Raw genomic sequence first — 42390 nt, forward strand, 5'->3', positions numbered from 1 at the left:
CGCGTTCATTTCATTCAGCATGCCCGCGAGCGCGGCGACCAGCAGATGGGCTCGCCAGCGCCCGAGCGTCGACTCTGTCACGGTAAAACACCTCCCGGTCGGGTAGCGGGGATCGATCTGAAACCGAATTGAAGGGAAACGAAGCGCGCCCGTGGCATGTCGTGGCCGACGGTAGCCGGAATACCGGCAGCGAACCTCAAGCGCTTTTCAGAATCGGCGTTAATTGCTACGCCGCAATTACAATCCGCTGCATTGCATGCGTGATCGATGCCGCTCGGGCAGCCGCGTGCTTAATGTTTCGTTAACGATCAGGCCGTAGAATTCGCAGGCTGAGACGGTCCCCACCTTGCCAGGAGTTTTCATGTCCACGCCCGCCCGATACGACGCTGTCGCACGCCTTCTTCACTGGCTGATCGTGGCGCTCGTCGTCGCGCAGTATCTGATCGGCTGGACGATGCCCGACGTGCACCGCGACACGCAACCGGTCGGGCTGATCGCCGCGCACCTGATCGTGGGCACCGCGCTGCTCGCCGCGATGGCGTGCCGCGTGCTGTGGCGCGCGACGCATCGCCCGCCTGCCGACGAACTGTCGCCCGCGATGCGCGCCGTGTCCGGCGCAACGCATTTCGGGCTCTATGCGCTGCTGATCGCGGTGCCGTTGCTCGGCTGGATCAACGCGTCGTCGCGCGCATGGGCCGTGACGCTGTTCGGCCTCGTACCGCTGCCGGCTCTGTCGGCGGCCGGATCGCGATTCGGGCATGCAATGGGCGACGTGCACGGCATCCTCGCGTGGGTGCTGTTCGGCGGCATTTGCCTTCACGTCGCGGCCGCGATCGTGCATCGTGTCGTCCTGCGCGACCAGGTCATGCAGCGGATGATGCCCTGGTGATCTCACCACCGTAATCGCGTCACGAGATGATCGCGACGCCGCGCAAAGCGGCGCGCGATCAACGGCATGGCCGTGCGGCCCGTTCGAGCGTGCCGTGGGCCGCGAACGGCATGCGTGTCGCCGCACCGCGAACACGACGGCCTGAAGGCGCACGCAAGCATGGCGCCACCTATTTGTCGATCTGCACCGGCATGCCCGGGGCCGGTACATGCCCGGCGGCCGTAGCCGCCATCCGCGCCTGATCCTCTGCCGCGACGCGCGCCAGCGCCGCCTGCAGGTCGTCCGGATATTCACCGTCATCGCCCTTCGACGGCTCGTATCCGGCCGCTTCCAGACGAATCAGCTCCTCGCGAACCTGGGCGCGCGTCAGCGGCGCGTTCGATTGTGCGAACGAAGATTGACCGGCGAGCGCGCCGATCATCATCAGTAGTGCGATATAAGTTTTCATCATAGACTCCTGCGATATTCCGTACCGATCAAACGTGATGAAGCTCGAACCCGGCGAATCGGGTGCCTCCGTCAACTTCCGAAATAGAGCGTGCAGAAGCTCTCGGGGCCCACGCACGCAGCCGAGCGCGGACGAGACGGCAGCGTCGCCGGCCTGCCCGCATCGGACGACGCGGCCGGCTCGCTGCCGATGGCGGTTTCCGTTTGCTGCTGCGGCATCTGCTCGGCCTGCCGCTGGAACAGCGGGCTCACTGACGGATACGACGTATCAGTCACGAACCTCAACCCGTTGTTTTCGGCGTCGATCAACTGCTGCCTGACCTGCGCGCGTGTAAGTTGCTGCGCCTGGGCCGACGCAGGTGTCGCGACACTCGCGACGGAAATCGCCGCCACCGTGGCGGCTACCAGCCAATGCGTATTCATGTTTCACTCCTTCGGAAGTCAACGAGACGACGTGCTACACCCGTATGACGACTCCCGGCGTGCGTTTATTCCCGGCTACCGTCCGCTCGCATTGCGCGGTGAGCCACGGCGCCCCGTTTTTTCCGCGGCATTGGCAGCGACCGACCATCCCCCTGTCATTCGTTCGTCAGCCGGCGTAACCTGACGTAACACAGGCCCCACCGGGCGTGGGGCAGACTGACGCCACCTAGTGGATCGACCCTCGACCATGTCCGTCGTTTACGACTATGCAGCCGGCTGGCTGCGCACGCTGTACGACCGTCATCTCGACGGCGGCGCGGTGCTCGACACGGCCGCCTTTCCCGATGCCGAACGCTTCGTTCGCGCGTGGCCGGCCATCCGGGCCGAAGCGCTCGCCGTCGCGCGCGACCTGCCGCGCATCCCGCGCTTTCACGAAATCATGCGCGAGCAGCGCGACATCTCCGCCAACGACGCACGCGACTGGCGGATGTTCATCATGCAGGCTTACGGCCAGCCGTTTCCGCGCAACCTGTCGCGCTGCCCGACCGTCGAATCGATCGTCGCGGCGTCGCCGGACGTGCTGTCCGCGTCGCTGTCGTTCCTTGCACCGGGCAAGCACATCCCGCCGCATCGCGGCCCGTTCCGCGGCATCCTGCGCGGTTATCTGGTGCTGTCGATGCCGAAGCGCGCGGACGGCACGCCGGCTGCGGTGCTGAAGGTCGACGGCCGCGAATACCGGCTCGACGAAGGCCGCTTCCTGCTGTGGGACGACACGTTCGTCCATGAGGTGTGGAACGACAGCGACGAAGTGCGGATCGTGCTGCTGCTCGATATCCGCCGGCGCGGGATGCCACGCGTGCTCACGTGGCTGTCGAATGCGGTGATCGGGATCGTGCGGCTCGGGATCAAGGTGCGCGGGCGGTCGATTCCGGTCTAGCACTCCGCGCGGCGCTGGCCCGTTGCGATTTCACTCGTCGCGCGCAAGCCGCGTCAGAACCTCGGCAAGCGCCTGAATCGCAGGTTGCTCGGCGCGCTGCACCGGATAGACGAGGTAATAGCCCAGCCCGTTGCGCACCACCTCCTGAAACGGCGTGATCAGTGCGCCGGTTGCCAGCCGATCCGCAGCCATGCGCGGATCGCCGATCGCGATGCCGTGACCCTGCGCCGCGGCCGTCAGTGTCAGTTCGAGCGTATCGAATACGAGCCCGGTGCCCGCGTCGATCTGCGTTGCGCCGACGCTGCCCAGCCAGCATCGCCATTCGTCGCGATTGCTTGCGGGATGCAGCAGCGTCGCCTGCGCAAGATCGGCGATCGACTTCAGCGACGCACCTGCCTCGCGCGTACACATCGGCGTCAGGCACTCGTCGAACAGCGGCACCGCCACCATACCCGTCCAGCTTCCGCTGCCGCGCACGACGATCGCATCGAAACCGGCGTCGGTGAAATCCGGCGTGTCGTCCGCCGACGTATGGATACGCAATTCGGTGCGCGGCAATGCGTGATTGAGCGCCGCGAGACGCGGCAGCAGCCAGCGAATCGCGAACGTCGACGGCAAGCGCAATGTAAGGACCGACGCAGCCTGCGCGCGCGTATGCGCGTGCCGCGCGAGTTCAGTGAGGACGTCGATGGCCACCGTCAACAACGCAGCGCCTTCGGTGGTCAGCGTCAATCCCGACGGATGACGCACGAACAATGCACACCGGTAATGCGCTTCGAGTTGCTGCACCTGCCGGCTCACCGCGCCCTGCGTGCGGCACAGATGCTCGGCCGCGCGGTTGAAGCTGCCGAGCTCGGCGGCCGCGACAAAAGCCTGGAACGCAGTCAGCGGCGGCAACGCACGGGTGAGATCCGCGAGCGGATATGCACGCCCCGCATACCCGGATTGCGGATTTTTCGTTTGTTCGGTCATCGCTGCATCGCTATCGTGGTTGAACCGGATCGCGACCGCGGTCGCGGCTGGCTCGTCAACAATCAGCGGAGAAAACCCATGGTCTCGTCGTCCGACGCACTATACACGCGGCAGGTCGATACCTACCTGAAAACGCTCGAACGCGGCGACGTCGCCGCGATCTGCGCATTGTTTACGCCCGATGCGCGGATATTCTCGCCGTTTCTCGGCTGGATGGCGCCGCAGCCCTTCTTCGAGAAGGTCGTGGCCGCATCGGGCCAAAGCCGCATCACGCCGATCGACATCTGCGTCAGCGCGACGGGCGCACGTCGGGCCACCGGCTATTTCGTCTACGACTGGGGGCTGAAAGACGGCTCCGCCGTACGCTTCGAGTGCGTCGACGTGTTCGAATTCGACGACGACGCGCGCATCGAACGCATGATCATCGTCTACGATACGTATCCGATCCGCAGCACGGTCGGCGACAAGTACGCATAACGCCCGGGCTGCAGCGGCGATGGCGCGGCGCAGCAACGACGCGCGCCGCCGGCCGTACGGCAATGCCGCTACGAGCCCGATCGATCGCCTACACTACAGACCGTCCCCCCGCGCGGCTCCTGCCAGCCACTGTCATGGCCCATCTCTTCTTCGCGGCGTCGATCCAGCGGCACATCGACACGCCCGAGCGCGACATCGACGCCAGCACGATCGGTGAAGCGTTCGACACCGTGTTCGGCGAACAGCCGCGGTTGCGCGGCTATATCGTCGACGACCAGGGCGCGCTGCGAAAGCACCTGTCGGTGTTCATCGACGGCCACCCGATCCGCGACCGGCAGCACCTGTCCGATGCGCTCGGCGCCGAAAGCAGCGTGTATGTCGTGCAGGCGTTGTCGGGCGGATAAAGGGACGCATCCGCATCGAAGCCGCACCCGGTCGAAGCCCACAGGAGACACCCGACATGAACGATCGACTGCTCGTCGCGACCCGCAAGGGCCTGTTCGTGCTGCACGCCGACGGTAACGGCGGCTGGTCGCTCGGCGAGCCCGACTTCATCGGCGAACCGGTCAGCATGGCGCTGGCCGACCCGCGCGACGGCACGCTGTATGCGGCGCTCAATCTCGGGCATTTCGGCGTCAAGCTGCATCGCCGGCGCGCCGGCGCTGCCACATGGGAAGAATGCGCGGTGCCGGTCTATCCGCCTCAGCCTGCCGACGAGCCACGCGCCTATGCGGGCGCGCATGCGGGCGCCGGCGACGCGGACGACGCTGCACCCAGCCCGCCACGCCCGCCGTGGACGCTTCAGCAGATCTGGTCGCTCGAAGCCGGCGGTGCCGACGAGCCCGGCGTACTGTGGGCCGGCACGATACCGGGCGGACTGTTCCGCTCCGACGACGGCGGCGATTCGTGGGTGCTCAACCGCGCGCTGTGGGATCGCCCGGAGCGCCCGGAATGGTTCGGCGGCGGCTACGATGCGCCGGGCATCCACTCGGTGATGGTCGATCCGCGCGACAGCCGGCACGTCGCCGTCGGCATCTCGTGCGGCGGCGTGTGGCAGACCTTCGACGGCGGCGCGACCTGGCGTGTGACCGCCGACGGCATGGAAGCCGACTACATGCCGCCCGAGCGGCGCGGCGAGCCGAACGTGCAGGATCCGCATCGCGTCGTCCAGTGCGCGGCCAATCCCGACGTGCTGTGGACCCAGCATCACTGCGCGATCTTTCGCTCGACCGACGGCGCCGCGCACTGGCAGCGAATCGAAGCGCAGCCGTCGAGCTTCGGCTTCGCGGTGGCCGTGCATCCGCGCGATCCCGACACAGCGTGGTTCGTGCCGGCCGTGAAGGATGCATGCCGGATTCCGGTGAACGGCCGCTTCGTCGTCACGCGCACGCGCGACGGCGGCCGCAGTTTCGAGAGCCTGTCGAACGGCTTGCCGCCCGCGCCGGCCTACGACCTCGTGTATCGGCACGGGCTCGCGGTGGACGATTCGGGCACGCGTCTCGCAATCGGGTCGACGACGGGCGGGTTATGGACCTCCGCCGATGGCGGCGAACACTGGCGACAGGTTTCCGCGCATTTGCCGCCCGTATATTGCGTACGCTTCGGGTGACGCACGACGAACGACGCGATGCGCGCACTGCGGCGCAACGCCAGCACCGAGCCGTTACTTCGTTACCTCATGCCCGCGGCGCGATCCGCGCGACCGCCGCGCGCGTCTGTGCGATCTCCGCTTCGAGCCAGTCGAGAAACCGGCGCACCTGCGGCTCGCGCTCCCTGCCCGGCCGGCACAGCGCGACGAAGCGCGCGCCGGCAAGCCGCACCGACGCCTCGATCGGCATCAGCGCGTCGCGCTCGACGTGCTCGGCGGCCAGCACCGAACTGAGCAGCCCGATGCCTTGTCCGTGCAGCACGGCCTGCAGCGCGTAATGCTCGTCGTCGTAATGGCGGAACACCGCGCGCTCGAGCCATGCTTCGCGACCGGCCGCACGGCACCATGATGCCCAATCGATCGACACCGGCAGTGGCGCATCCCACGCGGTCTCGATCAGTTCGAGCCGCTCGTCCGCGCGGCCGACGTCGAAATCGCGCGCTGCGTACGCACTGAAATACTCGTCGATCAGTGCGATCTCGTGCAGCGCCGGAAACGTGCGCGACGTCGCGCGTATCGCGAGATCGATTCGCGCGTCGCGTTCGAGATCGACGAGCGCATTGCCGGTTTCGACCTTGATGTGCAGTTGCGGATCGACGCGGCGGAACCGGCCGAGCCGCGGAATCAGCCACATCGCGGCGAACGCGGGCGTGGTGGTCAGCACCAGCGTGCGCGCGTCGGCCGCCGCGGGCCGCACCGCATCGAGGCCGCGGCTCATGCCGAGCAATGCGTCGTGACACGCGCGAAACAAGCGCTCGCCCTCTTCCGTCAGCCGCACGCCGCTCGCGCCGCGCTCGAACAGCAGCACGCCGAGCCGGCTTTCGAGCGACTTGATCTGATGGGATACGGCCGTCGGCGTCACGGAGAGTTCGTCGGCAGCCGCCTTGAACGTGCCGAGCCGTGCGCACGACTCGAATACACGCAATGCAGTCAGGGGAATTTTCGAGAACACGGAGCCTCGCGGGCCGGGTCAGGCCGGGTGAATTCAATTCAATCCGCGTGAGATTAGGTGAATTGAAGCCGACGTGCAACGCAGCTAGCCTTGCAAAACGTCGCGGCACCGTGCGGCGGCAACCATCGTCGAACCGGAGCAACAACGTGCAAGGCCTACCGCGCAGGATCACGCAGGCGGTGCTCTACGAAGCGATCGCCATTTCCTGCATCTCGCCCGTGATCGCCGCGCTCTTCAAGCAGGATCTGATCTACTCGGGCGCACTGTCGGCAACGATGTCGGTGATCGCGATGCTGTGGAACATGATCTTCAACGCGCTGTTCGAGCGCTGGGAAGCGTCGCGCCGCCAGCCGCAGCGTACGCTCGGGCGGCGGATCCTGCACGCGACCGGCTTCGAGGGCGGGCTGATCTTCATCCTCGTGCCGGTCGTGTCGTGGTGGCTCGACATCTCATGGCTCGACGCGTTCGTCGTCGACATCGGGTTGTTCGCGTTCTTCTTCTGCTACGCGTTCGTGTTCCAGTGGGCGTTCGATCGCGTGTTCGACCTGCCGGACGCGACGAAGCGGCCATGCTGAAAGCCAGCACCGCTATCTGAGCGGCGCGAATGCGTATTGCGACGGGTGCCCGGCCAGAGTCCAGTTCGGATACGCATCGATACATGCGCGTTCGATGCAGTCCGCGACGCGCTGCGGCGCGTCGGCCTGCATGAGATCGATCGGCGTGAAAATCCGGTGATCGAATCGGCCGGCCGTCAGCGTCAGATGAAACGGCAGCAGCACAGCGCCGGCATGTGCACCGATCGTGAACACACCGCGGTGGATCCGCGCCGGCCGCCCGAACATCGTGACCTCGATCGTCGCCATCGGAAAGCGCTGCATCAGATACGGCGGCGCGTCGGCGAACACGGCGGCAACGCCGTCGCGCCGGAGTGCATGCAACACGCGTAGCCCGAGCGCATTGCGGTTTCCTTCGTCGTAGGTGTGCAGCACGCGCAGTTTCGGGATCAGCGTCGACTCGAAACCGCCATACGTTTCCCGCGCAATACCCGATACGACCGCGATCTCGGACAATTGCAGCGCGTCGCACAATGCATCCATCACGACCACATTCGCAAACTGCGACACGTAATGAAACGGCGACACGATCACTGGACGGCCGCCCGATTCATCGCGAAGCCGGGCAATCGCTCGGGCAAGCGCTTGCGCGGCCGCTTCGAGGCCCGGCCATTCGGCATCGCGGCCCGCAATGCGCTCGACATGCAGGCGCCGATCCATCAGGCGCTCGAATTCGTCTGCCGCCATCGTCCGCCACATGTGCGCACGGGCAAGCGCGACGTGATCGCGCCCCCACTCGTAGCGCAATCGCCCGGCCCACCGAGTGCGTGGGGAGCCGATACTCCGCAAGACCCACACGGCGAGCGCCAACCGCTCGAGCCCGCGGCCAGACAGGCGCAGCAGCCATCGATCGCGCCAGCCGAGGCGTCGCTGCCGCTTATCGGCCATCGTGGGTCAACCATCCGTTGATCCGCGCGACGTCGTCGAAATCCAGCGACGCGACCGCGGATTTCAACGCGAGGTACGCGGAAAGCACGTCGTAACGCGCACTCAGCCGCGCCTTGCGGCTCGCAAAAAGTGCCTCGCACGCGCGCAGCACATCGAGGTTGGTGCGACTGCCGACCCGATAGCCGATCCGCGTCGCGTCGAGCGTTCGCTCGTTGGCCTGCACGAGGCGGCCAAGGAGTTCGCCGCGCTCACGCGCCCAGTGCAGTCGCTGGAAGGCGTCGCGCGTATCTGCTGCCGCCTGGCGGGTTGCTGCCTGCAGCGCGCTGCGCGCCTTGTCTTCAGCCGCCAGCGCTTGCCGGAGGCGCGCCTGGATGTCACCGCCCGTCAGCAGCGGGATCGATATGGTTACCATCGCGGTCGTCGTGGTCGTCGGCTGCGCGAAGCCCGATGCCGCACCCGCCGGCGAATGGCTGCCCGTCAAGTTCACGACGGGATACCGTTGTGCGCGCACGCGGTGCGCGTCATCCCCCGCGTCACGCACGGCGAGCTCGCCGATCTGAACCGGATAGCTCTTCTGCTCCGCCTGTGCAACCCAATACCCGGCGTCTTCCGGATCGAGCCGCAGCGCGGGCGTTTCGTCCGGCACGCGCGCGACCGGGCCGAGCGGCCGGCCGATCAGCGTTTCGACAATCCGTCGGCGCGAATCCACGGCCTGCCGCGCTTCGATCTGCTGCAGCCGCGCCGCATCGAGCTGAGCCTGCACCTCGCGTACGTCGATCAGCGTCGCCTCCCCGGCTGCCCGCCGGCGCACGGTGAGCTCGTACTGCTCGGCAACCGCCGCCACGTATTCCGTCGCCCGCGTCAATTCGTCAGAGGCTCCCAGAACGTCGAAATATGCAAGCCCGGCGCGCAGCATCAGCGCCTGTTGCGCGCTCGCATAGGCCAGTTGCGCCTTGGCGGCCGCGGTTCCCGCCTGCCGATAGGCGATCCAGCGCTCCCAATCGAACAGCGGCTGCGTCAGCGATACCGTCCAGCCGTTCTGCCAGTAATGCACCGGCGGAACGTCCCGCGTCGCGATCCGGTTATACGTGCGTCCCCAGCCCGCATCGATCCGCGGCAGCAGCGCGGCACGCGCGCGCGGCACACCGAAACGGCCGATTTCGACTTCCGAGCGCACGCCGGCGAGTTCCGCGTCGTAATCGAGCGCGCTGGTCACGACCGACATCAGGTCATCCGAAAGCGCGTGCGGCGACACGCATGCGAGCGCTGCCGCGAGCAGGATCCGTCCGATCGTCACGCCGCGCCCGCGCAATTGGAGACGCCCGGCACCAGCACGCCGTCCACCAGTTCGTAGCAACGCTCGAACGTGGCAGCAAGCGCGCGATCGTGAGTGATCACGACGACCGTTCGATCGATGCGCTGCAGCAGTGCCGCGATACGCCGAACCGACGCCGCGTCGAGGTTCGACGTCGGCTCGTCGAGCAGCATCAGATCGGCCGGCTGATACAGTGCGCGCGCGAGCAGCAGGCGCTGCCGCTGCCCCGCCGAGATGTTCGCGATCGAATCGCTGATGATCGTGCGCGTGCGCATCGGCAAGCGCATCACGTCGTCCAGCAGGCCGACCTCGTCGAGCAGACGGTTGATGCGCGCGTGGTCGACATTTGCGTTGAACAGCGAAACGTTGTCGGCGATCGATCCGCGCAGGATCAGATCGCCCTGCCGCATCTGCGTCATGTGACGGCGAATCTCGTCGACCGCGAGATTCGCGTAGCGCACGCCGTTCAACCGTACGTCGCCGTGCTGCGCGCGTTCAGCCGCGCACAGCAGCTTGAATACCGTCGACTTCCCGCATCCGGATGGCCCAACGATCGCGATGCGGTCGCCGCGCCGGATCTGGAGATTCACGCCAGTCAGCACGCGACGGTCCGACGCCCCATACGCAAACGAAACATCGCTCATCTCGATCGAATCGAAGCACTGCGTCTCTACCGCGCGGCCGATCTGCGCCAGCGGTGTATAGCGCTCCGGCTCGCCGTCGACGATATCGGCAACCCGGGCGACCGGCACTGTCAGCATGAGACGCGCGAACAGCGCGTTGATGGCCTGCGCGAGCCGCTCCGAGGCCAGCGACTTGTAGATCATGAACGAATAGAACACGCCGACCGAGATCTTGCCGTCGAGCATCAGTCCGGCCGACAGCCACGTAATCGCGACGACGTCCGCATAGTCGACGAATTTCAACACCGCATCGCGCGAGGCCGTGAGCTTCGCGCTCTGCAGCATCGTCGCCGCGCACGCCTTGAATTTCGCCATGTAAATCGCCGTGCGCCGCACCTCGCCCGACGCGAGCTTGATCAGCGACGCACCCCGGATCGTCTCGAACAGCAAGTCCTCGCATTCGGCCGTCCGTTCGAGCACGAGCATGTGCGCATCACGCATCGGCCGATACAGCACGAACGCGGCGCCGACATAGGTCGCAAAGATGCCAAGCGCGACACCGGCCAGCAGGCGGCTCTGCGCGATCATGAGCAGCACCGCGATGCCGCCGACCGCGAGGTCGATCCGCAGCGAGATGGCGGTTCGCACCGCGAAGTCGTTGATTTCATCCTGCGACTTGACGCGCGCGAACAGGTCGCCGACGTTGCGCTTCTCGAAATACGGAATCGGATGGCGCAGCAAGTGCCCGATCAGCCCTTCGGTCATGTTCACTGTGACGAGTGTATGAACCAGCGCCGTCAGATACGACTCCACGAAGCGGCTGAATGTCCCGATCGCGAAAATGCTCGCGAAAGTCAGCGTGAGAATCTGCAGCAGATTCCGGTTGTCGCTGGTCACGATCTGGTCGAGCACGAGGCTGCCGAAATACGGCATGGCCAGGATCGCGCACTGGCTTCCAATCGCGACGAACAGCAGCTTGCCGATCTGCCCGCGCAACTGCGGATTCAGTGCCCTCACGCGTGCGAGCGCGGCCGGCACGCGCGAACGTGCGCGAATGCGTGGCAACGCCGGCGTCGGCGCGCATTCGAGCAAGTAGCCGGACACGCTCGACAGGAACATGTCGAGCGCGACACGGCGGCGCCCGACTGCCGGGTCGATCACCTGCACATGACCGCGACGCACGCGCTCGAAGACGACAAAATGTGCGCCGCCGAAATGAATGATCGAGCCGGGCTTGATGTCGGCCAGATCGCCGGCGTCGAACCGGTACGCCTGCACCGCCAGCCCGAAATCGGTCGCGACGTCATACAGGTCCATTAGCGTCAGCCCGTGCGACGACACCGGACGACGCGCGGCAATCTCGCGTACTTCGGTCGTGCGCCCGAGATGGGTCAGCACCATCGCCAGACACGCATATCCGCAGTCCGCGACTTCATTCTGATAAATCACGCGCACGCGTCAACTCCGGATCATCTGGAACAGCGGTTCGAATACCCACTCGGCGATCGAACGACGCTCGACGACGACGCTCGCGGTGCCCTGCATCCCCGGAAGAATCCGCAGCGGTTCGCGGGGCCGGCCGAACGTCGGGCTGCTCAGCGTCGCCCACGCCAGGTAATCGGTCGGCCGTACGCTCGCGGGCGCCGGCGACGGTGACGACCCCGTGGCCGCGGTCATCGTCGTGCCGGAAATCGAGTCGATGCGCGCGGCGACACTGCCGAAGCGCGCATACGGGAACGCGTCGAGCTTGATGCGGACCGTCTGCCCTTCCCGGACAAACCCGCGTTGCCGCGACGGAATGCGCAGTGCCGCGGACAGCGACGGTTTCGGGTTGGTCGAGATCACGAGCGCGACGTCGTCGGGTGCGAGCGCATTTCCGGCCACGAGGCCAGAAAACGTCACGATGCCGTCGTTCGGCGCCGATACGGTGATGTCCCGCCGGGCTGCCTCGTAACGCACCAGAATGTCCTGCACTTCGCGATCGCGCTGCGCATGCAGCTCCCGGATCTGCGCGCCGAGTTCCCCGCGGCTACCGCGCAAGGTTTCGAGATCGGCAAGCAGCGCCTGATGCCGGGCATCTCCCTGCGCAATCTCTGCTTCGTTCTGGCGGACCTCGATGCGTGCCTGCTCGATGCGATCGGCAATGACGTAGTCGGCCGCGCCTTCGACACGTACGAGCCTGCGCCGCGCGTCGTCGGCCATCTGCCGCAAGCGGTGCTGCCGATCGCCGAGCGCGTCGAGTTCGCGCATGCGCGCCGCCTCCGTACGCTCGGCCGCGTGCATGCGAGCCCGCAGCGCGGCGATGCGATCGTCGAATTGCGCGTTCGTCGCGGCCGTCTGCCTGTCGCGCAGCGCTTCGTCGAAGACCGGCCTTGGGCGGCCGTCGGCCGACAACGTGAGGTCGCGTGCCAGCCGGAACAGCGGCTGCCCCTTCCTCACCGCGGTGGCCGACGCCACGTACACGGCCGTCACGAGCCCCTCATGACCTGTAATCCTGACATCGAACGGCGACACGATTTCGCATGGCACGTCCCGCTTGAGTTCGATTTCCTGCACGAAGGCAAAGACAATGCCCGCGCCGACGATGGCCGACGCGCAGTATGCGACCCAGCGCCACGGTACATCCGTGAAACGCGGCAGTTTTCCAGCTTCCCAATCCAATTTCGATGTTCCGGATCTCGGCCCGTCTGCGCGGCCCGGCGGCCTGCCGACCGACTCGCAGCGACAGGCCGCGTGCAGGGCCGAGCCCTGCGCGACGCATCATGCGGCATACGTGCCGTGCAAGAACGCGCCGGCGCGATGCCGGCGACGGAGTGGCAACGGAACTGCGCGAACCGTCGAAACGAACGGTTCGCGACAGCCGGGAATCAGCCCGGCGCCCGAAGCGGCACGCCACCACCGCCGGTGGGCGGCGGTGGCGGTGGCGGCGTCGTGGTGAGCGGTGTGGTTTTACTTATCGGGTTCAATGTCAGAGAGTTGCGCCGCTTGCAACAGCCTCCAGCCAGTCGCGACTGCGCGAGCGTCGCGCGATCGATCTTCTCCATCTTTCCTGCTCCTTGGGTTGAAAACAATTTGGCCGAACTTGCCGCGATCGCCGGGCACGGCACATCACTGGTACGACATCGTGAACGTCGCGAGACCGTTGGCCGTGCCGGCCTTGATGTCCGACGCCGTGCGGATGTAGCGCGCCGAGAACGGCGCTTCGTAAATCGCGTTACTGACGTTGCCGATCTGGACCTGGTTCGGATTGCCGGCTACGGACGAATCGGGGCCGAACGAGATCGGCCGTGCGTTCGACAAGATCTGGATGCCGAAGCCGCGCGCGGTCGAGTCGCCCGTCAGCGACAACACATTCGAACGGTTGTTCGGCGACGAAACGTCGGCGAAGGTCACCGCAATCTTCGACGACACGCCTCGGCAATCAATCGAGATACCGAGCGGAACCGTGGATGCCGCACTGCCGACCTCGCCGAGCGTGTGCGCGGCGATCCGGCCGAAACGTACCTCCACTTTGCTCGACGTAACGGTGCAGCTCTGAGACGCGACCGTCATCAGCGGCGTCGACAGCGTGACCGTCGACGCGGTCAGACCGCCGATGCGCTGCGTGACGAGCAGTCCGCCGGTGATCATCGCGTTGGGTGGCACGTCGCCCGTCTTGACGAGTTCCAGCACGACCGGGGTGCCCAGATAGCCGTAGCACTTGCCGCTCGCCGGGTAGCCACACTGCGACGGGGTATGGAAGACCGACACCGGTACGGTGTACGAACCGGTGTCCAGCGCATCGCCGCTCGCTAGGCGGCGCACCCGGTAGCCGAGGCCCTGGGTACCTGTCGGAATGATGCCGTTGGACGATTGCCACCCCGATCCGCTCTGGTTTTCGACGGTCGTCCCCGTCGTGCAGTAAACACCGACCGGATACGCTTGGTTATACGAATAGTTATATCGCGCGCTTGCGATCACGGTGCCCGCCGGCGCATCGCGCGGCACCGTGACGCTGGCCGGCAGCGCAAGCGATACGCGATAGACGCCGCCCGTGCCGAGCTCGCACGCGGCCATCGCACGCGACGGCAGGCAGGCAAACGCCAGCAGCGGCACGCCGGCACAGACGCCGAGCAGGTGGCGGCGCGCCGCCGGGATAAATGGCATGCGCTTCAGCGTGTTGCCACGACTTTCGTCATTCACTGGAATTGCCCTTCGACTCATGATCGACTCCGCGAGCCGCCGACGCTGCCGCCACGTCAGCCTCACCACGCTATTTCAGGGACCATGTATGTCGTTCGCCGCGGCCCGGTGCGTGATGTCGTTTCGCGTCTCTTTCGACGCACGACACGACGCGGCCCATCCGATCTTCGTCGGTCGACTGCATGCGAAATCGCTACCCGATCCTCAACAGGAACATGGCCGCTTGCACAAGGCGCCCGCAAGCATCGACCAAGCGATGTTGCCGTCCGCCCTCTGAGCTAGGCGCCATTCTCGTGCGCGGCTGCGGCGAAGCCAATCGGACGAGTCAGAAATTTCGGGACAAAGTGCGCGCGCGGCAGGGCTTTCGCGCGAAATGTGTGAATGGTTAACGAGGGCTTTCAGTTGCGCGTGAGCGTGCCCGAATCCGGCTGTAGTAGTGGATTTGCCGTGAGGGAAGCCCAAGCGAGAGTCGGATTTGCATCAGGAAGTGTTGAGCATCGATCGCGGCAGGCAAAACAGCTGCCTGGAATCGCCGCTTACGCTCCGCCGGAAATTTTCGGCAACTGCCAGCCATAGCGCACCGCCGCCATCCGCAGCGCAAAGCACACGACGCCGCCGAGCACGGCCGCGACGACGGGCGGGCAACCGGCACGGCGCGACGACACGACGAGCGCCGCACCGAGCAGCGCCGCACTCGCATAGATGTCGGCGACCAGGACGACCGGGATCCTCGCGAGCAGGACGTCGCGCACGACGCCGCCACCGCAGCCGGTAACCGCGCCCATCAACGAGGCAATGAACGGATGCATCCGGAATTCGAGCGCCTTCACCGCGCCGGCGACCGCGAACAACGCGAGGCCGGCCGCATCGAGCGTCGTCAGTAGCGCAGGCGAGAACGCGGCGACCCGCGCATGAAAGACGAACGTGAGCAGCCCGGACGCGAACGCGAGTGCCGGATAACGCCAGTCGAGTACGGCACTCGGCGGCCGCGCGCCGATCAGCAGGTCGCGGATCACGCCGCCGCCGAGCGCGACGACGAGCGACAGCACCATGACCCCGAACAGGTCGAGCCCGGCGTGGATCGCCGCAATCGCGCCCTCGATCGCGAACACCGCCGTGCCCGCGAGATCGGCGGCGAGCACGATTCGCTCGATGCGCTTCATGCGAGCGAATGGCCGGCGTGCGGCATCGTCCGGTTGCAACGGGCGTCGCGACACGCAGGGGTGCGATTCGGCCGTGTGCCGACGTGCTGGTGCCATCCAGATGCCATGCGCGCGTTGTGGATCATTGCGGTCTCCCCGATCGAGATCGAGGAGTCTAACGCATGGTTCGCGCACCGCTTGCGGCCGCGCAGAAAATGACAAAGCCGCCGACAGCAGGACATCAGCCCTGCCACCGGCGGCTCGCGATCGACATCGGGCTTCCGGTCTGAACCCGGAAGCCCGCGCACGTCGCTCAATGCACGCCGAGGTACGCCTTCACCGCCGGCAGGCCCGGCTTGCCGTCGATCGTCGTCACGCCGGCCAGCCACTTGTCGAGCGATTGCGGATTCGCCTTCAGCCACTCGGTCGCGGCCTTGTTCGGGTCTTCCTTGTTCATGATCGGCAGCATCACGTGGTTCTCGATCGACGTCGTGAACTGCAGGTTCGACACGAACTTCGCGACGTTCGGGCAGCGCTGCGCGTAGTCGGGCGGCGTGGCCGTCAGCACCTTCGCTTCGCCGAAGTTCGGGCCGAACACATCGTCGCCGCCGGTCAGGTAATCGATCTTCATCTGCACGTTCATCGGATGCGGTTCCCAACCGAGAAACACGATCCACTGCTTGTCGCGCGCCGCGCGATTCACCTCGACCAGCATCCCGGCCTCGCTCGACTCGACCAGCTTGAACTTGCCGAGGCCGAACTGGTTGCCGTCGATCATCTTCTTGATCAGCGCATTGCCGTCGTTGCCGGGCTCGATCCCGTAGATCTTGCCGTTGAGCTTGTCCGCGTACTTCTGGATGTCGGCGAACGACTTCAGGCCGCCCTGGTACACGTAGTCCGGCACCGCCAGCGTGTATTTCGCGCCGGTCAGGTTCGGCGTGGCGAGCACCTTGATCGTGCCGGCCTTCGTGAACGGCTGGATGATCGGGTCCATCGTCGGCGACCAGTAGCCGAGGAATACGTCGATCTGCTTGCTCTTGATGCCGGCGAACGTGATCGGCACCGACGCGATCGTCTTGGTCGGCGTGTAGCCGAGACCCTGCAGCATCGTCGCCGCGAGGCCGGTGGTGGCCGCGATGTCGGTCCAGCCGACGTCCGCGAAGCGCACGTTCTTGCACACGGACGGGTCGGCCGCATAAACCGCCGACATCGGCGCGGCAACCCCGATCCCGCATACCGCTGCGATCAATAAGCGCTTCATCTGTCTTCTCCTCAAGGTGACGTCGTTTTTCATGGGTGCGGGATCGATTGTTGAAGCCGCGCGCCACGATCCCGGCGGCGTCGCGGAACGACATGGGTCGCCCGGTCGCGTCAGCGTCCCGGCAGCCGGCGCTCGTAGCTCGGCGCATGACCGAACTGCGCGCGATACGCCTTGCTGAAGTGACACGGCGAATGGAATCCGCACGTCGTCGTCACACGCGCGATCGACGCGTCGGTCGTGCGCAGCAGGTCGCGCGCGCGTTTCAGCCGCAGCGTCAGGTAATAGTGGGTCGGCGATACGTTCAGGTACACCTTGAACATCCGCTGCAGGTGCCGCTGCGACAGCCGCACGAGCCGCGCGAGTTCCTCGAGCGACAACGGCTCCTCGATGTTCGCCTCCATCAGCCGGACGACCTCGATCAGCTCGGCGCGCGAGAAGCCGACGCGCGCATCGACCGGAATCGGCTGCGTGTCGGTCGAGCTGCGGATGCGCTCGAGGATGAACTGCTCGGATACCTGCGCGGCCAGTTGCTGGCCGAAACGCATGCCGACGAGATTGAGCATCAGGTCGAGCGGTGCGGTGCCGCCGGTGCAGGTGAGCCGGTCGCGATCGACGACGAACAGCTCGTCGGCAAACCCGACTTGCGGAAACTCCGCATGCAGCGCGGACAGATTCTCCCAATGCACGGTGCAGCGGTAGCCGTCGAGCAGCCCGCCCGACATCAGCGCATACGCGCCGGTGCAGATGCCGCCCAGCGGCAAGCCGCGTTCGGCGAGCGCGGCGAGCGTGTCGCGTGCGCCGTCGTCGACCACATCGCGGATGCGAATTCCGCCGCACACGATCATCACGTCGGGCAGGCTCGTGTAGTCGAGCGCCTGGGTAGGACGCACCGCGATGCCGTTGCTGGCATGCACGGGCGCGCCGTCGAGCGAATAGATCGACCACCGGTAGTGGTCGGATCGCCCGACGTAGTTCGCCATCCGAAGCACTTCGACCGCGCTGGAAAACGCGATCATCGAAAAATTCGGCAACGTGAGGAAGCCGAAGTGGGCAAGCGACGAAACCGGTGAAACGCAGGCGGCGGGCACGGCGGCGGCGGCGGCGGACGTCACATCGGGCTCCTGGCGAACGGTTGAGCAGGGTGCAGGACGCCAGCCCCGCGGCATGCGCCGCGAAAGGCCGGGGTCGAATCGGGGAACGCGGCCGGCAGACAAGCCGGCCGCCGGTGGCTCAGGCTTGCGCGGGCTCGGCCTTCGCGCGGAACAGCTGCTTGAGGCCCGAGAACAGCGGTGCCTTCACGGTGCCCGGCGCGCGGCCGAAGCTCTCGGTGATGCGGTCGAGAATGATCGCGAGCAGCACGACCGACAGACCGCTTTCGAAGCCGAGACCGATGTCGAGGCGCTGGATACTGGCGAGCACGTCGTTGCCGAGGCCGCCCGCGCCGACCATCGACGCGATGATCACCATCGACAGCGCCATCATGATCGTCTGGTTCACGCCCTGCATGATCGACGGCAGCGCGTTCGGGAACTGCACCTTGTACAGCAGCTGCCACGGCGTGCACCCGAATGCCTGGCCGGCTTCGACGATCTCGCGGTTCACGTGACGGATGCCGAGGCTCGTCAGGCGCACGGCCGGCGGCATCGCGAAGATCACCGTAGACAGGATCCCCGGCACGCGGCCGAGACCGAACAGCATCGCGGCCGGAATCAGGTAGACGAATGCGGGCATCGTCTGCATCAGGTCGAGGATCGGACGCACGATCGCGGCGACCCACTTGCTCTTCGCGGCCCAGATGCCGAGCGGAATGCCGAGCACGAGGCTGATGATCGTCGACGACAGCGTGAGGCCGAGCGTGATGACCGTCTGATCCCAGAAGCCCGTCGCGAAGATCAGCAGCAGCGACAGCGTGGTGAATAATGCGAAGCGCCAGCCCACCCGCCACAGCCCCACGCCGATGAAGATCGCCATCATCAGCCACATCGGGATCGCCTGCAGGCTATGTTCGACGAACGCGGCGAGCCCTTCGATCGCGCGGCCGATCGCATCGAACGTCGCCGCATCATGGTCGAGCAGGTAGTGAACGGACTGGTCGACCCAGGTACCAAGCGGAATCATTTCAGACATGGGAGCCTCGCGAACGCGTGATGGCTTTCAGGATGAGTGCGCGGTCGACCGAGCCGCAGTAGCAGCCGTCGTCGTCGACGACGGGCAATGCATTCGGGCTCGCGACCACACGCGCGACGACGTGTTCGAGCGACGCATCGCGCCGGATGCTTTCGATCGGCCGCACGGACGGCGTGTCCTGGCCGATCGCATCGCGCGTGACGAAGCCGCGGATCTTGCGTGCGGCGTCGAGCACGAATGCGTACTCGGCGCTGCCGTTCAGCGTTGCCGCGACGTTCGCGGCATCGAACTTCGACATGGTCGGCACGGCGCCCGTCTGCATCAGGTCGCCGGCAGTGAGATAGCGGCTGGTGTCGATGCCGTCGAAGAACGCACGCACGTAATCGTCGGCCGGGTTCGCGATGATGTCCTGCGGCGTGCCGACCTGCACGAGGCGGCCGCCTTCCATGATCGCGATGCGGTTGCCGATACGCAGCGCCTCTTCCAGATCGTGCGACACGAACATGATCGTGCGGCGCTGTTCCTTCTGCAGTTGCAGCAGCACGTCCTGCATTTCGCGGCGCTTGAGCGGATCGAGCGCGGAGAACGCCTCGTCCATGATCATCAGCGACGGGTTCACGGCCAGCGCGCGGGCGAGGCCGACACGCTGCTGCATCCCGCCCGACAGCTCGGACGGCAGCTTGTTCGCGAACGGCGCGAGGCCGACCTGCTCGAGCACGTCCATCGCACGGCGCTCGCGTTCCTTCTTGCCGACGCCGCCGACCTCGAGGCCGAACGCAGCGTTCGACACCACGGTGCGATGCGGCATCAGCGCGAACGACTGGAAGACCATGCTCATATCCTTGCGGCGCAGCGCGGTCAGCGCCGAGCGGCGCGCCGACGCGACGTCGAGCCCGTCGATCAGCACCTTGCCGGCGCTCGGATCGACCAGCCGATTCACGAGGCGGATCAGCGTGGATTTGCCGGAGCCGGACAGGCCCATCAGCACGAATATTTCGCCTTCCTGCACGTCGAACGATACGTTGTGCACGCCGACCACCTGACCGGTACGCTTGAGCACATCGTCTTTCGTCGCACCGGCGGCGAGCATGTCGAGCGCCTGTTGCGGGTTGCTTCCAAACACCTTGCACAGACCTTCGACCACGACCTTGGGGGCATCCATCGAAACCTTCTCCTCGTGTAGCGGGGACTCACGCGTGTTCCTAGCGTGCCTACATAGTTGCCAGAAAAAACCCCGACCTGCCGACGAATTACGACAAACGCTTGCGCAAATACGACACGCCCGCAAGCCGCGCCAGGTGGGGCGCGGCGCCCGGCGGCACCCGATTGCGGCGACGCAATACCCGCACGTCCAGCAACGACGGGCATCGCGCGCCGGAATGGTGCGAAGCAGCGCGACGTGAAAGAGGCCCAGTTTTGCGCAAATCGGCAGCGGGCGCACGTCGTTTTGCGACAATTTCACGTCCGATCGGACTGTGTCAATTGCGTCATGCCGATAAAGCGAATGGTCGTTCGAAAATAAGGCATCGCGAACGCGCGACAGCCACGTTTCGCGCCCCGCCCGCAACCCAGAAAATCCCGCACGGCCGCTGTGATACATTGCCGGCAACCACACCGCCGCCAGCGGTACGCGCATGCCGGTTCGCCTGCCGGCCATACCGCACCAGCCTCGATCGGGCCGCGCGACGATCGAAGGACGATAACGAAATGAGAGAGGGAGCTAGGCGATGAATTGGGCTTTTGCCGCAATCGGTTTCATCGTGGGCGGTATCGCCGCGTTGTTCGGGGATTTTTCGGCTGCGAACGGGGCGCTGCTCGGTGCAGCGGTCGGGTTCTGCATCGGCCACGCGCTGCAGCAACACAAGCGCAAGACCGGCGGCACGACACCCGACGCGTTCGCGATCCCGACGACGCCTGCGACGTCGCCGCCCCCACCCGTTCCGCTCGCCGAGCGCGTCGCGCGTCTCGAAGCGACAGTCGATGCGCTCACACGCGAGCTCCAGGTGCTGCGTGGCCAACTCGCCGGCGGGAAGGCCGGCGCCGCCGCGACCGGCAGCGCCGCGACAGCGCCCGCTCCGACTCCGGCCATCGTCCCGTCATCGCCCGCGTCGAGCGCGCCGCGCCCATCCGTGCAATCCGCCACCGCGAGCGCCGGCACGCCGTCGTCGACCTCCGCGCCGGTGCCCGCGCCGGCTCCCACGCCGATGCCCGTCACGCACCCGAGCAACGCACCGGCCGCGGCCGGCGTACCGACGAATGCGCCCGCAACGACCACGCCGCCTGCCCCGCCTGCCCGACCCGCTCCGCCTGTCCCACCGGTACCGCGTGAACCCGGCATCGCCGACCGCGCGTTCCGCGCCGCGCGCGACTGGCTGCTCGGCGGCAACACGGTCGTGCGCGTCGGCATCATCGTGCTGTTCTTCGGCGTCGCGTTCCTGCTCAAATACGCGGCAGACAACAACATGCTGCCGATCGAATTCCGCCTGGCCGGCACGGCGCTCGCCGCGGCCGCGCTGCTCGCGATCGGCTGGCGCGTACGCGCGCGCCGCGCGGCGTACGGCCTCGTGCTGCAGGGCGGCGGCGTCGGCATCCTGTACCTGACGATCTTCGCCGCGACCAAGCTCTACGCGCTGCTGCCGGTTGGCGCGGCATTCCCGCTGATGGTTGCGGTATGCGCGCTGAGCGCGTTCCTCGCGGTGAGGCAGAACGCGCTGCCGCTCGCGTTCATGGGCAGCGCGGGCGGCTTTCTCGCGCCGGTGCTGCTGTCGACCGGACACGGCAGCCATGTCGCGCTGTTCAGCTATTACGCCTTGCTCAATGCGGGCATCTTCGCGATCGCGTGGTTCAAGGCGTGGCGTCCGCTGAACCTGCTCGGCTTCGTGTTCACGTTCACGATCGGCGCGGCATGGGGCGTGACCGCGTACCGCCCCGCGTTGTTCGCGACCACCGAACCATTCCTGATCCTGTTCTTCCTGATGTATGTCGGCATCGCGCTGCTGTACGCGGCGAAACGCGAGCTGGCGCTGCGCCACTATGTGGACGGCACGCTCGTGTTCGGCACGCCGATCGTCGCGACCGCGCTGCAGGCGTCGCTCGTGAAGGGCATGCCGTTCGGGCTCGCGTGGAGCGCGGTCGCGCTGTCGGCGTTCTACGTCGCGGTCGCCGCGTGGCTCGCGCGGCGCCGCGAGCGCCTCGCGCTGCTGTTCGAAGCGATGCTCGCGCTCGCGGTGATCTTCGCGACGCTCGCGATACCGCTCGCGTTCTCGGGCCCGACCACGAGTGCCGCGTGGGCAATCGAAGGCGCGGCGATCGTGTGGGTCGGCGTACGCGAGAAACGCCTGGCGCCGTTCGGCTTCGGCTTGCTGATGCAGGTCGCCGCGGCCAGCGCGTTCTTCACGAGCCTGCTCGGGCCGGCCGACGCGAACGCGCTGCCGGTGCTCAACAGCCCGTATATCGCCATGCTGCTGATCGCGCTTGCCGGGCTGTTCACCGGCTGGTGGTTGCACGGCCGCGACGAAGCACGCGCGTGGCACGCATGGATGCCCGACCTCGGTGCAGCCGCTGCGGCGTGGGGATTGCTGTGGTGGCTGAGCGCCGGGCTGCACGAGATCCTCGTCTACGCGAGCCGTCACGTCGATCTGCACGCGGACCGCTTCGTCGTCGATGCAACCGCGCTGTTCGCCGCCGTCACCGCGTGGCTCGCCCACGTCGCGCGCCGCAAGCTCGCGTGGCCGATCGCCGAATGGCCCGCGCTCGCGTTGACGCCGGTGCTCGCGCTGCTCGCATTGCGCGCGTTCGATGCGCATGAGGCGCCGTTGTCGGGAATGGGCGCGTTCGCGTGGCCAATCGCCGTTATCGGGTGCTATGCGCTGCTTCTGCGTCAGGCGCGCGGCACGGCGGACGCCGGCTCAGTGGCGGGGGCCGCGGGGGTGGCGGGCACGACCCGCACGTCGGCCGTGGCGGCGATCGCCACGCCGGTCATCGCGCCGCTGCATACGCTGATGTTCTGGACGTTGTGCGGGCTGTTCTCGCTCGAAGGCTTCTGGCGCCTGCGCGCGTTCGTGCCTGAAGGCGCGTGGAGCTGGAGCGCATGGGCTTACGGCTTCGGCGTGCTGCTTCTGCTCGTGGCCGGCCCCGGCTCGCGCCCGCGCTGGCCGATCGCCGTGTTCCCGCGCGCGTACCAGGTGTGGGGCGCCGCGCCGCTTGCCGCGCTGCTGTGGCTGTGGAGCCTCTCCAGCGTATCGAGCGACGGCGATGCGTCGCCGCTGTTCTGGCTGCCGCTGCTCAACCCGCTGGACGTCGCGCAACTGCTGATCTTCGTCGCGTTCGCCGCATGGCTGCGCCGCCTGAAAACGCTCGGCGTCAACTGGCATCCGCTCGCGATCGACCTTGCCGCGCTCGCGACCGTATTCCTGTGGTTCAACGCGCTGTTGCTGCGCACGCTGCATCACCGTTTCCACCATGCGTACGACATCGACACCGTGCTGTCGTCGTTCGGCATCCAGCAGGTGTTCATGGTCGGCTGGAGCCTGTTCGCGTTCGCCAGCATGTGGTTGACGCGCCGCGACGGCATCGCGCGCGTGTGCGCGCTCGCGTCGCTGCCGCTGATCGTCGTGATGTGGGTCTGGACCTTCTATGCAAACTTCACGCAGGACGGCGGCAGCTGGGCGCGCGTCCCGCTGCTCAATCCGCTCGATCTCGTGCTCGTGGTGGTCTATGCGCTCGCCGCGTCGTGGTTCGTGCGTGCGCACCGGCTCGGCTGGTCGTTCGGCAACTATCGTGTCGAACTGCTCGGCGCGGCCGGCGCGACGGCCTTCCTGTGGCTGAACGCGATCCTGCTGCGCACGTTGCATCACTGGACCGGCGTGCCGTACGCATTCGATGCGATGGCGGAATCGACGCTCGTCCAGGCGTCGGTCTCCGTGTACTGGACGCTCTGCGCGCTCGCGACGATGATCTGGGCCACGCGTCGCGGCTTGCGTCCGCTGTGGTTCGTCGGCGCCGCACTGCTCGCGCTCACGGTGATCAAGCTGTTCCTGTTCGACCTGTCGCACGTCACCGGCATCGAACGCATCGTGTCGTTCATCGGCATCGGCGTGCTGCTGCTGTTGATCGGCTATTTCTCGCCGCTGCCGCCGAAGGCCGCGGTCACACCGGACGAGAGCCCACGATGAAACGACTCGCAGCCCTGCTCGGCCTGAGCCTGCTGACGTCGTTCGCGGCAGCCGGCGGCACGCCCGGCGCCGAACGCGTCGCGCAACGCTTCGCGCTCGACCTCGACGGCAGCGCCGCGTACTACCAGCTCACCGTGCCGCAAGCCGTGTATGCGGGCAGCCGGCGTGACGATCTCGGCGACGTGCGTATCTTCAACGGCGCCGGCGAACCCGTACCGTATTCGCTCGATGCGCCCGCGGCCGCGGCCGTGCCGCCGTCGCGCACGCCGGTGCACTGGTTCCCGCTGCCGCCGGCCCGCACCGACGATGGCCAGACGCCGCTCGGCGTGTCGGTCGCGCCGGACGGCTCGCTGCGCGCGGCCGTCACCGCACCGGCTCGCGCGAAGCACGCGGCCGATCTCGTCGATTTATCGCATGCGGATAGCGAAGTCGATGCGCTGCTCGTGCATGTGAGCGACGACAGCTACCAGGGGCGCGTCACCGTCGACGCGAGCGACGACTTGCGCAACTGGCGCTCGCTCGGCAGCACGCAACTGCTGAAGGTCGGGCGCGGCGGCGACATGCTGGTGCAGGAACGCATCACGCTGGAAGGTACGGCGCCGCGCTACCTGCGGCTCGACTGGGTCGACGGCGCCCCCGCGATCGGGTCGATCGAGATCGAAACGCGACCGCGCGACGCACGCACCGCGGACACGGCAGCCGTGCCGCGTCAATGGCGCGACGCCGCGCACGTGCGGGCCGGCGGCACGCCCGGCGAGTATCTGTTCGAGACCGACGGCGCGTATCCGGTCGACCGTGTGCGCATCGACCTGCCGCAACCGAATACGGTTGCGCGCGCAACCGTGCAGAGCCGCCCCGATGCGCAGGCGGCATGGCGCGACGTCGCCGAAGCCGTGCTGTTCCGGCTCCAGGGCAAGGGCGGCGAACAACGCAACCCGCCGCTGGCGTTTCCGTCGAATCCGGATCGCGCCTGGCGAATCGTCGTCGACATGCGCAACGGCGGGCTCGGCGGCGGCCAGCCGGCCGTCGCGGTCGGCTGGCATCCTGCGGCGCTGACCTTCGTCGCGCGCGGCACGCCGCCGTTCACGCTCGGCGTCGGCAATGCGTCGCTGCCGTCGTCGGCCGTGAGCCGCGATGCGCTGCTGGTCGGGATGGCGCCGGAAGTGCGGCCTGCGCGCGTCGGCGCGGCGTTGCCGGCCTCCGCGGTGCCGGTGGAGTCGGCCGATACGGATGCAACGCGCCGGTATGTGCTGTGGGGTGCGCTGGTCGTCGCGGTCGGCGTGCTGGGCACGATCGCCTGGCGGCTTGCGCGCGGCGGCGGCGATACGCCCAAGCGCGACGAGTAAGGCCACGTCACCGAGGCACGAGCGCTACCGCGAACGCTTGGAGGCCGATCCCGCGTGCGAGGCCGCGTTCCGCCATGCCGAAGAAACGCGCTGCATCGTCAGCGACGAACGCAGCTTCTTCCGGCCGGTGTTCGAGTAACGCCCGCGCATCGCGCCCCGTTTCAGGCGCGGGACGAAAAAAAGCCCCGCCTGCATCCGCGCGGCGGGGCCAACCCATGTCAGTAGAGACATCATGGAGGAGACGAGCCCATCTTATCGAGCCTGGCGCGCCGTCCCAACCAAGCATTTCTGCTATTCATTTGCGCCACCGCGCACACCCTCGACCCGCACGCACGGCATATCGATAGAACGAAAAGTCGTTTTCAGAGTGGCTGCGGGGTCGTTACCATTTGGTTTTAAGCCTGTGCTTAGCCGGGCAAGCCATCCCCAAGGAGCGCCCCTTGACTGCATTCGATCAACACCGCCGCCCGTTCGTGGTCGGCATCGGCGGCACCACCCGAGCCGCGTCGTCGACCGAGCGCGCACTCTCGTTCGCGCTGCGCGGCGCGCAGGCCGCCGGTGCACGCACGCGCCTGTTCGACGGCCCGTTCCTCCACACGCTGCCGCACTACGCCCCCGAACACAAGACGCTGACCGATGCGCAGCGCGAGCTGATCGACACTGTGCGCGAAGCCGATGCGATCATCATCGCGACGCCCGGCTATCACGGCGGCGTGTCCGGCCTCGTGAAGAACGCGCTCGATACGCTGGAAGAACTGCGCGCCGACGAGCGCCCGTATCTCGACGGCCGCGCGGTCGGCCTGATCGTCACGGCCTACGGCTGGCAAGCCGCCGGCACCGTGCTGACGTCGCTGCGTTCGATCGTCCACGCGCTGCGCGGCTGGCCGACCCCGTTCGGCGCCACCGTGAACACGCTCGAAACGCGCTTCGACAGCGCCGACAGCTGCTCGGATCCGAAGGTCGTCGCGCAGCTCGAAACCGTCGGCTCGCAGGCTGCCGAATTCGCGCTCGCGTTCGCGTCGCATCGCGCGGCCACGCACGCGGCATCGGTCGACGCGCTCGCGCCCGTGCTCAAGATCGCCAACCAGTAACCTCCGCCTTCCCACCGCCCGCGCCCGGCCGACGACGTTCGCCGCGCGCGGGCGGCGCGTGTTCGACGATTCCCTCGATTCCGACGACTCCGACGATTCGGCGCGCATCGCGCTGACGCCCGTGCTGCATGCCGACTCCCCGCGCCAATAACGATTCAGCCCGTCACGTGATTTGCATTGGCCGAAAGATTGGTTCACGCGGACAGCGGGTTTTCGTACGCTGAAAGCCCGAACCCTCCATGGGCACCCCATGAACCGCACGATCCGCTACAAGGGCTACGAAGTCGCTCCCGCTGCCGCCCGGCTGCCGAACGGGCTGTTCGCCGCGAACCTCACGATCGAGAAGGCCACCGGCGGCCCGTCGCCGCGTGCCGTGTCGTTCGATGCGATCGATTTCTTCTTCGAAGAGGAACACGCGCTCGCCTACGCGTCCCGCTGGGGACGCCTCTGGGTCGACACGCAGGCCTGAGCGCGGCACCGGGCAGCTATCGTTTGCCAATGGAGTCGAGCGACATGCTGGCTTTCCGAGACCACGGCGCGGCGGAACCTGCCGTTATGGGTGGAAACGGAGATCCAGGCATGGATTCGATTGATCATCGAGGCAGACGCCTCGGCAACCCGATGACACGCATCGACGACCAAGGCGCAGCGTTGGTGTCGCGCCGATCCAATGGCGTGACGGATCGCCATCGTGGCGCCTTGGCACCGACCTTCAGATGCTCCGCTGGTTCACGCGCTGCGACAACGCTTCCGCGCTTTCCTTCCGCTCGCTGTACCGGTCGACCAGATACGGACCGACGTCGCGAGTCAGCAGCGTGAACTTCACCAGTTCCTCCATCACGTCGACGACCCGGTCGTAATACGCCGACGGCTTCATCCGCCCCGCTTCGTCGAACTCCATGAACGCCTTCGCCACCGACGACTGGTTCGGAATGGTCAGCATGCGCATCCAGCGCCCGAGCACGCGCATCTGATTGACCGCGTTGAACGACTGCGAGCCGCCGCTCACCTGCATCACCGCGAGCGTCTTGCCCTGCGTCGGCCGCACGGCGCCGACCGACAGCGGAATCCAGTCGATCTGCGATTTCATGATGCCGGTCATGGCGCCATGCCGTTCCGGCGAGCACCACACCATGCCCTCCGACCACATCACGAGTTCGCGCAACTCGACGACCTTCGGATGACTCTCCGGCGCGTCGTCCGGCAGCGGCAGGCCGCTCGGGTTGAATACGCGCACCTCCGCACCCATCGCCGTGAGCAGGCGTTCGGATTCCTCGACCAGCAGGCGGCTGAACGAACGCTCGCGCACCGACCCGTACAGCAGCAGGAACCGCGGCGGATGGGTGGACGGTGATGCCATCCGCAAGCGGCTCGCGTCCGGCACGCGGAAGAATTCCGGCGCGAGTTGCGGCAGGTCGGTCAGTCGGTCGGTCATGAAAGGGTTCTCTGGTTGGCTCGCGCGCATTCGTACCAGCCCTTCGACCGGTTCACGACGCGCACCACGAGCAGCATCGCCGGCACTTCGATCAACACGCCGACGACGGTGGCGAGTGCCGCGCCCGAATGGAAGCCGAACAGGCTGATCGCGGCCGCGACGGCGAGCTCGAAGAAGTTGGATGCGCCGATCAGCGCGGACGGGCACGCGACGTTATGCTGCTCGCCCACCGCGCGATTGAGCCAGTACGCAAGCGCTGCATTGAAGAACACCTGGATCAGGATCGGCACCGCGAGCAATGCGATGACGAGCGGCTGCGTCAGGATCGCTTCGCCCTGGAACGCGAACAGCAATACAAGCGTCGCGAGCAGCGCGGCGATCGACCACGGGCCGATCCGTGCCATCGCGGCCTCGAACGCCGCCTGCCCTTGCGCCAGCAGCCACCTGCGCCAGAGCTGCGCAAGGGCCACCGGAATCACGATGTAGAGCACCACCGACGTGAGCAGCGTCGCCCACGGCACGGTAATCGCGGACATCCCGAGCAGCAGCCCGACCAACGGCGCGAACGCGATCACCATGATGCTGTCGTTCAGCGCGACCTGCGACAGCGTGAAGAGCGGGTCGCCGCCCGTCAGCCGGCTCCATACGAACACCATCGCGGTGCACGGCGCGGCGGCCAGCAGAATCAGGCCGGCGATGTAGCTGTCGAGCTGCTCCGCGGGCAGCATCGGCGCGAACAGGTGCCGTACGAACAGCCAGCCGAGGAACGCCATCGAGAACGGCTTGACGAGCCAGTTCACGACCAGCGTAACGCCGATTCCCTTCGCGTGACGGCGCACCTCATGCAGCGCGCCGAAGTCGACTTTCACGAGCATCGGGATGATCATCACCCAGATCAGCAGCCCGACCGGCAGGTTGACCTGCGCGTATTCGATACGGCCGATCCGCTGGAATACGCCGGGCAGCATCTGGCCGAGCGCGATGCCGGCAACGATGCACAGCGCGACCCACACCGTCAGGTAGCGTTCGAAGAAATTGATCGCCGGCTTCGCGACGGCGTGGCGAGGCGGAATGATGTTGGACGTGTTCATCGGACAGGATTCGATACGTGAAAACGCGCACGGCGCGCCGTGATGCGAGCGCTCAGTTCCGCGAGATGTCGTTCAGCGCCGCCTCGAGTTCGGCGTCGCTCAGGCGTTCGAGCGGCAGCGCCAGCAGTTGCAGCATCCGGTAGCCGAGCGCCTCGCGCGTCAGTTCGAACGCGAGCCGCTTGCCCGCATCGCCGCCCAATGCGTTCGACGGATCGGCGTAACCCCAATGCACGTTCACCGGACTGCCGGGCCAGTACGGGCACGTCTCCGCGGCCGCGCTGTCGCATACCGTGATCACGATGCGCATTTCCGGCGCACCGTCACCGATGAATTCGTCCCAGCTTTTGCTGCGGTAGCCGGTGACGTCGACGCCGGCGCCGGTCAGCGCGTCCAGCGCGAACGGGTTGAGCCGGCCGCTCGGCGCGCTGCCTGCGCTGAACGCGCGCACGTCGCGGCCCAGTTTGCGGGCCCAGTGGTTCAGCATTCCCTCGGCAAGCACGCTGCGCGCGGAATTGTGGGTGCAGAGAATCAGGACGTTGGTGGTCATCGGCAAGCGCGCAAACGGAGGTTCAGGGCTGGTCGGAACAGGCAGGCGAACAGGCCGAAACCGGCGAGCACGGATTGCCGCCGCAGCAGTTCTCGGTGAGATAGCCGATGAGCCCGTTCATCGTCGCGAAGTTCGCGCAATAGATCACGAAGCGGCCTTCCTGGCGGCTCGTAACGAGCTGTGCATGCGCCAGTTCCTTCAGATGAAACGACAACGACGACGGCGGCACGTCGAGCAGCGTCGCAATTTGGCCGGCGGGCAACCCCGATGGGCCGGCCTGCACGAGCGCGCGAAACACGGCAAGGCGCGATTCGTGCGCGAGGGCCGCAAGCGCGGTGACGGTCTGATTCGTTTCCATGATTCGATATTATTCGAAATATAGAAGCGTAGGCAATAACTTCGCTCCGCGAGTGGGGCCAGTGACGTCCGCCCTCACCGTGCTGGCCCAAGGTCAAATCGCGGGATGCGCGCCAAGATTCGTTCGCTGCTCCCGGTTGGGTAGCGCGACGGTCAACGCGGCGCCATGACGCGCAGCACCGGGCGCCCGCCCACATTCTTCAACGGAAAGTACGAACGATGCGTGTCGGGGTCGATCGCGACCACGTGAGCATTCGGCCCGACGACGCCCTCCCCGATCCTGGCCACCTTTGAGCCGTCGACACTGAAGACTGAAACGACGCCGGCTTCACCGGCCACATAAATTCTGTTCAGCGCCGGGTCGAGCGCGAGGACATCCGGATCCTTGCCGATATCGAACGACTGGACGACCTGCCGCGCGACCATATCGAAAACGAGCAGCTTGTCGTTGCCCTGACACGCGACGAACGCGAGGCGATCTTTCGAATCGATCAGCAGTCCGTGATTGTGGTCGGCACCCGTCAATGCGAACCGCCCGACGATCCGATCGTTCGCCGGATCGATTTCGACGAGTTCGTTGCGCGTCTGTACGTTGACGAAGATGTGCCGCGACTCGGGATCGTATTGCGTGTTGCCGACCTCGCCGCCGAGCGGAATCGTCGCGACACGCTGGTTGTTTCGAACATCGACGACGGTCTCGGTCTTGCCTGTCTCGTCCGATACGTAGAGCTTGTGCACGGTCGGTGCATAGGCAATGCCGTCCGGATACCGTCCGCCTGGCATCCGCGCGACGATCTTCAGGGTCGTTTCGTCGATGGCGACGAGCTCGTCCGTTCCCGTCGCAGATGCATAGACACGCGACAGCTCCGGAATCGCAAGCACGCCATGCACGGACGAGATGCCCGGAACGCGTGCGACCACGCGCGATGCATGTGTGTCGACGACGTTCACCTCGCCGTCGCCAAGATGCGCAATGAACAGCAGGTGGCGGCCGGGATCGTAGCTTTCGTAGTCGAGCCGGGTCGTTCGCCCGGGCAGCGGAATATCGGCGACGTGCGTCAGCGGCAAATGATTCATGCCTATTTGCGCGGCGGTTGGCCGAGCAGCGGGCACAAACGCGCCGGCGATCGAGGACAGCACCAGAATCGCGAGGTAACTTACGACGCCGGGGTTCAGGCGCCGCGCGATCGCGCGCACCAATCTGTCGCGAACCGGCATTGGCGGACCGTCCTTTCACATGGGTTGACAGGAAGCGCGCACCTTCGTTTCGATGCGTCGCTTTGCCGGGTCCCTCGCTTCCGTGTTCTTTGACCGTGGCCGCATTTATCGCGCCCGGTCGTCGTCCGGTTTGATGTGTCGAAAAGCAGCCAGCAGCGACAGGTCATAGGCGATCTTCAGCGCACCGCATGCGATCAGCGGCGCGCCGAGCCAGCCGAGGCTGAACAGGCCGCCGGCCAAAGTTGGCGCGACCGCGGCCGCGAGGCTGCGCGGGACAGCCGTGAAGCTGGCGGCTGCCGGCCGCTCCGCCGGCGTGACGACCGCCATCACGTACGCGGTGCGCGTCGGTACATCCATTTGCGAAAGCGCGCTGCGCGCCAGCAGCAGCGCCAGGGTCAGCGGCAATGACGGCGCGAATGCGGCGCCGATCAGGCAGACGCTCGACGGGATATGCGTGAACACCATCGTGTTCAGCAGGCCGATCCTGCACGATAGCGGCGCCGCCGCAAGCTGCGAGGCCGCCGACAGCAGTCCCGCCCAGAAGAAGAACTGACCGGCAGCGGCGATCGAGAGCCCGAAGCGCTGCATCAACCACAGCGACAACAGCGAGTTGACGACGAGGCCGCCCGCGAACGCGTCGATGCTGAACAGCATCGCAAGCCGCATGACGATCGGGCGTGACGGACCGAGCGGAGGCGTTGCCTTCGCCGCGTGCGCATCCGGGCGCGGCAATCGTCGATACAGCATGCAAACGGCGCCGCCCGTCACTGCATAGAACAGAAACATGCAGCGCATCGCGCCGAGCGCCGTGATTCCGGTGTGCGATGCGACCCAGATCGGCAGGCCTGCCGCGAGGGCGCCGACCGCTGCCGATACGGCCCCGACGAGGCTGTATCGCGCAAACAGCGCAGTGCGGGCGTCACCTCCAGCTGCCTGCGCCAGACGCGACTGTTCGAGCGGCAAAAACAGGCTGACGTCACCCGAACTCGGATTGAGCGTGCCGGTAAACGCGATGACGAGCAGCGGCCACAACGAAGAGAAACTCGCGAAGCCGATGCCTGTTGTTGCCATCAGCACCGCCGCCAGCGTCAACATGCGCCGTTGCGTGAAACGGCTCGCGAGCATGCCGACCGCGATCGTCGCGATGGCCGACCCGGCCAACGTCGTCGTGCTGATCAAACCGACGTCCAGTTGCGAGAATCCGAGCGACAGCAGATACGCCGGCAGCAACACGGCAATGAATCCGTCGCAGAACCCGCGCATGCCGCGGCTGGCAAGAATAAGCCCCGCTGCCGGATCGGTGCCTGCCGGCAGCAAGCGACCGGCGAACGACGACGCGGGCCGATTGCTACGCGCGTGTATCACGCTGGCACCACGCGTAGAGTGCGTCGTACATCGCCATGCCGTATCGGAGTTGTTCGTGGTCGTCGGCGAAGTTGGCGGAAAGGCCGATCGAGATCGCGTACAGGCCGGCGGCTTCCGGTGCGAGATCGAGGCGGCCAGTATCTGCGCCGCGCACGATCCGCGCGAGTTTGCGCAGCGCCGGGTTGTCGAGCCGATACTTGTCGAGAAACGCATCGAAGCTGCACCGCTCGCCGTGGTGGCCGAACTCGACGCCCGGCACGTCGTACGGAGTCGCGCCCGTTTCGTTGGCCAGTCGCATGACCTCCGCGCCCGGCACGTAGAGAAATTCAGGCGTCTTGTCGATAAACCGGGCAATCAGCCACGGGCAGGCGATGCGATCGATCTTCGGCCGTTCCCGCGTAATCCATTTCATGGCGTTTCTCCTGTCGAGCGAAGCGATACGGCGACACCGCTGCACGGTGGACCGTCGTGTTCCGCGCCCACACCGGATCGAATGTCGTTCGATGCGTGTCGACCGGCCGCCCGGCCACGCGAATCATTGGTGCAGCAACGGATAGGCCACCAGCCCGAACAGCGCTGCCGCCGTGACGACGACCGGCTCCTGCAGCTTCTTGAAGCGCCACAGCAGCAACACGGTTGCAATGGCCAGCATCGCGGTAGGAACGTCGACGATCGAGCGTTTCGCAATGACGAGCACGGAGCCCGTGATCGCGCCGACTGCCGCTGCCGTGATGCCGTCGACGAACGCCTTGACGCCCGGCAGGTGACCGTACTTCTTCACGTACGGCGCGGGAATCACGGTGAACAGGTAGCACGGTAAAAACGTGCCGAGCGCGGCGACGATCGCGCCGGGCAGCCCCGCGACCAGATAGCCGATGAAGCCGACGGTGATCACGACCGGACCGGGAGTGATCATCGCGACCGCGACCGCATCGACGAACTGCTTGTCGTTGAGCCAGTGATGCTCGGTGACGACGCCGCCGTACAGGAACGGCACGATCGCGAGCCCCGAGCCGAACACGAACGCCCCCGCCTTCATGAAGAACACGCCGATCTGCACGAGCTGCGGCAGGTCGATGCCGCTCAGCAGGCCGCTGGCCGCCGGCAGATTCGCGCCGGCCAGCGCATTCAAACCGCCCCTGTTCAGCCATTTGGGCGGCGCGCGCCACAGCCAGCCGATCAGCCCGGCGGCGATGAAGAGCCACGCGATCTCGGATTCGGTCACGAACGTGACGATCGCCAGCGCGAGGAAGATCGCCCAGAGCAGCTTGTCGTTGCCGACGGTTTTCGTCGTGAGCTTGTACGCGCTCATCGCGATGATGCCGACCACCGCAGCCCCGACGCCATAGAAAACCGCCTGCATCCACGACAGCCCGCCGAAGTGCGAGTACGCGAACCCGAGCGCGAGCACCATCAGGAACGATGGCAACACGAATGCGAATCCGACGAGCGTCGCGCCGAGGAGCCGATAGTGAACGAATCCCAGATAGATCGCGAGTTGGGCAGCCATCGGCCCGGGCGCGAGCTGCGCGAGCGTGATGCCTTCCTTGTAGTCCGCTTCCGTGATCCATCCTCGCTGATCGACGAGATCGCGGCGCATGTAGCCGGCGAGGGCAACGGGGCCGCCAAAGCCCAGCGCGCCGAGCCTCAGCATATAGCGGACCAGCTGGCCCAGCGAGTAGCTCGGCGCGTTTGTTGCCATCGTCGGGGTCATGACCGCCTCCTGGTTTCGCTCTGTGCATTCGACGCGAAATGCGCATAGAGCGACTCGAGCACTGCGCCCATCTGTTCCAGCAATTGATCGTCGTTTTCCGTGCGATGCCGCGTGCCCGCCATCACGGCCTCGAAGCCGATCGCTTCGGGCACGGCGGGGCCGCCTACATCGAGCGAATGCACGATCTCCCCGAGCCGTGCCAGTGCGTGATCCTTCTCGAGCCCGAAACTGGCCAGCAACACCTCGAACGTCACGCGCTCGCCGACGTGAGTAAATGCGGCGCCGTCGAAATCGAAGCCCAGCGCGTCGGCGGGGCAATCGTCGGGCGATGCGAGCCAGACGAACCGCGCGCGGGTGTCGATGAAGCGGCGGATCAGCCATGCGCTGGCGACGCGATCGACCCACATGCGCTGGCGCGTGGCCCAGGTGCGGCCCTGATACTCGTCGATCGCGAGCGGGCGGATGGCGCGCTCGGCAGCATGCGGCTCACCCGGCGACAGCACGGTGTCGACCAGCGCGATGAAATCCTGCAGCGCGACTTCGGCGCGGGTGGCCGCATCGCCCGGGAAGTAGTCGATTGCGCGGATCGTGTCGAAATCCTTGCGCACGCGGCGAAGCAGGCGGCCGAGTTCCGTCGCGGACTGCCCGGCGAGCGTCTTGCGGTCCTCCGCCAGCGTCTGCGTGAAAGCGGCGTAGTCGTCGCCGCGATCGAAGAGTGCGCGGAATTCCCGTTCCTGCGATGCGTCGGCACTCGGCGCGCGCAACAGATGCGCGGTGCCGCCACTTTCGGCGATCGCGGCTGCGAGCTCGCGCAGCATCTCCTCGTGCTCTGCGGTGCAGGGCAACAGATAGACGCCATCGCGCAGCACCGCGCAGCCCTTCGCCTTCAGCGCGCGCCAGAACCGCATGCGGGCAGTCGCGTTCTGGGTGGGGAGGGTAAGGATCAGCAGTGACCACGTCGAGATAGCGTTCATGTAGCGAATGCTACTCATATGTTATGCATTCTACAAGTGAACTTGTGGCGAGCCCGCTCGCCGCGTCGCTCGCCCGGGCGATCCGGCGAAGCGGGGCCGCCCGGAAATGCCCTGGTGCTACGACGTCACGCCGTGCTCGATTTCAAATTCCTGAAGCGGTTCTTGTCGTCGAACGGGTAGTCGATGCCGAACACGCCGCGGGCGAGATCGGAACGGAGGTTTTCCGCCTGTCGCGTCGGACCCGAACAATCCGGCGCGTGGGCGCTGTCGCTCGGCTTTATCGACAATCGATACCAGCCGCGCATGCCCGCGCGAAAATACGCGATCACGGAAGCTATGCAAAAATCTTTCGTCTTGTAATCGCATAACAACAGCCATGTCCGACACGCTGCAGCACGAACATGCAGCGGCAGATCACGCCATGCGCAACTGGACCTTCGAGAGGCAGGGTCCGGTCGGGATCGGTTCCGATGCGCACAGGCAGATGTTCTGTCGCATGCTGCTCGACACGCACAATCCGTACAAACCGGCGGTCATCGACTGGCCGCCGCTCAAGCCCGACGAACTCAGGCGGCTCACGTCGCTGCCCATCTGGGACATCGCCGTGCAAACCGAAGGCCGCGCGTCGATCCGCGTCGCCACCTTTGCCGCGACCGTCGCCGATCCGCTGCTGCGCCGCGCGCTCGAGATGGACGGCGGCGAGGAGGCGCGGCACAAGGTCGTGCTGTCGAAGCTGGTCGAGGCCTACGGCATCAAGCTCGCCCCCGAACCGGCGTATCCCGCGCCGCAGGACCCCGAGTGGTCGTGGCTGATGACCGGCTTCAGCGAGTGCATCGACAGCTTCTTCGCATTCGGCCTCTTTCGCTCCGCGCAGCGCTCCGGTTATTTCCCGGCCGAACTCGTCGATACCTTCGAACCCGTGATCCAGGAGGAAGGCCGCCACATCCTGTTCTTCGCGAACTGGTACGCATGGCACTGGCGCAATTTGCCGTGGTGGCGCCGGCCGTGGTTCTTCGCGCGCGTCGCGGCCGTGTGGGTGGTCCTGATTCGCGACCGCATCGGCATCGCGCGCGGCATCGACACCGACGGCGTCGCGCGCGACGCGAACTTCCCGGCGACAGGCACCGCGGACATCGGAGAATCGCTGGATCCACGCGAACTGATCGAGCTGTGTCTCACCGAGAACGACCGACGGATGGCCGGCTACGACAAACGGCTGCTGCGCCCGATGTTCGTGCCGCGCATGGCGCGCCTCGCGCTGCGATTCATGCGGAAATAACGCGGCGGCGCCGGTCGGCGAGTTGCGGGCGTCGCATGATGTGAGTCGCGCGCGATGTCACGCCGGCCGGCGCGTACGCGCTCTCGGCCTCCCATGCCTGCGCGAGGCCGCGCGCATCCCCTCGCCTCGCGGGTTTCCAACTTCGTCGCCAGGTCGGAGCATTACGGCGATGGCCTCGCATTTCGGGCTCGCCGCCTCTCCTCAAGCTTCCTCGCTTTTTGCGTTCCTGCCACGTCTTGTTGGGCACCCCGTCACCGCCGCAGTGACCCAAGTTGCAACCCTCTCCCGCAGAGGCGATCTGGCGCCTCCATTAATCGGGCCGTAACGCACCATATGGAATAGCGCCACTCGGACCGATTCGAAACGAGATCCCACATCCACGGGTGATCGGCTGTAGCAATTTTTTACAACTTCGTGAACCTGGTGGTCGCGGGATGCCCGTCCCACGGGCCAGGGCGGCCGGTTCGATGCGCAGATCGGCATACCTCAATGTTTCATCTTTCGCGTCAGTTTGATTCTCCGGATAGTAAATAAATGGCACTAAAATCAAAGCCAAATCCATAATTAACAAATTAAAAGAAAAATCCGAATCGCGCGAATTAGCATCCCGAGAATCATTACAAATTAGAAAGGCAGCGTTCGCGCGCAAACGTTTGCCATTTCATTTGTCTTACTTTTGACTTGAGGAAATGTGCGGAAGGCTACACAACTGCATAGTAAGTCATTGATTTATAATGCGTATTTACGCAGTTACGAGAGGCGACGAGCCAAACGTCACGTGTTCTCGATATTTCCAACTCTGTTACACACCAACGCGTCAAAACATGATGCATTAACCATCTTTTAACTTTCCAAACACTCAATTTTTCACTGTTTGTCAATCTTAAAATAGCGCCTCCAATAAACTCCGCCCATCAATTTTGAGATTCGCGCGAGCGCACGGCAGATTCATCTAACGAAATAGACCGGTGTGTGACGTGCTTATTTGGAGCTAGCTGGACATGAACCGCACATACCGCTCGATCTGGAACGAAGCCCTTGGCGCCTGGGTCGCGGCATCCGAACACGATTCGGCACGGGGCAAGCCGAACAAGTCAGTCGTTGCTGCCGCAGTACTGGTCGCCGTCGCAATGCTGCCGTCGCTCGCCAGCGCCAATACCTTCGTTCCAGGCACGACGAACGGGAGCCAATTCACCGTGTCGTCGTGTACGTCGAGCGGCACCAACGGCACCGTCGGCCGAACGACCACAGGCAACACCAATGCCTATCCCGTCGACGGATCCGGCACTTACTCGACGGTTGCGGGCTGCAACTCGAGCGGCAACAACAATCTCGCGGCCACGGTGTATGGTGCGTTCGCGCAAGTGACCGGCAACGGTGGTACGGCGACGGGCTTTCTGTCATCTGCTGCGCTGTGGGGCACGTCCGCCGGCCTCGAGTCGACCGCCAGCGGCACGGGTTCGACCGCGCTCGGCTTCGGGGCAACGGCCAACGCATTGAATTCGGTCGCGATCGGCGGTGCAGCCGGTAATGGCACCACCCCGCTTTCCTATGCGAACTCGACCATCGCTTCGGGTGCCGGCGCGGTCGCAATCGGCAGCAACGCAACGAAGGGGGCACAAGCCGCCGCATCGGACGGCATCGCGATCGGCGGGCAATCGTCCGTCGCGTCGACCGCCACGTCGGGTATCGCGATCGGCCTCGCGTCGACCGCGAACGTCGCCAACTCGGTCGCACTGGGCAGCAACTCGGTGACGAATGGAACGGCGGGCAGCACGACCGGCGGCACGGGCACGGTCAGCAGCACCACCATCGGCAGCCAGACCTTCGGTACGTACGCAGGCGCCAGCTCGCCGGGCGGCGTGGTGAGTGTCGGCGCCGTCAACGCCGAGCGACGCATCCAGAACGTCGGCGCGGGCCTGGTCAGCGCGACGAGCACGGATGCCATCAACGGCAGCCAGCTTTATGCGGTCGCCAGCACGACGACGTCCAGCATCGCCAGCCTGTCGACTTCGACCTCGACGGGGCTGTCGTCGGCCAACAGCTCGATTTCGTCGTTGTCCACGTCGACTTCGACCGGTATCAATTCGTTGTCCACCGGTCTGAGCGCGACCAATAGTTCGGTCACGTCGCTTTCGTCGTCCACGTCGACCGGCTTGTCGTCGGCCAACAGCTCGATCTCGTCGCTGTCCACGTCGACCTCGACGGGCATCAATTCGTTGTCGACGGGTCTTAGCTCGACAAAGAGTTCTGTGACTTCGCTTTCGTCGTCCACGTCGACCGGGCTGTCGTCGGCCAACAGCTCGATCACGTCGCTTTCCACGTCGGCATCGACGGGTGTCAGTTCGCTGTCGACTGGCCTGAGCACGACCAATAGCTCGGTTACGTCGCTGTCCACGTCGGCTTCCACGGGCATCAGCTCGCTGTCGACGGGGCTCAGCTCGACCAATAGCTCGGTTACGTCGCTCTCGTCGTCGACCTCGACAGGTCTCTCGTCGGCTAACAGCTCGATCACGTCACTGTCCACGTCGACTTCGACGGGCATCAACTCGCTGTCGACGGGGCTCAGCTCGACGAACAGCTCGGTTACGTCGCTTTCGTCCTCGACCTCGACCGGTCTCTCGTCGGCTAACAGCTCGATCACTTCGCTTTCCACGTCGACCTCGACGGGTCTGTCGTCGGCCAACAGCTCGATCACTTCGCTTTCCACGTCGACCTCGACGGGTCTGTCGTCGGCCAACAGCTCGATCACGTCGCTGTCCACGTCGACTTCCACGGGCATCAACTCGCTGTCCACCGGCCTGAGCTCGACCAACAGCTCGGTGGCTTCGCTCTCGACCTCCACGTCGACAGGTCTCTCGTCGGCGAACAGCTCGATCGGCTCGCTCTCGACGTCGACGTCGACCGGCTTGTCGTCGGCAACCAGTTCAATCACTTCGCTGTCCACGTCGACTTCGACGGGTATCAATTCGTTGTCGACGGGCGTCAGCTCGACCAACAGCTCCGTGGCTTCGCTGTCGACCTCCACGTCGACGGGTCTCTCGTCAGCGAACAGCTCGATCACGTCACTTTCCACGTCGACTTCGACGGGCATCAACTCGCTGTCGACCGGCCTGAGCTCGACCAACAGCTCGGTGACGTCGCTTTCGTCCTCGACCTCGACGGGTCTCTCGTCGGCTAACAGCTCGGTCGCCTCGCTTTCCACGTCGACTTCGACGGGGATCAACTCGTTGTCCACCGGCCTGAGCTCGACCAATAGTTCGGTCGCGTCGCTCTCGTCGTCGACCTCGACGGGTCTCTCGTCGGCCAACAGCTCGATCACTTCCCTTTCCACGTCGACTTCCACGGGCATCAACTCGCTGTCCACCGGCTTGAGCTCGACCAATAGTTCGGTCGCGTCGCTCTCGTCCTCGACCTCGACGGGTCTCTCGTCGGCTAACAGCTCGATCACGTCGCTCTCCACGTCGACTTCCACGGGCATCAACTCGCTGTCGACCGGCCTCAGTTCGACCAATAGTTCGGTTACCTCCCTCTCGTCCTCGACGTCGACGGGCCTCTCGTCGGCGAACAGTTCGATCACGTCACTGTCCACGTCGGCTTCCACGGGCATCAGCTCACTGTCGACGGGGCTCAGCTCGACGAATAGTTCGGTGACGTCGCTCTCGTCGTCGACCTCGACCGGCCTCTCGTCGGCTAACAGCTCCATCGGCTCGCTGTCCACCGGTCTCAGCACGGTCGCGACCAAGACCGACAATCTCGGCAGCAGCACGGCCTCCGCCCTCGGCGGCGGCGCGAAGTACGATCCGACGACTGGAACGGTTTCGGCTCCGGCGTACACCACGTACAACGCGAACGGCACGACGTCGACCGCCAACAGTGTCGGCTCGGCGATCGACAGCATCAACAGCCAGGGCATCAAGTACTTCCATGCCAATTCGACGGCAGCGGACAGCCAGGCGCTCGGCACGGACTCGGTCGCGATCGGTCCGAACGCCATCGCCAACCACACCGGCGACGTCGCCCTGGGCAGCGGCTCCGTCACCGCAGCGCCGAATGCAACGCCGACGGGTACCCTCGGCGGTGTGACGAGCACGTTCGCGGGCGGCAATCCGAGTAGCGTGGTGAGCGTCGGCGACGCGGCCAACGGCATCACGCGTCAGATCACCAACGTCGCGGCAGGCCAAATCACGGCAAGCAGCACGGACGCGATCAACGGCTCCCAGCTCTTCGCGACCAATTCGGCGGTGAACTCGCTGTCGACGACGGTGTCGTCGTCCAGCAGCGCAATCTCGTCGCTGTCGACCGGCATCACTTCGTTGTCGACGGGGCTCAGCTCGACCAATAGCTCGGTGACGTCGCTTTCGTCGTCGACCTCGACGGGTCTGTCGTCGGCTAATAGCTCGATCACGTCGCTGTCCACGTCGACTTCGACGGGCATCAATTCGTTGTCGACTGGCCTCAGCTCGACCAACAGCTCCGTGGCTTCGCTGTCGACCTCCACGTCGACAGGTCTCTCGTCGGCGAACAGCTCGATCGGCTCGCTCTCGACTGGCCTCAGCTCGACCGACAGCTCGGTGGCTTCGCTGTCGACCTCCACGTCGACCGGCCTGTCGTCGGCAAGCAGCTCGATCTCGTCGCTGTCCACGTCGACTTCAACCGGCATCAACTCGTTGTCGACGGGCCTCAGCTCGACTGACAGCTCGGTCGCTTCGCTCTCGACCTCCACGTCGACCGGCCTCTCGTCGGCGACCAGCTCGATCGGTTCGCTTTCGACCTCGACCTCGACCGGCCTTTCGTCGGCAACCAGCTCGATCTCGTCGCTGTCCACGTCGACTTCGACTGGCATCAATTCGCTGTCGACGGGCCTCAGCTCGACCGACAGCTCGGTGGCCTCGCTCTCGACTTCCACGTCGACGGGCCTTTCGTCGGCGACCAGCTCGATCGGTTCGCTTTCGACCTCGACCTCCACCGGTCTGTCGTCGGCCAACAGCTCGATCACGTCGTTGTCCACGTCGACCTCGACCGGTATCAACTCGTTGTCCACCGGCCTCAGCTCGACTGACAGCTCGGTCGCTTCGCTCTCGACCTCCACGTCGACGGGCCTTTCGTCGGCGACCAGCTCGATCGGTTCGCTCTCGACCTCGACCTCCACCGGTCTGTCGTCGGCCAACAGCTCGATCACCTCGCTGTCCACGTCGACATCGACCGGTATCAACTCGTTGTCGACGGGCCTCAGCTCGACCGACAGCTCGGTGGCCTCGCTCTCGACTTCCACGTCGACGGGCCTTTCGTCGGCGGCCAGCTCGATCGGGTCGCTCTCGACCTCTACCTCCACCGGTCTGTCGTCGGCCAACAGCTCGATCACCTCGTTGTCCACGTCGACCTCGACCGGTATCAACTCGTTGTCGACGGGCCTCAGCTCGACTGACAGCTCGGTCGCTTCGCTGTCGACCTCGACGTCGACGGGCCTGTCGTCGGCGACCAGCTCGATCTCGTCGCTGTCCACGTCGACTTCGACCGGCATCAATTCGCTGTCGACTGGCCTCAGCTCGACCGACAGCTCGGTGGTTTCGCTGTCGACCTCCACGTCGACCGGCCTTTCATCGGCGACCAGCTCGATCAGTTCGCTGTCCACCTCGACCTCGACCGGCATCAACTCGCTATCCACCGGCCTCAGCTCGACCGACAGCTCGGTGGCTTCGCTCTCGACTTCCACGTCGACAGGTCTCTCCTCGGCGACCAGCTCGATCAGTTCGCTGTCCACCTCGACCTCGACCGGCATCAACTCGTTGTCGACGGGCCTCAGCTCGACTGACAGCTCGGTCGCTTCGCTCTCGACCTCCACGTCGACCGGCCTCTCGTCGGCGACCAGCTCGATCGGTTCGCTTTCGACCTCGACCTC

General features: G+C 65.9%; 36 protein-coding genes and 2 pseudogenes. 13 read left to right on the forward strand and 25 right to left on the reverse strand.

Translation table 11 applies throughout. The annotated features are described in order from the left end of the window. Positions 1-361 precede the first annotated feature (361 nt). Entirely contained in the window at positions 362-889 is a 528-nt protein-coding gene (locus C7H84_RS28640; protein ID WP_121861950.1) for a cytochrome b, read from the forward strand. A 169-nt stretch (positions 890-1058) separates the two neighbouring features. Here C7H84_RS28640 and C7H84_RS28645 read toward each other — a convergent pair whose 3' ends face one another. Together C7H84_RS28645 and C7H84_RS28650 are read right to left on the reverse strand one after the other, a co-directional pair. After that, positions 1059-1337, reverse strand: a complete 279-nt coding sequence (locus C7H84_RS28645; protein ID WP_121861980.1) for a DUF4148 domain-containing protein — start codon at positions 1335-1337, stop codon at positions 1059-1061. Positions 1338-1408: 71 nt separating this feature from the next. Continuing rightward, positions 1409-1759: a DUF4148 domain-containing protein gene (locus C7H84_RS28650; RefSeq protein ID WP_121861951.1), complete on the reverse strand. Its 351-nt coding sequence runs from the start codon at positions 1757-1759 to the stop codon at positions 1409-1411. Between the two features lie 247 nt (positions 1760-2006). On the opposite strand from C7H84_RS28650, the gene C7H84_RS28655 reads away from it, so the two are divergent. Then, entirely contained in the window at positions 2007-2696 is a 690-nt protein-coding gene (locus C7H84_RS28655; RefSeq protein WP_121861952.1) for an aspartyl/asparaginyl beta-hydroxylase domain-containing protein, read from the forward strand. A gap of 30 nt (positions 2697-2726) precedes the next feature. Here the strand turns inward: C7H84_RS28655 and C7H84_RS28660 are convergent, their stop codons facing one another. Then, entirely contained in the window at positions 2727-3668 is a 942-nt protein-coding gene (locus C7H84_RS28660) for a LysR substrate-binding domain-containing protein (protein WP_121861953.1), read from the reverse strand. Positions 3669-3746: 78 nt separating this feature from the next. Between C7H84_RS28660 and C7H84_RS28665 the strand changes: the two genes are divergently transcribed. From C7H84_RS28665 to C7H84_RS28675, 3 genes are all read left to right on the forward strand, one after another. After that, positions 3747-4145 carry a nuclear transport factor 2 family protein gene (locus C7H84_RS28665; protein ID WP_121861954.1) on the forward strand — a complete coding sequence of 133 codons (399 nt, stop codon included), beginning with the start codon at positions 3747-3749 and terminating at the stop codon, positions 4143-4145. A 134-nt stretch (positions 4146-4279) separates the two neighbouring features. Further along, positions 4280-4549 carry a MoaD/ThiS family protein gene (locus tag C7H84_RS28670; RefSeq protein ID WP_121861955.1) on the forward strand — a complete coding sequence of 90 codons (270 nt, stop codon included), beginning with the start codon at positions 4280-4282 and terminating at the stop codon, positions 4547-4549. A gap of 56 nt (positions 4550-4605) precedes the next feature. Continuing rightward, positions 4606-5754, forward strand: coding sequence for an exo-alpha-sialidase (locus C7H84_RS28675; protein ID WP_121861956.1), 1149 nt, complete (start codon positions 4606-4608; stop codon positions 5752-5754). A gap of 67 nt (positions 5755-5821) precedes the next feature. Here C7H84_RS28675 and C7H84_RS28680 read toward each other — a convergent pair whose 3' ends face one another. Then, entirely contained in the window at positions 5822-6745 is a 924-nt protein-coding gene (locus C7H84_RS28680) for a LysR substrate-binding domain-containing protein (protein WP_121861957.1), read from the reverse strand. Positions 6746-6891: 146 nt separating this feature from the next. Between C7H84_RS28680 and C7H84_RS28685 the strand changes: the two genes are divergently transcribed. Then, complete coding sequence (locus C7H84_RS28685) at positions 6892-7320, forward strand: PACE efflux transporter (RefSeq protein ID WP_121861981.1); 429 nt, start codon at positions 6892-6894, stop codon at positions 7318-7320. Positions 7321-7332: 12 nt separating this feature from the next. On the opposite strand, the gene C7H84_RS28690 is transcribed toward C7H84_RS28685, so the two are convergent. The 11 genes and pseudogenes from C7H84_RS28690 to C7H84_RS28740 all read right to left on the reverse strand — a co-directional run. Continuing rightward, positions 7333-8247 carry a hypothetical protein gene (locus tag C7H84_RS28690; RefSeq protein ID WP_162999390.1) on the reverse strand — a complete coding sequence of 305 codons (915 nt, stop codon included), beginning with the start codon at positions 8245-8247 and terminating at the stop codon, positions 7333-7335. Then, positions 8237-9544, reverse strand: coding sequence for a TolC family outer membrane protein (locus C7H84_RS28695; protein WP_162999391.1), 1308 nt, complete (start codon positions 9542-9544; stop codon positions 8237-8239). Before C7H84_RS28695 ends, C7H84_RS28690 begins: the two co-directional genes overlap by 11 nt. Then, on the reverse strand, positions 9541-11640 hold the full coding sequence (locus tag C7H84_RS28700; protein WP_121861960.1) for a peptidase domain-containing ABC transporter: 2100 nt from the start codon (positions 11638-11640) through the stop codon (positions 9541-9543). The genes C7H84_RS28695 and C7H84_RS28700 overlap by 4 nt, the downstream gene beginning before the upstream one ends. A gap of 3 nt (positions 11641-11643) precedes the next feature. Next, the gene (locus tag C7H84_RS28705) at positions 11644-12846 is read right to left on the reverse strand and encodes an HlyD family efflux transporter periplasmic adaptor subunit (RefSeq protein WP_240462123.1); all 1203 of its coding nucleotides are present in this window, start codon (positions 12844-12846) and stop codon (positions 11644-11646) included. Positions 12847-13052: 206 nt separating this feature from the next. Then, positions 13053-13229 carry a hypothetical protein gene (locus C7H84_RS36590; RefSeq protein ID WP_162999392.1) on the reverse strand — a complete coding sequence of 59 codons (177 nt, stop codon included), beginning with the start codon at positions 13227-13229 and terminating at the stop codon, positions 13053-13055. Between the two features lie 64 nt (positions 13230-13293). Next, positions 13294-14388 (reverse strand): fimbrial protein, encoded by a 1095-nt coding sequence (locus tag C7H84_RS28710; RefSeq protein ID WP_162999393.1) that lies wholly within the window; start codon positions 14386-14388, stop codon positions 13294-13296. A gap of 515 nt (positions 14389-14903) precedes the next feature. Next, the gene (locus C7H84_RS28720) at positions 14904-15530 is read right to left on the reverse strand and encodes a trimeric intracellular cation channel family protein (RefSeq protein WP_121861963.1); all 627 of its coding nucleotides are present in this window, start codon (positions 15528-15530) and stop codon (positions 14904-14906) included. A gap of 292 nt (positions 15531-15822) precedes the next feature. Beyond that, on the reverse strand, positions 15823-16770 hold the full coding sequence (locus C7H84_RS28725; RefSeq protein WP_121861964.1) for a choline ABC transporter substrate-binding protein: 948 nt from the start codon (positions 16768-16770) through the stop codon (positions 15823-15825). Between the two features lie 110 nt (positions 16771-16880). After that, positions 16881-17882, reverse strand: coding sequence for a GlxA family transcriptional regulator (locus C7H84_RS28730; protein WP_121861965.1), 1002 nt, complete (start codon positions 17880-17882; stop codon positions 16881-16883). Between the two features lie 118 nt (positions 17883-18000). Beyond that, a complete protein-coding gene (gene choW / locus C7H84_RS28735) occupies positions 18001-18897 on the reverse strand; it encodes a choline ABC transporter permease subunit (protein ID WP_121861966.1) in 897 nt (298 codons plus the stop codon). After that, a pseudogene (locus C7H84_RS28740) lies at positions 18890-20185 on the reverse strand (glycine betaine/L-proline ABC transporter ATP-binding protein); the annotation flags it as partial. The gene choW and the pseudogene C7H84_RS28740, both read right to left, overlap by 8 nt. Before the next feature lie 439 nt (positions 20186-20624). On the opposite strand from C7H84_RS28740, the gene C7H84_RS28745 reads away from it, so the two are divergent. The 5 genes and pseudogenes from C7H84_RS28745 to C7H84_RS28765 all read left to right on the forward strand — a co-directional run bounded on the left by C7H84_RS28745 (position 20625) and on the right by C7H84_RS28765 (position 26977). After that, entirely contained in the window at positions 20625-24071 is a 3447-nt protein-coding gene (locus C7H84_RS28745; protein WP_121861967.1) for a DUF2339 domain-containing protein, read from the forward strand. Beyond that, positions 24068-25417 (forward strand): DUF3999 domain-containing protein, encoded by a 1350-nt coding sequence (locus C7H84_RS28750; RefSeq protein WP_121861968.1) that lies wholly within the window; start codon positions 24068-24070, stop codon positions 25415-25417. The genes C7H84_RS28745 and C7H84_RS28750 overlap by 4 nt, the downstream gene beginning before the upstream one ends. 16 nt (positions 25418-25433) lie before the next feature. After that, positions 25434-25556 (forward strand): annotated as a pseudogene (locus tag C7H84_RS36970) (NIPSNAP family protein); the annotation flags it as partial. A gap of 301 nt (positions 25557-25857) precedes the next feature. Beyond that, on the forward strand, positions 25858-26508 hold the full coding sequence (locus C7H84_RS28760) for an NAD(P)H-dependent oxidoreductase (protein WP_059466925.1): 651 nt from the start codon (positions 25858-25860) through the stop codon (positions 26506-26508). 250 nt (positions 26509-26758) lie between these two features. Then, positions 26759-26977, forward strand: a complete 219-nt coding sequence (locus tag C7H84_RS28765; RefSeq protein ID WP_096502005.1) for a transcriptional regulator — start codon at positions 26759-26761, stop codon at positions 26975-26977. Between the two features lie 243 nt (positions 26978-27220). On the opposite strand, the gene arsH is transcribed toward C7H84_RS28765, so the two are convergent. From arsH to C7H84_RS28815, 10 genes are all read right to left on the reverse strand, one after another. Beyond that, complete coding sequence (arsH, locus tag C7H84_RS28770; protein ID WP_121861970.1) at positions 27221-27943, reverse strand: arsenical resistance protein ArsH; 723 nt, start codon at positions 27941-27943, stop codon at positions 27221-27223. Continuing rightward, the gene (gene arsB / locus C7H84_RS28775) at positions 27940-29034 is read right to left on the reverse strand and encodes an ACR3 family arsenite efflux transporter (RefSeq protein WP_121861971.1); all 1095 of its coding nucleotides are present in this window, start codon (positions 29032-29034) and stop codon (positions 27940-27942) included. The genes arsH and arsB overlap by 4 nt, the downstream gene beginning before the upstream one ends. A gap of 52 nt (positions 29035-29086) precedes the next feature. Continuing rightward, on the reverse strand, positions 29087-29581 hold the full coding sequence (locus tag C7H84_RS28780; RefSeq protein WP_121861972.1) for an arsenate reductase ArsC: 495 nt from the start codon (positions 29579-29581) through the stop codon (positions 29087-29089). Positions 29582-29603: 22 nt separating this feature from the next. Beyond that, complete coding sequence (locus C7H84_RS28785) at positions 29604-29939, reverse strand: metalloregulator ArsR/SmtB family transcription factor (RefSeq protein WP_121861973.1); 336 nt, start codon at positions 29937-29939, stop codon at positions 29604-29606. A 152-nt stretch (positions 29940-30091) separates the two neighbouring features. Then, on the reverse strand, positions 30092-31156 hold the full coding sequence (locus C7H84_RS28790) for a YncE family protein (protein WP_121861974.1): 1065 nt from the start codon (positions 31154-31156) through the stop codon (positions 30092-30094). Positions 31157-31261: 105 nt separating this feature from the next. Continuing rightward, positions 31262-32419 (reverse strand): MFS transporter, encoded by a 1158-nt coding sequence (locus tag C7H84_RS28795; protein WP_240462124.1) that lies wholly within the window; start codon positions 32417-32419, stop codon positions 31262-31264. Between the two features lie 85 nt (positions 32420-32504). Then, complete coding sequence (locus tag C7H84_RS28800) at positions 32505-32933, reverse strand: chromate resistance protein ChrB domain-containing protein (RefSeq protein ID WP_121861975.1); 429 nt, start codon at positions 32931-32933, stop codon at positions 32505-32507. 123 nt (positions 32934-33056) lie between these two features. Next, on the reverse strand, positions 33057-34235 hold the full coding sequence (locus C7H84_RS28805) for a chromate transporter (protein ID WP_121861976.1): 1179 nt from the start codon (positions 34233-34235) through the stop codon (positions 33057-33059). Continuing rightward, positions 34232-35209, reverse strand: coding sequence for a chromate resistance protein ChrB domain-containing protein (locus C7H84_RS28810; RefSeq protein WP_162999394.1), 978 nt, complete (start codon positions 35207-35209; stop codon positions 34232-34234). Before C7H84_RS28810 ends, C7H84_RS28805 begins: the two co-directional genes overlap by 4 nt. 125 nt (positions 35210-35334) lie before the next feature. After that, a complete protein-coding gene (locus tag C7H84_RS28815) occupies positions 35335-35580 on the reverse strand; it encodes a hypothetical protein (protein ID WP_162999395.1) in 246 nt (81 codons plus the stop codon). Positions 35581-35585: 5 nt separating this feature from the next. Between C7H84_RS28815 and C7H84_RS28820 the strand changes: the two genes are divergently transcribed. Both C7H84_RS28820 and C7H84_RS28825 read left to right on the forward strand, forming a co-directional pair. Next, positions 35586-36488, forward strand: a complete 903-nt coding sequence (locus C7H84_RS28820; RefSeq protein WP_121861979.1) for a ferritin-like domain-containing protein — start codon at positions 35586-35588, stop codon at positions 36486-36488. Positions 36489-37489: 1001 nt separating this feature from the next. After that, on the forward strand, positions 37490-42390 hold a 4901-nt coding region (locus C7H84_RS28825), incomplete at its 3' end, for an ESPR domain-containing protein (protein ID WP_276208417.1).

Source organism: Burkholderia sp. Nafp2/4-1b (genome assembly GCF_003635165.1).
In the GTDB taxonomy this organism is placed as follows: Bacteria; Pseudomonadota; Gammaproteobacteria; order Burkholderiales; family Burkholderiaceae; genus Burkholderia.

Coding starts and splice junctions, on each gene's coding strand:
- C7H84_RS28665 (WP_121861954.1), top strand. CDS start 3,747: ATGGTCTCGTCGTCCGACGCACTATACACGCGGCAGGTCGATACCTAC.
- C7H84_RS28785 (WP_121861973.1), bottom strand. CDS start 29,939: ATGGAAACGAATCAGACCGTCACCGCGCTTGCGGCCCTCGCGCACGAA.
- C7H84_RS28650 (WP_121861951.1), bottom strand. CDS start 1,759: ATGAATACGCATTGGCTGGTAGCCGCCACGGTGGCGGCGATTTCCGTC.
- C7H84_RS28820 (WP_121861979.1), top strand. CDS start 35,586: ATGTCCGACACGCTGCAGCACGAACATGCAGCGGCAGATCACGCCATG.
- C7H84_RS28655 (WP_121861952.1), top strand. CDS start 2,007: ATGTCCGTCGTTTACGACTATGCAGCCGGCTGGCTGCGCACGCTGTAC.
- C7H84_RS28660 (WP_121861953.1), bottom strand. CDS start 3,668: ATGACCGAACAAACGAAAAATCCGCAATCCGGGTATGCGGGGCGTGCA.
- C7H84_RS28640 (WP_121861950.1), top strand. CDS start 362: ATGTCCACGCCCGCCCGATACGACGCTGTCGCACGCCTTCTTCACTGG.
- C7H84_RS36590 (WP_162999392.1), bottom strand. CDS start 13,229: ATGGAGAAGATCGATCGCGCGACGCTCGCGCAGTCGCGACTGGCTGGA.
- C7H84_RS28725 (WP_121861964.1), bottom strand. CDS start 16,770: ATGAAGCGCTTATTGATCGCAGCGGTATGCGGGATCGGGGTTGCCGCG.
- C7H84_RS28670 (WP_121861955.1), top strand. CDS start 4,280: ATGGCCCATCTCTTCTTCGCGGCGTCGATCCAGCGGCACATCGACACG.
- C7H84_RS28790 (WP_121861974.1), bottom strand. CDS start 31,156: ATGCCGGTTCGCGACAGATTGGTGCGCGCGATCGCGCGGCGCCTGAAC.
- C7H84_RS28795 (WP_240462124.1), bottom strand. CDS start 32,419: ATGCGCGGGTTCTGCGACGGATTCATTGCCGTGTTGCTGCCGGCGTAT.
- arsB (WP_121861971.1), bottom strand. CDS start 29,034: ATGAACACGTCCAACATCATTCCGCCTCGCCACGCCGTCGCGAAGCCG.
- C7H84_RS28710 (WP_162999393.1), bottom strand. CDS start 14,388: ATGAGTCGAAGGGCAATTCCAGTGAATGACGAAAGTCGTGGCAACACG.
- C7H84_RS28690 (WP_162999390.1), bottom strand. CDS start 8,247: ATGGCCGATAAGCGGCAGCGACGCCTCGGCTGGCGCGATCGATGGCTG.
- C7H84_RS28800 (WP_121861975.1), bottom strand. CDS start 32,933: ATGAAATGGATTACGCGGGAACGGCCGAAGATCGATCGCATCGCCTGC.
- C7H84_RS28720 (WP_121861963.1), bottom strand. CDS start 15,530: ATGAAGCGCATCGAGCGAATCGTGCTCGCCGCCGATCTCGCGGGCACG.
- arsH (WP_121861970.1), bottom strand. CDS start 27,943: ATGACCGACCGACTGACCGACCTGCCGCAACTCGCGCCGGAATTCTTC.
- C7H84_RS28750 (WP_121861968.1), top strand. CDS start 24,068: ATGAAACGACTCGCAGCCCTGCTCGGCCTGAGCCTGCTGACGTCGTTC.
- C7H84_RS28810 (WP_162999394.1), bottom strand. CDS start 35,209: ATGAACGCTATCTCGACGTGGTCACTGCTGATCCTTACCCTCCCCACC.
- C7H84_RS28645 (WP_121861980.1), bottom strand. CDS start 1,337: ATGAAAACTTATATCGCACTACTGATGATGATCGGCGCGCTCGCCGGT.
- choW (WP_121861966.1), bottom strand. CDS start 18,897: ATGTCTGAAATGATTCCGCTTGGTACCTGGGTCGACCAGTCCGTTCAC.
- C7H84_RS28805 (WP_121861976.1), bottom strand. CDS start 34,235: ATGACCCCGACGATGGCAACAAACGCGCCGAGCTACTCGCTGGGCCAG.
- C7H84_RS28765 (WP_096502005.1), top strand. CDS start 26,759: ATGAACCGCACGATCCGCTACAAGGGCTACGAAGTCGCTCCCGCTGCC.
- C7H84_RS28745 (WP_121861967.1), top strand. CDS start 20,625: ATGAATTGGGCTTTTGCCGCAATCGGTTTCATCGTGGGCGGTATCGCC.
- C7H84_RS28780 (WP_121861972.1), bottom strand. CDS start 29,581: ATGACCACCAACGTCCTGATTCTCTGCACCCACAATTCCGCGCGCAGC.
- C7H84_RS28675 (WP_121861956.1), top strand. CDS start 4,606: ATGAACGATCGACTGCTCGTCGCGACCCGCAAGGGCCTGTTCGTGCTG.